At 65.5% G+C, this 48,019-nt stretch carries 31 protein-coding genes and 1 tRNA gene; 15 read left to right on the top strand and 17 right to left on the bottom strand.

The window, feature by feature from the left end:
* The first annotated feature begins 156 nt into the window (after positions 1-156).
* The 4 genes from phnE (EMO90_RS11270) to EMO90_RS11255 all read left to right on the top strand — a co-directional run bounded on the left by phnE (EMO90_RS11270) (position 157) and on the right by EMO90_RS11255 (position 5,156).
* Positions 157-1,008 carry a phosphonate ABC transporter, permease protein PhnE gene (gene phnE, locus EMO90_RS11270; protein WP_150354763.1) on the top strand — a complete coding sequence of 284 codons (852 nt, stop codon included), beginning with the start codon at positions 157-159 and terminating at the stop codon, positions 1,006-1,008.
* Positions 1,009-1,020: 12 nt separating this feature from the next.
* Positions 1,021-1,890: a phosphonate ABC transporter, permease protein PhnE gene (gene phnE / locus EMO90_RS11265; RefSeq protein WP_150354764.1), complete on the top strand. Its 870-nt coding sequence runs from the start codon at positions 1,021-1,023 to the stop codon at positions 1,888-1,890.
* A 91-nt stretch (positions 1,891-1,981) separates the two neighbouring features.
* A complete protein-coding gene (locus tag EMO90_RS11260; RefSeq protein WP_150354765.1) occupies positions 1,982-3,571 on the top strand; it encodes a bifunctional metallophosphatase/5'-nucleotidase in 1,590 nt (529 codons plus the stop codon).
* A 499-nt stretch (positions 3,572-4,070) separates the two neighbouring features.
* Positions 4,071-5,156 (top strand): MurR/RpiR family transcriptional regulator, encoded by a 1,086-nt coding sequence (locus EMO90_RS11255; protein WP_190972083.1) that lies wholly within the window; start codon positions 4,071-4,073, stop codon positions 5,154-5,156.
* A 25-nt stretch (positions 5,157-5,181) separates the two neighbouring features.
* On the opposite strand, the gene EMO90_RS11250 is transcribed toward EMO90_RS11255, so the two are convergent.
* The 3 genes from EMO90_RS11250 to EMO90_RS11240 all read right to left on the bottom strand — a co-directional run bounded on the left by EMO90_RS11250 (position 5,182) and on the right by EMO90_RS11240 (position 7,483).
* The gene (locus EMO90_RS11250; RefSeq protein ID WP_150354767.1) at positions 5,182-6,630 is read right to left on the bottom strand and encodes a DHA2 family efflux MFS transporter permease subunit; all 1,449 of its coding nucleotides are present in this window, start codon (positions 6,628-6,630) and stop codon (positions 5,182-5,184) included.
* Between the two features lie 39 nt (positions 6,631-6,669).
* A complete protein-coding gene (locus tag EMO90_RS11245) occupies positions 6,670-7,185 on the bottom strand; it encodes a MarR family winged helix-turn-helix transcriptional regulator (protein ID WP_223849829.1) in 516 nt (171 codons plus the stop codon).
* A gap of 224 nt (positions 7,186-7,409) precedes the next feature.
* Positions 7,410-7,483, bottom strand: a tRNA-Asp gene (locus tag EMO90_RS11240).
* 526 nt (positions 7,484-8,009) lie between these two features.
* On the opposite strand from EMO90_RS11240, the gene EMO90_RS11235 reads away from it, so the two are divergent.
* The 5 genes from EMO90_RS11235 to EMO90_RS11215 all read left to right on the top strand — a co-directional run bounded on the left by EMO90_RS11235 (position 8,010) and on the right by EMO90_RS11215 (position 12,735).
* Positions 8,010-8,678: an HAD family hydrolase gene (locus EMO90_RS11235; RefSeq protein WP_150354768.1), complete on the top strand. Its 669-nt coding sequence runs from the start codon at positions 8,010-8,012 to the stop codon at positions 8,676-8,678.
* 248 nt (positions 8,679-8,926) lie between these two features.
* Complete coding sequence (locus EMO90_RS11230) at positions 8,927-9,433, top strand: hypothetical protein (RefSeq protein WP_150354769.1); 507 nt, start codon at positions 8,927-8,929, stop codon at positions 9,431-9,433.
* Between the two features lie 138 nt (positions 9,434-9,571).
* Positions 9,572-11,146 (top strand): class I SAM-dependent rRNA methyltransferase, encoded by a 1,575-nt coding sequence (locus EMO90_RS11225; protein ID WP_223849830.1) that lies wholly within the window; start codon positions 9,572-9,574, stop codon positions 11,144-11,146.
* Positions 11,147-11,159: 13 nt separating this feature from the next.
* Positions 11,160-12,002 carry a YoaK family protein gene (locus EMO90_RS11220; RefSeq protein WP_150354770.1) on the top strand — a complete coding sequence of 281 codons (843 nt, stop codon included), beginning with the start codon at positions 11,160-11,162 and terminating at the stop codon, positions 12,000-12,002.
* A gap of 118 nt (positions 12,003-12,120) precedes the next feature.
* Entirely contained in the window at positions 12,121-12,735 is a 615-nt protein-coding gene (locus EMO90_RS11215; RefSeq protein WP_150354771.1) for a sugar O-acetyltransferase, read from the top strand.
* 203 nt (positions 12,736-12,938) lie between these two features.
* Here EMO90_RS11215 and EMO90_RS11210 read toward each other — a convergent pair whose 3' ends face one another.
* Genes EMO90_RS11210 through EMO90_RS11200 form a run of 3 tightly spaced genes read right to left on the bottom strand, consistent with a single transcriptional unit; the run spans position 12,939 to position 15,726 of the window.
* Positions 12,939-13,790 (bottom strand): ABC transporter permease subunit, encoded by an 852-nt coding sequence (locus EMO90_RS11210; protein WP_150354772.1) that lies wholly within the window; start codon positions 13,788-13,790, stop codon positions 12,939-12,941.
* Positions 13,790-14,599, bottom strand: coding sequence for an ABC transporter permease (locus EMO90_RS11205; RefSeq protein ID WP_150354773.1), 810 nt, complete (start codon positions 14,597-14,599; stop codon positions 13,790-13,792). The genes EMO90_RS11210 and EMO90_RS11205 overlap by 1 nt, the downstream gene beginning before the upstream one ends.
* The gene (locus EMO90_RS11200) at positions 14,596-15,726 is read right to left on the bottom strand and encodes an ABC transporter ATP-binding protein (RefSeq protein ID WP_223849831.1); all 1,131 of its coding nucleotides are present in this window, start codon (positions 15,724-15,726) and stop codon (positions 14,596-14,598) included. Before EMO90_RS11200 ends, EMO90_RS11205 begins: the two co-directional genes overlap by 4 nt.
* Positions 15,727-16,052: 326 nt before the next feature.
* On the opposite strand from EMO90_RS11200, the gene EMO90_RS11195 reads away from it, so the two are divergent.
* Complete coding sequence (locus EMO90_RS11195) at positions 16,053-17,519, top strand: DHA2 family efflux MFS transporter permease subunit (RefSeq protein WP_150354774.1); 1,467 nt, start codon at positions 16,053-16,055, stop codon at positions 17,517-17,519.
* Between the two features lie 80 nt (positions 17,520-17,599).
* Here EMO90_RS11195 and EMO90_RS11190 read toward each other — a convergent pair whose 3' ends face one another.
* A complete protein-coding gene (locus tag EMO90_RS11190; RefSeq protein ID WP_150354775.1) occupies positions 17,600-17,935 on the bottom strand; it encodes a hypothetical protein in 336 nt (111 codons plus the stop codon).
* Between the two features lie 100 nt (positions 17,936-18,035).
* On the opposite strand from EMO90_RS11190, the gene EMO90_RS11185 reads away from it, so the two are divergent.
* Both EMO90_RS11185 and ettA read left to right on the top strand, forming a co-directional pair.
* Positions 18,036-18,638 carry an MFS transporter gene (locus tag EMO90_RS11185; RefSeq protein ID WP_150354776.1) on the top strand — a complete coding sequence of 201 codons (603 nt, stop codon included), beginning with the start codon at positions 18,036-18,038 and terminating at the stop codon, positions 18,636-18,638.
* Between the two features lie 6 nt (positions 18,639-18,644).
* Positions 18,645-20,324 carry an energy-dependent translational throttle protein EttA gene (gene ettA / locus EMO90_RS11180; protein ID WP_150354777.1) on the top strand — a complete coding sequence of 560 codons (1,680 nt, stop codon included), beginning with the start codon at positions 18,645-18,647 and terminating at the stop codon, positions 20,322-20,324.
* Positions 20,325-20,646: 322 nt separating this feature from the next.
* Here the strand turns inward: ettA and EMO90_RS11175 are convergent, their stop codons facing one another.
* The 3 genes from EMO90_RS11175 to EMO90_RS11165 all read right to left on the bottom strand — a co-directional run bounded on the left by EMO90_RS11175 (position 20,647) and on the right by EMO90_RS11165 (position 27,246).
* Positions 20,647-22,797: a glycoside hydrolase family 127 protein gene (locus EMO90_RS11175; protein ID WP_150354778.1), complete on the bottom strand. Its 2,151-nt coding sequence runs from the start codon at positions 22,795-22,797 to the stop codon at positions 20,647-20,649.
* Positions 22,798-23,676: 879 nt separating this feature from the next.
* Positions 23,677-24,558 carry an AraC family transcriptional regulator gene (locus EMO90_RS11170; RefSeq protein ID WP_150354779.1) on the bottom strand — a complete coding sequence of 294 codons (882 nt, stop codon included), beginning with the start codon at positions 24,556-24,558 and terminating at the stop codon, positions 23,677-23,679.
* Between the two features lie 204 nt (positions 24,559-24,762).
* On the bottom strand, positions 24,763-27,246 hold the full coding sequence (locus EMO90_RS11165; protein ID WP_150354780.1) for an alpha-L-arabinofuranosidase C-terminal domain-containing protein: 2,484 nt from the start codon (positions 27,244-27,246) through the stop codon (positions 24,763-24,765).
* A gap of 288 nt (positions 27,247-27,534) precedes the next feature.
* Here EMO90_RS11165 and EMO90_RS11160 point away from each other — a divergent pair, with 288 nt between their 5' ends.
* The gene (locus EMO90_RS11160) at positions 27,535-28,572 is read left to right on the top strand and encodes a glycoside hydrolase family 43 protein (RefSeq protein ID WP_150354781.1); all 1,038 of its coding nucleotides are present in this window, start codon (positions 27,535-27,537) and stop codon (positions 28,570-28,572) included.
* A gap of 232 nt (positions 28,573-28,804) precedes the next feature.
* Positions 28,805-29,926 carry a glycoside hydrolase family 43 protein gene (locus tag EMO90_RS11155; RefSeq protein WP_150354782.1) on the top strand — a complete coding sequence of 374 codons (1,122 nt, stop codon included), beginning with the start codon at positions 28,805-28,807 and terminating at the stop codon, positions 29,924-29,926.
* Positions 29,927-30,017: 91 nt separating this feature from the next.
* On the opposite strand, the gene EMO90_RS11150 is transcribed toward EMO90_RS11155, so the two are convergent.
* Genes EMO90_RS11150 through EMO90_RS11140 form a run of 3 tightly spaced genes read right to left on the bottom strand, consistent with a single transcriptional unit; the run spans position 30,018 to position 34,362 of the window.
* A complete protein-coding gene (locus EMO90_RS11150; protein ID WP_150354783.1) occupies positions 30,018-32,048 on the bottom strand; it encodes an ABC transporter ATP-binding protein in 2,031 nt (676 codons plus the stop codon).
* Positions 32,045-33,877 carry an ABC transporter ATP-binding protein gene (locus EMO90_RS11145; RefSeq protein WP_150354784.1) on the bottom strand — a complete coding sequence of 611 codons (1,833 nt, stop codon included), beginning with the start codon at positions 33,875-33,877 and terminating at the stop codon, positions 32,045-32,047. Before EMO90_RS11145 ends, EMO90_RS11150 begins: the two co-directional genes overlap by 4 nt.
* Positions 33,874-34,362 carry a MarR family winged helix-turn-helix transcriptional regulator gene (locus EMO90_RS11140; RefSeq protein WP_190972084.1) on the bottom strand — a complete coding sequence of 163 codons (489 nt, stop codon included), beginning with the start codon at positions 34,360-34,362 and terminating at the stop codon, positions 33,874-33,876. Before EMO90_RS11140 ends, EMO90_RS11145 begins: the two co-directional genes overlap by 4 nt.
* A gap of 259 nt (positions 34,363-34,621) precedes the next feature.
* Between EMO90_RS11140 and EMO90_RS11135 the strand changes: the two genes are divergently transcribed.
* Entirely contained in the window at positions 34,622-35,569 is a 948-nt protein-coding gene (locus EMO90_RS11135; protein ID WP_150354785.1) for an ROK family glucokinase, read from the top strand.
* Positions 35,570-35,671: 102 nt separating this feature from the next.
* Here EMO90_RS11135 and EMO90_RS11130 read toward each other — a convergent pair whose 3' ends face one another.
* The 4 genes from EMO90_RS11130 to EMO90_RS11115 all read right to left on the bottom strand — a co-directional run bounded on the left by EMO90_RS11130 (position 35,672) and on the right by EMO90_RS11115 (position 46,954).
* A complete protein-coding gene (locus EMO90_RS11130; RefSeq protein ID WP_150354786.1) occupies positions 35,672-36,943 on the bottom strand; it encodes a glutamate-cysteine ligase family protein in 1,272 nt (423 codons plus the stop codon).
* 456 nt (positions 36,944-37,399) lie between these two features.
* Positions 37,400-38,407 carry a P1 family peptidase gene (locus tag EMO90_RS11125; RefSeq protein ID WP_223849832.1) on the bottom strand — a complete coding sequence of 336 codons (1,008 nt, stop codon included), beginning with the start codon at positions 38,405-38,407 and terminating at the stop codon, positions 37,400-37,402.
* A 20-nt stretch (positions 38,408-38,427) separates the two neighbouring features.
* On the bottom strand, positions 38,428-43,614 hold the full coding sequence (locus EMO90_RS11120) for an acyl-CoA dehydratase activase-related protein (protein ID WP_395953327.1): 5,187 nt from the start codon (positions 43,612-43,614) through the stop codon (positions 38,428-38,430).
* 805 nt (positions 43,615-44,419) lie between these two features.
* Entirely contained in the window at positions 44,420-46,954 is a 2,535-nt protein-coding gene (locus tag EMO90_RS11115) for a glycoside hydrolase family 31 protein (RefSeq protein ID WP_223849833.1), read from the bottom strand.
* Between the last annotated feature and the right edge of the window lie 1,065 nt (positions 46,955-48,019).

Raw genomic sequence — 48,019 nt, 5'->3', positions numbered from 1 at the left:
TTGACGCATGGCATCGGTGATTGTTGTAGTAGAACATGGTATTCGATTTTTTCTGCAAGCAGAAGACGGCAGAGGCGAGCCTCTCTGGTCTCGTGGGCGCAGAGATGTATAAAAGAGACCGTCCCACGGCCGACGCTTCGGAAGGCGGGCGCTGACATGGCCCGCGACAAACAGACCGCTTCCGCCGGCGTGGCCAACGCCCCGGCCAAGGGCGGCTCCACGATCACACTGCCCGGCGGCACCGAGGTGTTCAAGCCCCGCTCGTACGCCCTGCCGATCGCTGCGGGCATCGCCGTGTTCGGCGCGTTCTGCGTGTGGTTCACCGGCTTCGATCCGACCGTGCTGGCCGCGCGCGGCGACGAGTTCTTCGTGATCCTTGGCCGCATGTTCCCGCCCGACTGGTCGAGCGCCGGCGGCATCGTGGAGCCCCTGCTCGACACGATCCGCATGTCCCTGCTCGGATCTGCCATCGGCGCCGTGGCGGCCGTCCCGTTCGCCATGATCGCCTCCACCACGATCGTGCACGTCAAGGCGGTCACGCTGGCCATGCGCTTCGTGTTCAGCCTCATCCGCACGCTGCCGACCATCATCACCGCCCTGATCGCCACGTACATCTTCGGCCTCGGCACGCTGGCCGGCACCACGGCCATCGCGCTGTTCACGTTCTCCTATCTGGGCAAGGTGCTCTACGAGGAGATCGAGTCGGTGGACATGGGCGCCTTCGAGGCCATGACCGCGCTGGGCGCCTCGCCCTGGCAGGCGTTCCGGTTCGCCGTGCTGCCCGCGGTGCTGCCGTCGTACATGTCGAACGCGCTGTTCTGTTTCGAGGGCAACGTGCGCTATTCGGCCATCCTGGGCTACGTGGGCGCCGGCGGCCTGGGCCTGATCCTCAACGAGAACCTCGCGTGGCGCGAGTACTCCACCGTCGGCATGATCCTGCTGGAGCTGCTGGCCACGGTGTTCGTGATCGAAACCGCGAGCCGCGCGATCCGCCGCAGGCTGGAATAGGGAGGGACCATCATGACCGCAACCAACGCAACCAATCCCAAGGCCGCCAACCCGGCCTCCGGCAACCCCGTCGGGGCCGATCTGGCCAAGCTGTACGCCGATCGACCGCGCTCCACCGCGGGCCGCGTGGCGATCACGGTGGCCGTCGTGGCGCTGCTCGTCTGGTCCTCCGTCGGCATCGAGGCGTCCGGGGCCAAAGCGGACAGCGGCTGGACGATCGTGGGCAGCATCCTCAACGGCCTGGCCCATCCGGCTCCCCAGCTGCTGTTCAACCTCACCACCACGGGCGTGCCGTACCTGCTCGTGGAAACCATCGCCATCGCGTTCATGGGCACCGTGGTGGGCGCGATCATCGCCGTGCCGCTCGCGTTCCTGGCCGCGTCGAACCTCATGCCCAAGCCCATCGCATGGATCGCCAACTTCGCCATCATGGCCATCCGAACCGTGCCGGTGTTCGTCTACGGCATCATGTTCGTGCGCGTCACCGGACCGGGCGCGTTCGCGGGCCTGATGACCATGTCCCTGTGCTCGGTGGGCATGGTGAGCAAGATGTTCATCGAGGCGATCGAGGATCTGGACCGCGGCGTGCTCGAATCGCTGTCCGCCATGGGCCTGAGCCGCTGGCAGCAGATCCGGTTCGGCGTGCTGCCGCAGATGATGGCGAGCTTCCTGTCCACGGCCATCTACCGCTTCGACATGAACCTGCGCGACGCCACGATCCTGGGCCTGGTGGGCGCCGGCGGCATCGGCGCGCCGCTCATCTTCGCCATGAACGCCTATCGCTGGAACGAGGCCGCGTCCATCCTGTGGGGCCTGATCGTGCTCATCCTGCTGGTGGAGTACGGCTCCACGAAGCTCCGCGCCAAGCTGGCCCGCGGCTGAGCATCCCCGAACCGCCACTTGGTCGTCCGGGCCGACCGTACTCGAGAAGACATACTCGGTCCGTCCGAACCGACCTTCTGAAAGGAAAACCATGTCACGATCCTTCCGCATCTGCTCCACCTCGGACACGCACGGGCACATCTTCCCCGTGGATTACGCGACCGGGCGGGCCAAGGCCTGCGGACTGCTGAACATCGCCGCCGACGTGCACACGCTGGCGGCCCAGCCCGGCCCGGACGGCGGGCCGATCCCCACCATCGCGCTGGACGCCGGGGACACGCTGCAGGGCACCCCGTATTCGCAGCTGTTCGTGGGCGGCGACGCATCGTCCGACGATCGGAAGGCGACCCGGGGTCTGCCGCATCCGATCGCCACGGCGTTCAACGCGGTCGGATACCGGTTCGTCACGCTCGGCAACCACGACTTCAACTACGGGCGCAAGGCGATCGCCGACTATCTGGACGCCCTGGACGCCACCTGCGTGTGCGCCAACGTGCGCGATCTGACGAACCGGCTGCCCATCGTCCGCTACGCCTTCCTGGACCTGCCCAACGGCATCCGACTGGGCGTGACGGGCATCGTGACCGACTGGGTGAACGTGTGGGAGCGTCCGGAGAATCTGGAGGATCTGGTGGTGACCGACGCCTTCCAAGCCGCGCAGGACATGAGCGTGTTCCTGCGACCGCGCTGCGATGTGAGCGTGTGCATCTACCACGGCGGCTACGAGCGGGACGTGAACACCGGCGCGGTGATGAGCGAAACCACCGAAAACCGCGCGTGGCGAATCGCTCACGACCTCGACTTCGACGTGCTCATCTCCGGCCACCAGCACATCTCCATGCCCGGCGCCACCATCAACGGCACGGCCACCGTGCAGACCTGCGCCACGGCCACCGAATTCGCCGAGATGATCTGCACGCTGGAGGACGACGGCTCGTTCCACGCGAGCTCGCGGCTCGTGCCCGTGGGCAGCCGCCACGAGGACGAACCATACGCCACGCTGCTGCCTTACGAGGAGCGCACCGAACGCTGGCTCACCCGGCCGGTGGGCACGCTCACCCGGCCCATCCCGGACCAGTCGCACCTTGAGGTGGCCATGCACGGCAGCGAGCTGGCGGCCCTGTTCAACGCCGTGCAGCTGGAGGCGACCAGGGCGAGGATCTCCGCCGCGTCGCTCACCGGCGTGGGCGTGGGCTCCGGGCTGCCCGCCAAGGTGACGGCCAACGATGTGGCGCAGGCCTACCCGTTCGCCAACACGCTGGCCGTGCTGGCCGTCACGCCCGAGGCGCTGCGGGCGGCCCTGGAGCGATGCGCCGAGTACTTCGATCTGGACGATCAGGGCCGCCCGTGCATCTCCACACGGTTCCTCAAGCCCAAGGTGGAGCATTACAACTACGACTACTACGCGGGACTCGCCTACACGTTCGATCTGACGCGCCCGGCCGGCTCGCGCGTCACCAGACTCACGTTCTCCGACGGCACGCCGCTGCCGGACGGGCCGATCGAACTGTGCGTCAACAGTTACCGGGCGAGCGGCACCGGCGGGTACGAGGCGCTGGCCGACTGCCCGGTGGTGCGGACCGTCGACCGGTCCATGCAGGGGCTCGTCGCGGAGTTCCTTGCCCGGCACAGCCCGTGGGAGCCACGCATCGACGGCGGGCCGACGATCGTCGCCGGCTGAGCGCGGGCGGGCGTCGCGGGCCGGGCGGATTTGCCATTAGTCCGTCCGGCCCGCCTGAATCCAGGCTTGTCCGAATTGGCGGCATTTTGAGACACGGCAACCTCACTCCAACCTCGGCCCGTGTCTCAAATCGCCGTGTCTCAAATCGCCCCCGCAACGGGATTCGGATGCGATTTGAGACACGGGAGCCACAGTCTGCGTCTCAAACCACCCCCAATTCAGAGAACGGATGCAGTTTGAGACGCAGCACACGCCCTTCGTGTCTCAAGTTGCTACCATCGCCCGAATTGGTGGCGGTTTGAGACACAGCGGCCCGCCCCGCGTCTCAAGTCGCCACCATCGCCCGAATTGGCAGTGGTTTGAGACACAGCGGCCCGGCTCAGCGACCCGCCCCGCGTCTCGAGTCGCCACCAATTCGAGATTCGGTAACAACTCGAGACAACGGAGGACCGTCGCGCACCGCTCCGGGTACGATGAATCGCGCACAGAAAGGGTGGGGATGGATATCGAATCGATGCCGGTCAGGTCGCGGATCCTGTCGATGCTGCCGTCGCTGCAGGCGGCGGAGCGGCGGGTGGCCGAGTTTCTGCTGCAGCATGCCCAGGACGGCGGCGATCTGACCGTGAGCGCCGTGGCCGCGGGATCCGGAGCGTCGGCCGGCACGGTGGTACGCACCTGCAAGTCGCTGGGATACCAAGGCTACCAGCAGGTGCGCGTGCTGCTGGCGAGGGACCGCATGCAGCCCACGATGTTCCCAACTCCGGTCCCAGCGGTTCCCACGGTTTCGGGAGTTCCGGGAGTTTCGGCGGTTCCGATGATCACGCCGGCCCCAACGGTCGCGGGCACGGCGGCCGGCCCTTCGGCCGACGGCGGCGTTGCCGGCGCGGCAAGCGGGGACGCAGACGACCGCGCCGGCGACACCGCCACCCCCAGCCGGCAGCCCTCCCATTCCACTGTTCCGCCCACCGTTCCGACCATCATTCCGCCGATCGCCCCCGCACCGGACAGCGCAACCGCCGGCGCCGACGTGATCCGCCATGCACTCTCGCTCGCCGGCCGCATGCCCACACTAATGGGCATGCTGTCCACCGCGGATCTGGATCGGACGGTCCGGCTCATCCTGAGGTCCCGACGCATCCTCATCATCGCCTCGGGACTGTCCGCGCCGATCGGGCAGAGCTTCGCGTCACGCCTGCTGCGCTGCGGCATCGACGTGATCGTATTCAACGACGTGATCGACCAGCACATCGCCGCCAGCATGCTCACCGACGACTGCACGGCGTTCGTGATCTCCGGATCCGGCGTCAACGCGCATTCCCTGTCCGCGGCCCGCGCGTGCAGGAAGGCCGGCGCGCATGTGGTGGCCATGACCTATTTCGCCGCCTCGCCGCTCACCTCCCTGGCCGAGGTGGCGCTCATCCTGGAGCCGCCGGACTTCACGCTCGGCCAGGAGCTGCGGGACGTCTCGCGCGTGTCGCTGATGATCCTCACCGAATCCATCGGCGCCGCGATCGAGCGGGAGGCAAGCCGGGCGGGCACCGCGTTCACGGTCATCTCGCAGCATCTGGAGGACGACGAGGACTGACCGTCGCCCGGACGGCCAATCTCCGTCACGCCTCCACGAGCGTCATCTCAGGCGGGCGGCGGACCGAGAAACGGAACATCAGCGCGGCGAGCGCCACGCCGGCCAAAGCCAGTCCGGCGAACACGCGCATGCTTGCGGAGAACGCCTGCGGGTAGGGCGCTGCGGCGGAGAACTCGGTGATCAGCGTACTGGCCACGGCGGTGCCGATCGCGCCGGCAAGCTGCTGCACGGTGTTCATCACCGCGGAACCGTCGGCGTTGAGGCGGGCGGGCAGCTGGTTCAGCGCGTGGGTCTGATCGGGCACGAGCACGAAACCGGAGAACGCCATGAACGCGGCGTACGCCACGGCCACCGTCCAGACGCTGCCGGAGCGGAACACGAACACCAGATCCATCAGCGTGGTCACCGCGAAGCCAATGACGATGAACTTCGGCGGGAAGTGATTCTTGAGCATGCCGCCGATCAGCGGGGCGGAGATCGCCCCCACCGCCGCGCCGGGCAACAGCACCAAAGCCGCCTCGAGGCTGCCCATGCCGAACCCGCGCTGCAGGAGGATCGGCAGCAGGAAGTTGAGTCCCAGCACGCCGCCCGATGCCATGAGCAGAATCAGCATGCCCAGCGTGAATCCGGGATGGGCGAATACGCGCACCTGCACCAGCGGGCGATCCATGCGCAGCTGCATCCACACGAACAGGGCGAGCGCGGCCACAGCGAGGGCGAGGACGCCCCAGAACCGCCAGTCGCCGTTCCATTCGGCGAAGAAGCTCACGGACACGATCAGCGCGGCGAGCCCCACGGCCACCAGCAGCATGGAGGGCACGCTGATCGTGGCGCCTTCCGCGTCGCCCTCATGCCTGATCTCCGGGACGGAGACCAGGCCAAGCGCGAACGCGATCGCCAGGAACGGCAGCATCGTGTAGAAGATCCAGTGCCAGTTGAGGTACTCCATGACCACGCCGCCGAACACCGGGCCGATCGGCGGGGCCGCACAGGTGACCAGACTCACGATGCCCAGCATCATGCCGCGCTGCTCGAGCGGGGCTTTCTCCAGGATGATGTTGGTGATCAGCGGCAGGGAGATGCCGGTGCCGAGCGCCATGACCAGACGTGCGGCCAGCAGCATTGGGAAGTTCACCGCGAGCGCGCCGATCAGCGTGCCGGCCGCGAAGATCAGCACGGCCGCCACGAACAGTGTCTTGGTGGCGAACCGGCGGACCATGAACGGCGAGGCGGGGATCGCGACCGACAGCAGCAGCAGATAGCCGGTGGTCAGCCATTGCACCACGTCCGCGGAGATGGAGAACTCCGCCATGAGCGTGGAGTACGCGATGTTGAGCGACGTCTCCGAAAGGATGCCGAGGAAGGTGAGGATGGCGAGCGCCACCACGGCAATAATGAGCCGCCGGGCGACGGGCCGCTTGCCGGTAATACCGGTCTTGCCGGTGGCCGCGGCGGTATTGGGCGTGTCCTTCATGTGTTGGTCTCCTTGTCTTGTTTCAAAACTCGTTCGTGTTCAGCCGATCCGACCAGCCCGGTCTTCGCCGGTTTGGCGTTCGAGGGCTCGGTTTTCCCCGTCCCGGCGCATGAGTCGCAGCGTTTCGCCGATCGTGTCCACGACCGCTTCGCACTGTTCGGCGGTCAGGCCTCCCAGCAGCTCGGCCAGATGCGCGTGGTACTCCTCCACATAGGTGCGCCGGATCTCCAGTCCCTGCTCGGTGAGCGTGAGGGTGACCGCGCGACGGTCGTCCGCATCCGCATGCTTGGTCACGAGTCCACGTTCCGTCATCTCCCCCACGAGCTTGGTGACCGACGGCGTGGTGATCCCAAGAAACGCGCTGACGTCGCCCACACGGGCCGAGCCCTGCATCTGTCCGCCGGATCCGCGCTGGTTGATGTGCCAGATCGCGTCGATCACATGCACGTAGCGGGGTTTGAACCCCGCGGGCAGCTCGGGCATGAGTTCGGTGATCGTCTTGGCCTTCCAGCAGGCGTCGAGCAGCCTGCGCACCTCTTCGACCGGCAATGCCATACGATTTCCGCCTTTCTGCGCGTGCGCGTCTCCACGCCTCCGCGCTTGAACAAATTAGATACTAGACATAATTACTATTAGTAACTATATGAGGGCTCTAGACATCGGTCATTATGACGGCATGGATGGCCGATGACCAAGGAACACCGGCCGAACGCCGGTCGAAAAACAGCATGAGGAAAACAAAAAAAATCCCCCATCCTTTCGGATGAGGGATTTGCTAGCGACCCCGGCCGGACTTGAACCGGTGACCTCCGCCGTGACAGGGCGGCGCTCTAACCAACTGAGCTACGGGGCCCTTGTGCTCCTTGCGAGCACAAGGGGATATATTACAGGAATTGAAGCGTTTGTCACATCCCGGCGTGTCGCGCCCGGTGAAGCCGTTTTACGACATTCGCGGATGCGGATCTCAGTGCAACATAGTCAGCAACGTAGTCAGCGGGCAGCGGGCGTATCTGCACGGTTGGGGGCGGATTCCGGGCTTTGCAGAGTGATATTCATCATTTTGGGGGCGTCCAAAACGCCATACACGCCACCCAATCGCCATTCCCCCACCATTCCGGTGCCAAAAATGGCGGAATTCCGCCATCGGCCCCAACGCAGCCGCGGCATGATTGGTCACGAGACGCCCCCAAAGACGCATATAGCATCCTGCAAACCTCGAAATCCGCCCCGGATATGCAAGATACCCTCCGAACAGCCGGACATCCGAGCCGAGCCGCCCCATTGCACACGCGTCCGGCTCCCGGGACAGGCACTGCATCCCCCTTCCGCAGGCCCTACGCTGGTCGGCATTCAATCCGGCGCACAAAAAGGGGAATGACATGCGCACCACACTCGCCACCGACAAGGGCCAAGCCACCGACAAGGGCCAAGCCACCGGCAACATCACCGGCGTGATTTTCGACATGTGCGGCGTATTGGTCGATTGGCAGCCGAAACGCGCTCTGGAAGGCCTGTTCTCGCAGGAGGCCATCGACGACTTCCTCGCCGAGGATGACCACTGCGGCTTCATGTATTTCGACGATCTGCACGACCGTGGAACGGATTACGAAACCCTCCTGCCCGAATACGAGCGGGAGTACGGCGCGCGGCTGGGACTCATGATGCGCGCGTACGCCGCGCATGCCGATCGCGCGCTGATCGGCACGATGCCCGGCATGCCGCAGCTGGTCGCGGATCTGAAAGCCCGCGGCATGCGCGTCTGGATGCTGACCAACTGGGGCAAGGACACCTGGCCGGCGGCCCGAAGCCGGTTCCCGGAATTGTTCGGCATGATGGACGGCGTGGTGGTGTCCGGACTGGAGTCCGGGGGCATCGCGAAGCCGGACCGCGCCTTCTTCGACCTGGCGGTGGAGCGTTTCGGCGCGGACTGCGGCCGTACGCTGTTCGTGGACGACTCGCCCTTCAACGTGGAAGGCGCGCGGGCCGCGGGACTGAAGGCCCTCCGGTTCACGTCCGCACAACGCACGCGCGCGCAGCTCGGTCTGTGACGCCTGGCTCCGCCCCTCCGCCCCGGGCACTCACGCAATTCCACGAGCCGGACATCCGACGTCCTCGAGTCGAACGCCGGTTGCGGCCGATTCCACCCGTTCCTAAGATTTCGATTCGCCCGTTATTGTCCAAATAGCGGACGTTTTTCATTCACATAACAATCATGGGGCTCCCCTGACGCGGAGTCCTCCGCGACGCATAACTGAGTGCCCGCGGCATGCAAACATCAGGGTGGTGGAGGGTTATCATGGGCGCGTTCTCTTTGACGGCCAACAACGACATCGGCTCCCAGGCGAGGTGGACATCCGTTCCGCTGGGGCGGCTGGAATTCCCGCAGGTCCCCGAGCCGTACAGCGGCGATTTCGATGACGACTTCTGGCCCAGCCGGCATGAGGAGTACAACCGTCTCGAATGGGACGCCATGGATTGGCAGGCCGTCCGGGATCAACTGTCCCAGGCGGCGCAACAGTTGGAACGGCACCCCGAGCAGCAGCCCGAATTGGAGTTCGAAGCGCCTTCGCTGCGCGAGCGCACCTTCCTGGAAATGTGGTTCGGCTACGGGGACCCCAGCGTGGAGGCGAGCGAGACGGGCGACGGCCATTACCGAATCGGCTACGGGCAGCACCGCATCTGCGCCTACGCCGACTATCCCATGGATGAGCGCGACCGCGATCTGATGCGGATCCCGCCCACCGGCTTCCTTCCCACCGGCCCGCTGCCGCCGACCACCCGCATCCCCGTGCTGACCCACTGACGCCGGGCCCGTCGGACTCCCCTGCGCTGACACGCTACCCCCATGCCCGTTCCGCACGGTCGCATATACCATATTGTCCGCATGGGTTCCGCCAATGAGTAGAGCGGAACGTACGGGAATACACGAGACAGGATTGATATGAAGGCGAACAGGGCCTATGCACGCGCGGTGATCACCGCGAAGGGCGAACGCATGCTGCAGGATGGTCACAGCTGGGTGTATGAGGGCGAGATCCGACGGTTCGAACTGCCCGATGGACGATCGTGGGACAACAACGGGTCGCTCAAGCCCGGCGCGTGGGACGGCGGAGCCCCGGATGGATCGACGTCTGCCGGATCGGCGGACGGCATGGCGGCCGGCGACCCGTCCGAGGACGATGGGCCCATCACGGACACCATGCCCGCCGCAGATGCCGATCGCCCGAATGCCGAGCCCGACGATGTCGCCCGCGCCGCCGACCGCCCGCGCAACACCCGCGCCGGCCGGCCGCGCGACTTCCGCGAGCGCCGCCGTCGCAAGGAGATGCTCAACGCTCCCTCCAGCGAGGATGAGATCATCCCGCTGGACGCACTGCCGGACGGTTCGATCGTCGACGTGGTCAGCATGAAGGGAGCGTATGTGGGCACCGGCCTGCTGTCGCGCCACAGCCGCATCCGCGTGCGGCTGGTCACGCGCAACGCGAACGACGACTTCGGCCCGGGATTCTGGCGTCGCAAGGCGCAGTGGGCGTGGGACTACCGCAAGACCGTGATGGGCAACGACGCGACCGCCTGCCGCGTTATCTTTGCCGAGGCGGACGAATTCCCCGGACTGGTGGTGGACCGGTTCAACGACGTGCTCGTCACGCAGACGCTGTCCGCGGGCATGGAACGGCTCAAGCCGGTCGTATTCCCCGCTCTGCTCGACGTGTTCAAGGACGATGGCGTGGCCATCCGCGGCATCTACGAGCGCAACGACGTGTCCACGCGCGCGCTGGAGGGCCTGGAGCAGACCACCGGTTGGTGGCACGCGGATGCCACGGACGCCGGCGATGCCGCGTCCAAGAACGGCCCGACCGTCACCGACATCACGGAGAACGGCGTGAAGTACCACGTCGACTTCGCCAACGGCCAGAAGACCGGCTTCTTCCTGGACCAGAAGTACAACCGCCTCGCCGTGGCGCGTCTGGCCAGGGGCCGTCGCGTGCTCGACTGCTGCACGCACACCGGCTCGTTCGCCCTCAACGCGGCCCATGCCGGCGCGGAGTTCGTGCGCGCGGTCGACGTGTCCGAGACGGCCATCGACATGGCCCGCGAGAACGCGCGGCTCAATGGCCCGGATGTGGCCGGCCGCATGGACTTCACGGTGGCCAACATCTTCGATCTGCTGCCCGAGTTGGAACGCACGCACAACCCCGAGCGCTTCGATTTCATCATCCTCGATCCGCCGGCGTTCACCAAGAGCCGCAAGACCATCGGCTCGGCGGCGCGCGGCTACCGGGAGATCAACTACCGCGCCATGCGCATCCTGCCGCGCGGCGGATACCTGGCCACCTGCTCCTGCTCACATTTCATGGATCACGACCGTTTCAAGGCCATGCTGTTCGAGGCCGCGAAGGACGCCGGCGTGCGTCTGCGGCAAATCGAGGAGCGCCAGCAGGCGCCGGACCATCCGATCGTCTGGGGCATTCCGGAGACCGACTACCTCAAGTGCCTGCTTTTCCAGGTGGTGTGACGGGAGAGGATCCATGACATCGCACCTCGCCGAAGCAGGCCGCACGCTCGTCCCGCGCAAGGACGACCGGTACGGCCTGCTCTCCCCGGCGCTCGTGATCCTCACGTTCGTCGCTGGTCTGGTGGACGCGCTGAGCTACCTGTCGCTGGGGCATGTGTTCGTGGCGAATGTGACCGGCAACATCGTCTTCCTGGGCTTTTCGATCGCCCACGCCGAAGGCTTCGTGTGGTGGACCTCCACGCTCACGCTCGCGGCCTTCACGGTCGGCGCGGTGATCGGCGGGCGGATCATCCACCACTTCGGCGAGAACCGGGCGCGGCATCTGCTGGTGTCCACCTGCGTGCAGACGGCGTTCGTGGTCGCGGCGCTGATCGGCATCTATGTGCTCAACCGCTTCGCGCCCGAGCCGTCGATGGGCGGGACCGGGGCCGCACTCGCCCAGGCCGCGCAATCAGCGCAGGCCGCAGGCGCCGATCAGCCGAGTCCGAACTTCCCGACCGCCAACCACATCGACCTGCACGTCATCATGCTGATCGTGCTGCTCGCCCCGGCCATGGGCATCCAGAACTCCACCGCGCGCAAGCTGTCCGTGCCCGATCTGCCCACCACCGTGCTCACCATGACCTTGACCGGCGTGATCGCGGACACCTGGGCGCACGGCCACGAGCAATCGAAACTCGGCCGCCGCGCGGTGGTCATGACGGCGTTGGCGATCGGCGCGCTCACCGGCGCGATGCTGCAGACGCGCGGGCATGAGGACGTGATCCTGATGGTCATGATCGGCTGCCTGCTCATGGTGATCGCGCTGATGATCCCGCATGTCCGCTCCGACGCGCGCTGGGTGACCGGGCGGTAGCGCGGGCCCGGCGGTAGACAGGGCACGGCACAGCGGTGTCCTTCAAACGCCCGGTAAGCCCATGTTCCATATAATGGGGTGACCAGCGCGACGGCGCAACCAACGACGAGGAGCCATCATGACCGTGCCGCAATCCGTACTCGACGCCATGCACCAACCCGGCGTGTATCTTTGGGACGACGCGACGATGGGCGCCGCGCAGGCCGGGCAGCGGGACCTGCTGCACACCATCAACACCCTGAGGGCGAACGATCCGGAGCGCGAGCGGCTGATGCGCGCGTATTTCGCCGAAATGGGCGAGGACGTGTGGATCGAACCGCCCTTCAACGCCAATTGGGGGTGCTGCACCCATTGGGGCAGCCACACCTACGCCAACTTCAACCTCACGCTGGTGGACGACGGGGAGATATTCATCGGCGACCACACCATGATTGGTCCGAACGTGACGCTAGTGGCAACCGGCCACCCGGTCAGGCCCGATCTGCGCGAACGGCTCGCCCAGTTCTCCGAGCCCATCCACATCGGCCGCAACGTGTGGATCGGCGCGAACGTGACCGTGCTGCCGGGCGTGACGATAGGCGACAATTCGGTGATCGGCGCGTGCAGCCTGGTCACCCGTGACATTCCGGCCGACTCGGTCGCGTTCGGCTCCCCGTGCCGCGTGGTGCGGCCGATCAACGATCACGATCGCGAGTACTACTGGCGCGATCGGCGCATTCCGGACGGCATCTGAGCCGTTCCCGCCGGCATTTTCCGAGTTGTGCATGCCCAAATGGGCATACCCAGGATATGCCGGTCTGCGGATCCGCATCATTTCAACGATTTCGAAATGCCGATATCCGCCATACCGGCCAAACGGCATGCACAACTCGGAAAAAGCCATAGCGCAAACCGGCCCGGACCGTCCATCCGCCCGTCAACGCCCAAGGCCAAGCATCAGCGCGGCACCAGATCGCGCCGGTCGAACGCCACGTACGCCACGGCGAAACCGGCCACTGCAAGCCCCGCGGCCAACGCCACGAATGGGACCGGGACCGATCCCGCGATGACGTCGGCAGGCGTGGCATAGCGGAAGGGGCTCAGCACCCGGGCGGCCACCGCGGCTTCGTGATCGGAGAACATGTCGTACACCACGCCCATGCCGTAGGCCACCACCACCGAGGCGTTGCCTATGGCCGCACCGCGATCCGGGCTCGGACACACCGCGGAGGCGCATGCGCCGATCGCGCCGAACACCAGCAGCAGGGCCATGAGCCACACGTTGAACCGCCAGACCACCGCAGCCGGATTGGGCCCGGAGCCGCCGGACAGGCCGGGCACATCCCACAGCAGCCCCAGACACAGCAGCGACGAAACTAGATTGACCGCAACGAACGCGACGGCGCACACCAGCGCGGCCACGAGCTTCGCGGTCAAAATCCGCGTGCGCGTCACCGGCCGCACGAACAGGAACTCATAGGTGCCGTCGACCATTTCGCGGGACACGGCGTTGCGGGCGAGCGCCACGGCGTACACGGCCGCCATGATGCCCGCATAGAATTCGAGCACCGCGTAGTACCCGGCGAACGTGGACATGTCCAGATCGGAGATGCCCATGACCGCGAGCGCCACCTTCGGGAAGGCGTCGGTCAGCTTGCGCACGGCTTCGGGATCACCGGACGCGATGCCCTCGAACTTCATCACGCCGGCCACGTTGAACAGCGCGATCGCCACGGCCCATACCAGGAACGCCTTGGCGTTGGCCTTCAATTCTCGCGCGACCACGGCGAGCATCACACGGGTTCCCATCACAGCCCCCTCGCATCGGCGCGCGCATACACCGCGGCCGCACCGGTCAAGCACAGCACGGCCACCGCAGCGGCAAGACCCGCATAACCGGCCTCGTAGCTCCCATGATCCAGCGCCTCGGACACATTGAACCAAGTGAACGGCGAGATGACGCGGTACTTCTCCTCGCCGGTCATTTCGGGCAGAGACACCAGCATGAACCCGAGCACGCCGAATGCGGTGGCGATGCCGGACACGCTGCGGATGCGACGGAGCAGCACCGCGGTCAGCGCGCCGAAGGACAGGAACAGGACGCCGATGCCGAACAGCGAGCATGCGGCGAGCAGCAGTCGGGACAGCGGGATGGACGTGGCGGTGGGATCGTCGCCGAATTGGGCGTAGATCAGCGCCACCGTGCCAAGGAACAGCACCCCGGCCGCGATGGTCAGCGTGAGGCCGGCGGCGAGTTTGGCCGCGTACAGGCGGATGCGGGACGCGGGCATGACGAACAGGAAGTCGACGGCCTTCGATCGTTTCTCGCGCCCGAAGATGGACAGCCCCCATCCGCAGGCCATGATCGCCACGATCAGCATGAAGTACAGGGAGCTGAACCGGTAGAAGCCGCCGAAGGAGAACACGTCCTTGTTCACGCCGAACAGCGCGGCGAACTGCGGCGGAAAGCCGTCGATCATATGCTGCACATCGGCCTTGGAATCGCGGTAGATCGGGTAGGCGCCGTACAGGAACACCACGGCGACGCCGATCAGCGTGATCACGCCCGCCAGAAAGCCGCGCAACTGGGCCTTCAGCTCGAAGAGGTAGACGTTCATCGCGCGGGCCTTTCCGCCGCGCCACGGTTCTCCGTCATGCCACGGTTCTGTGCCTCTGCGGTCCGGGCGTCCAGCGCACAAAGCTCCCCGGAGTCCCCATCCGGCTGGTAGTAGTGCATGAACACCTCCTCCAGCGTCGGCTCGGCGATCTCCACGTCCGCGAGGTCCAGGCCGGCGAGCGCGGCGATGAGCGCGTTGCAGTCGCCCTCGTACAGGAAGGACGCGCTAGCCGTGCCGGACGCGATGCGGTCGCCGCCGGCCCCGCTGCCGGAATCGGAGCCGCCGCTGGACTGGGCATCGCTGCCGGCACTGGCACTGGCACCGATCGCGTCCGCGTTCAGAGATCGAACGCCGGGCATGGCCTCCAGCGTGCGGACGGCGGCTGCGGCGGCCGTGGAGGACTCGGCGAATCCGATTGTCACGCGCTTGACCGCCGACCGCCGCATCTCCGCCACGCTGCGCACCGCGACCACGCGCCCCTCGCGGATGATCGCCACGCGGTCGCAGATGCGCTGCACCTCCGAAAGAATGTGCGACGAGAACAGGATCGTGGCCCCGCGGCGGTTCTCCTCGAGCATGAGGTCGAAGAACGCGCGCTGCACCAGCGGGTCGAGGCCGCTGGTCGGCTCGTCGAGTATGATGAGCCGCGGCGAGTGCATCAGACCCTGCACAATGCCCACCTTCTTGCGGTTGCCCAGCGACATGTCCTCGACCTTCTGGTCCAGATTCAGGCCGAGCTTCGCCGAAAGCTCCCGGATGCGCGCCGAGCAGTCCTTCCGGTAGAAGCTCGCCGCATACTTCAGCAGATCGCGGGCGCGCATGCCATCGTAGTAGAACACCTCGCTGGGCAGGTAGCCCACCTGCTCCAGAATGTGCGTGCGATCCCGATCGCAGTCGAGGCCGAAGATGGACGCCTCGCCACTCGTCCTGCGGATCAGACCCAGCAGCGTGCGGATCGTGGTGGATTTGCCGGCGCCGTTCGGTCCGATGAATCCGAAGATCTCGCCCTCATGCACATTGAGGTTCACGTCCTCGATGCCGCGCGCCTTGCCATACCGTTTGGTCAGATGCCATGTAAGGATCGCGGGGGTCTCGCACGAAACCCCGCGGTTGCCCGATTCCATCATTCCGCCTCTCTCCGCCGGGCGCTCGCCCGGCCTCTTCATTCCGGGGTCATCATACGGATCATGCGCGCGATCTGTCACACCGCCCTAACGGATCCCATACGCCCCGGCCGGGCCAACACAGCAGACCGGAACGTTTGGACTGTTTTCGGACCGTTTTCGAGCCAAAAAACGGTCCAATCGTTCCGCGTTATCCCGCCCGACGCTCTTAGCATGTGCGCAGCGGCGCGTCAGGAAAGCGGACGGCGGAATTACAATACAGGCGGATTCACCCGAACCATGCCGCATAACGGCCATACGACCATACGGCCATACGAAGGACGACAACCATGACCTCACCCCGACCCAACAGCCCAGCCGAGCCCGCGCAGCCGGCTTCCTCGCAGGCCACGACCGCACCAGAGCCCGCACCAGCGCGTCTCAACACGCAGGCCATGATCGTCACGCTGATGATCGGATCGTTCGCCGCCGTGCTCAATCAGACGCTCATGATCTCCGCGCTGCCCACGCTCATGCGCGAATTCGCCGTGCCCAGCAGCACCGTGCAGTGGCTCACCACCGGCTTCATGCTCACCAACGGCATCATGATCCCCGTCACCGCATTCCTCATCGAGACGTTCACCACGCGCCAGCTGTTCGGCTACGCGATGGGCATGTTCTTCGTCGGTTCGCTGGCCTGCGCCGCAGCCCCGAGCTTCGCGCTGCTGCTCGCCGGTCGCATCCTTCAGGCGTGCGGCGCCGGAGTGCTCATGACGCTGCTGCAGACCGTACTGTTCCGCGTCTACCCGCCCGAGCGCCGCGGTCAGGCCATGGGCATGTTCGGCATGGTCATCGCCTTCGCCCCCGCGCTTGGCCCCACCGTCTCCGGACTGCTCGTCGAGTGGCTCAGCTGGCGCTGGATGTTCATCATCCTCGTCGTCATTGCGGGCGGCGTGATCGTGGCGTCCTGGTTCACCGTGTACAACGTGGGCGAACCGACGAGGCCGCATATCGACGTGCTCTCCGTGGCGCTCTCAACGCTCGGTTTCGGCGGCGTGCTGTTCGGCTTCTCCGACGCAGGCAAGGCCGGCTGGGCCAGCGCGACGGTGCTGGTCTCGCTGGCGATCGGCGTGGTGGGGCTGGTGCTGCTGATCGTCCGGCAGCTGCACCTTACGCAGCCGATGCTCGACTTCCGCATCTTCGCGATCCCGATGTTCTCCCTGTGTCTGACGGTCTCCGTGATCGGATTCGCCTCGTTCATCGGCATCGAGAACGTGCTGCCGCTGTATCTGCAGAACGATCTGGGCGTCAATGCGCTCGAATCGGGTCTGATCATGATGCCCGGCGGCATCGTGATGGGTCTGCTCAACCCGGTGGCCGGCCGGCTCTACGACCGCATCGGCGGCCGGCCGATCGCGCTGATCGGCTTCACACTGCTCACCGCGGCCGCCGTACTCCTCGCCACCATGAACGAGCACTCCCTGGTCTGGCAGCCCGCGCTGTACTTCACACTGCTGCTGGCCGGCTCCGCGTTCAGCTCCATGCCGCTGGTCACCGCCGCGCTGAATCAATTGCCCGGCCAGCGCATCCCGCACGGCACCGCGATGAACAACACGATGCGCCAGACCTCCGGCGCCATGGCCATAGCCCTGCTCGTCACGATCATGAACACGCACGCCGCGGCCGCCGAGCAGTCCGGTCTGGATGCGGCCGCCGCTTCCGCCGCCGGCGTGCAGGCCTCCATGCGCGACGTGGCCGTCGTATGCGTGGCGTGCCTGGTCGCCTCCCTGTTCATCCGCGACCGCAAGCGCGGCTGACGCGGCCCGCCCGACTGTCCGACTGGCACAGCGCGGAACGTTTGGTTCGTTTTTTTGCTGAAAAACACGGCAAAAACGGACTAAACGTTCCGCTTTGTTCCGCGCCGCTCCTCGTAATAATGCACCAATGGCAGGAGCAGTTCGTCCACGACGGCGACGATGTCCTCTTCGGCAAGGGGGCGCATGTCGCGGACGATGGCCGCCCAGCCCAGATCGCCCGGCATCCGCATCAGGCTCTCCGGCAGCTCGCAGGTGATCTCGCCGCGCGCGCGGGCGTTGTCCACGGCCACCGCGATGCTCGGCGTGCCGTTCAGACCCATCACCGGCGGCGCCGTCACCGCGATGTCCGGATGGCGCGGCATTTTTGGATTCGACGCAGTGGTGTTCCTCGTCGTGATGGCGCTGATCCATGCCACCACCTCGAAGACCGCAGCATCGAAGCGGACGAGACAGACCGGATTCCAGCCGTCCGCGACCGCCGCATCGCACGCCCCATTGAACCTCCCCTAGGTGTCGGTGGCACTCATGTTCGCCGGCTTCTCGGTGTTCTCCGCAGGTCTGATCAATGCACAGCATTCGATCGCCGCACCGTCCGAGTGGATTCCTATTCTCGTCAGAATCCTCCTGATCGCCGGTCAGGCAATGGCAGGACTAGGACTTAGCGCAGGCCAGCCGGCCATGCTCACCTGGGCGATGTCCACCGTGCCCGCCGAGCACAGCGGCGCCGGATCCAGCCTGCTCACCGTGTTCCACCAGTTCGGCTCGATCATCGGCGTGGGGCTGTTCGGCAGCTTCCTCATCGCCGCGCTCATCATCGCGATCACAACCGCCGCCGTAGCGGGGCGATCTCGCACCGCTGATCTCGCCCCGCCGATGACAGCGCGGAATGACAGCGCGGAACGTTTGGTCCGTTTTCGGTCCATTTTCGAGCCCAAAAACGAACCAAACGTTCCGCGTTGTGAGTTCCCAGCTGCGAGTGTTACCATTCCAGCCCTTCCGTTACCATGGTGGGCGGTGGTTTGGCATGAAAGCGATCGCTATGCGGACAGACGCCGCACCGGGCGACCGGCATGCGCAAACCGACGGAACGGCGAATTTGCAATCTTTGTTAAGGAGTAACTGCAAGTGGCAGAATTCATCTTCCAAATGATCAAGGCCCGTAAGGCCTACGGCGATCGCGTGATCCTCGATGACGTGACGCTGAGCTTCCTGCCCGGCGCGAAGATCGGCGTGGTGGGCCCCAACGGCATGGGCAAGTCCACGCTGCTCAAGATCATGGCCGGCATCGAGACCGTGTCCAACGGCGAGGCGACCCTGACGCCGGGCTTCTCGGTGGGCATCCTGCAGCAGGAGCCGCCGCTGGACGACACCAAGACCGTGGGCGAGAACATCAAGATGGCATTCGGCCCGATCGCGGACAAGGTGGCCCGATACAACCAGATCGGCGAGGAGATGGCGAACCCGGACGCCGATTTCGACGCGCTGATGGAGGAGATGGGCAAGCTGCAGACCGAGATCGACGCGGCCAACGGCTGGGACCTCGACTCGCAGCTCGAGCAGGCCATGGACGCGCTGCAGTGCCCCGATCCGGACACCCCGGTGAACGTGTGCTCCGGTGGCGAGCGCCGCCGCGTGGCCCTGTGCAAGCTGCTGCTCGAGGCCCCCGATCTGCTGCTGCTCGACGAGCCCACCAACCACCTGGACGCCGAATCGATCCTGTGGCTGGAGCAGTTCCTGCACCAGTACAAGGGCGCCGTGATCGCCGTCACCCACGATCGTTACTTCATGGACAACGTGGCCGAGTGGATCTGCGAGGTCGATCGCGGTCACCTGTACCCGTACAAGGGCAACTACTCCACGTATCTGGAGACCAAGGCGAAGCGTCTGGAGATCCAGGGTGCCAAGGACGCCAAGCTCGCCAAGCGACTCAAGAACGAGCTCGACTGGGTGCGCTCCTCCCCCAAGGCCCGCCAGGCCAAGAACAAGGCCCGTCTGGAGCGCTACGACCAGATGGAGAACGAGGCGCGCAACAACAAGAAGCTCGACTTCTCCGAGATCCAGATCCCGGCCGGCCCGCGTCTGGGCTCGCTGGTGCTGGAGGCCGAGCACATCCACAAGGCGTTCGGCGATCGCGTGCTGATCGACGACCTGTCCTTCACGCTGCCGCGCAACGGCATCGTGGGCGTGATCGGCCCGAACGGCGTGGGCAAGTCCACCCTGTTCAAGACGATCGTGGGCCTCGAGCCGCTCACCAGTGGCGAGCTGAAGGTGGGCGACACGGTGAAGATCAGCTACGTGGACCAGAACCGCGCCGGCCTTGATCCGAACAAGAACCTGTGGGAGGCGGTCTCCGGCGGTCTCGACTTCATCGACGTCGCCGGTGTTGAAGTGCCCACCCGCGCCTACGTGGCGAGCTTCGGCTTCAAGGGCTCCGATCAGCAGAAGCTCACCAGCATGCTCTCCGGTGGCGAGCGCAACCGACTGAACCTGGCCCTGACCCTCAAGCAGGGCGGCAACCTGCTGCTGCTCGACGAGCCCACGAACGATCTGGACGTGGAGACCCTGGAGTCCCTGGAGAACGCGCTGCTCGAGTTCCCGGGCTGCGCCGTGGTGATCTCCCACGACCGTTGGTTCTTGGACCGCGTCGCCACGCACATCCTCGCGTGGGAGGGCGATGATGACAACCCGGCCAAGTGGTACTGGTTCGAGGGCAACTTCCAGGCGTACCAGGAGAACAAGGTCGCGCGTCTGGGCGAGGATGCGGCACGTCCGCACCGCCTGCACAGGAAGCTGACCCGCGTCTGAGCGCGATCGACGGCCGTGGTCCGCTGAATTGACGATGCCCCCCTCGGTTATCCGAGGGGGGCATCGTCATCCTGAGCGAGCGGAGCGAGTCGAAGGATCCTTAACCTTCTGCACTAGTCGGGAATGACTCGGCGCGTGGGTTTAAGGATCCTTCGGCTTCGCTACGCTCCGCTCAGGATGACGGGGCATTGTTTTTCGTCATCCTGAGCGGAGCGCAACGCGCGTAGTCGAAGGAGCCTTAACCTTCTGCACTATGACTATGCGTACAATGGCCAAGGATCCTTCGCCTCGCTCAGGATGACGGGAAAACCGTCAACCCCGATCAGGCGCGGATCCAGACCGTCATCTCCCCCACGCCGCGGTTGGCCCAGGTGAAGTACGGGATCAGGGTGAGTTCGGCGGCCTTCTCGACAGCCGGCGCATAATCGGCGTACAGGCCCTCGCCGGGAGTGAGACCATCGTCGGCCAAGCGCAGCACCGGCACGCTCAGCTCCACGATCGGGAAGCCGAACACATCGTCCACGCGGCGCACGCCCACGCCCTTCATGTCGTATCCGGCACGGGCGAAGTCGACGCGGTTGAGCTGCAGATCGGCGCCGTTGTCCGCCTGCTCGGCGCAGAACGTGATCGGGCCGCGCACGAACGCGACCTTGTCCACATCCTCGCGCACCTGCGGGTTGGCCCGCTTGGCGCGCACCGGGATCGGGAAGTCGAAGGCGATCGTCTCGCCGTCGGACCAATCGCCGGTCAGGTACAGGTAGCCATCGCGCACCTCGGCGCTCTTGCCGGCCGCACCGAACGCGCCGGCCAGTTCCGCGGCGGCCACGCCGGACACGGATGCGCCGTCCACGCTCACCTTGACGCCGCTCGGCACACTCCAGCCGGGAATGCGGAATGCGATCGTGGCGTGGACCGGAGCCTGCGCCCCGGCATGCACGGTGTACGACGCCTTGCCGCCCCACGGGATCTCGCTCGTGCCCTCGAGCGTGAGCTGGCGACGATCATCGCCCGCCTCGCCGGTGCCGAACGATGCGGACACGCTGCCGCCGGCGTACAGGTGGACGAACAGCGTGGAATCGTTCGCGGTGAAGGCGTATTCGCCCACCGAGCTGACGATGCGCGCGATGTTCGGCGGGCAGCAGGCGCAGCCGAACCACTTCTGGCGCACGGGCTTCACGTGGCCGATGCGCTTGTCCTTCGCGCACGCCTCGGGGTTGACCTCCAGCGGGTTCACGTAGAAGAAGCTCTTGCCGTCCAGCGCCATGCCGGCGAGCACGGTGTTGTACAGGGCCTGCTCCATCACGTCGCCGTATTCGGACTTCGCCTCGATCTCCAGCATGCGGCGGGCGAAGAACGCGAGGGAGATGGCCGCGCAGGTCTCGGAGTAGGCGGTGTCGTTGGGCAGGTCGTAGTTGTAGGAGAACGCCTCGCCCTCGTGCGTGCCGCCGATGCCGCCGGTGATGTACAGCTTTCTGTCCACGATGTTGCGCCACAGGTTGCGGCAGGCGTCGTACAGCGTGTCGTCGGCGGTCTCGCGGGCCACGTCGGCCATGCCGGAGTAGAGGTAGCCGGCGCGCACCGCGTGTCCGACGGCCTCGCGCTGCTCGCGCACGGGCTTGTGGGCCTGCGCGTACGGCAAGTCGAAGGTCCAGTTGGTGTCCTTGTAGTTGTCCCTGCGATCGCGCTCGCCCTCGTAGTCGAAGTAGTTGGGCTCGGTACCTCGCTCGTCGATGAAGAACTTGGCGAGCTTGAGGTACTTGTCCTTGCCGGTGGCCTCGTACAGGCGGACCAGCGCCATTTCGGCGATCTCATGGCCCGGGTAGCCCTTGCACTGGTCGGGTTCGGGGCCGAAGACGCTGGCAACGTAGTCGGCGAATCGCTCGGCTGCCTTGAGCAGCTTGTCCTTGCCGGTGCCTTGCCAGTACGCGATCGCGCCCTCGATCAGGTGGCCCAGGCAGTAGAGCTCGTGGTGCCAGCGCAGGCAGTGGAATGCGCGGTCCATGCCGTTGAGGATGTAGTAGGTGTCCAGATAGCCGTTGTCCAGCTGGGCCGCGCACACGATGTCGATGGCCCCGTCGGCGATCCGCTCGAGTTCCGGATCCGGATGGTTGACCAGCGAGTAGCCCACCGCCTCGATCCACTTGGAGAAGTCGGTGTCCTGGAACACGAAGCCGTAGAACTTGTCCGGATCGGGATGCTTCGGATCCTCGGGCAGCGCATTGAAGCCACGGTAGGAGTATGCGGGGGCCTCAAACTGCTTGCCCTGTTCGCCCTCGCGTTCCTTCTGGCGCACGGCGGCCTTGAAGTTGTGCATGCAGTAGCTCGGATCGGCGCCTTCCACGCGATCGTTCAGGGCCTCCCACTGGTAAGGTATGACCTCGGTGCGCACCAGCTCCTGCTCGCGGTGCCAGAATTCATCGGTGACGGCAACGTCATGCAGGTCGATCGGCCTGCTGAATCGTGATTTGTCCATGTGGATACACGTCCTTGTATGTAGTGATTGACGATGGTCCCACTGTACGTCCGACCCGCTGCGGCGCGCGATGGATGGAATCCCGATTAGGTGCCAAAAGGTCAGGTCTTCGAGGCTGGCATTTCAGGGACATCACATAGGGCGCTGCACCGGACATCGCACTAGGACATCGCACCGGCCGCAGCAAGCGCGACCGGGCGCGCGACAGGGCGTGCGACGTGCGACCGTGACTAGGCGTGCGACCAGAAGCCGGCGTGACAAGGCGCGTGACCGGGCGTGCGACGCGCGACCGTGACCGGGCGCGTGACAAGGCGTGCGGCGTGACAAGGCGCGTGACAAGGCGTGCGACAGGGCGTACGACCGTGACCGGGCGCGTGACCCGGAGTGCGGGAGTGTGACCGGGCGTGGACACACCCCGTCACGCAGGGTTGAAAACGGCTTGATTCCGCCATTCCTATCGCACTGTGACCGGGCATGGCCACCCCATGTCACACGCCCAGTCACAACACACCACCGTGTCACGCCCCATGTCACGGTTGACACGCCCCGTCACACCCCACGTCACGCCTCACCGCACACGCCACACGCCCGGTCACGGCCCGCACTCCATGTCACACCCCATGTCACATGCCCCGGCCGCAACTCCCCCAAGTCACATCCCACGTCACGGCCTACACCCCGGGTCACGCCATGCATCACATCCCGCGTCGCGGTCAGCACCCCATGTCACACGCCCAGTCACAGTTGGCACTCACATCACGGTCAGCACACCCCACGTCACGGTAAGCACCCCACGTCACACGCCCGGTCACGCCCCGCACTCCATGTCACACGCCCGGTCACGATTGACACCCCGCCCGCGCCACCCCGCCCCCGCGCTCACCGATGGAACAGCATACGCTTGGCATATGCGTTGCGGTACTGCGTGGGCGTCATCCCCGTGGCCGCCTTGTACGCCCGCATGAAATGATGGGAGTCCCGATACCCCAGCATCGCAGCCACCTGGCCCACCGTGTCGTTGGAGTCGGCGAGCAGGTAATTCGCCCGGTCGATCCGCTTGTCCACGATGAACGCGCTCAGCGACGTGCCGGTGAGCGATCGGAACAACTGCGACAGGTACTTGGGGTTGTACCCGAAGTGCCGGGCCACGTCCTGCACCTTGAGGTTGCTGTACAGGTTGAGGTTCACGTAATCGACGATGTCGTAGTAGAGCTGCCGCTTGGAGTAGTCCGGGATGTCCGGATCGGCCTTCTTCTGGAACGTCTGATGGTACAGCTCGCACAGCACGCCGGTGGCCAGATAGTTGAGCATGAAATGGTCGTAGCCCGATCGCACGGCATCCTGCATCTGGCGCATGAGCACGATCAGCCGCTCGGCATCGGGCAGCCCGCCCGATTGCGGCAGCCGCAGCACATCATCGCCCTCGCCGATCATCCGCCCCTCAACCCGCGCATCGGCCAGATCAATCTCATGCACCACACGATCGGCCGGCTGGAAATGCAGCCAATAAAAACTGCACTGCGACGGCTTCAATCCCACGCGACGCCCCTCGGCGCTGGGCGGCAGCAGCAGATAGTCGCCCCGCTCCACGGTGTGATCCACGCCCAGATAGCTCAGGTACAGCGCGCCCTCGGTCATGACGATGAGCTCCCAGTCGTTGAGCCCCATGTCCTCATGCGTCCAGCGCGGCGAAGGCGCCTCGAACTTGCCGGTGTAGTCGTAGCGCACCGGCCCGCTCACCCCGATCGCATAGCCAAGCATGAGGTCACCGTATCATCCGCCGCGCACGATCGTTCCAATCTGGCGCCCCCGCATCGCAGATTGGAACGATCATGCATTTGTGAACGCTCACATCGGCACACAAACCGCACGATCGTTCCAACCTGCGATTTCGGGGCCGCAGATTGGAACGGCAGATTGGAACGATCGCGTCACTCGGCAATGCGCTCAGACACAGCAATGCGCTCAGTCGTGCAGCTCGATCACGGTGAACGACCAAGCGGGCGCGGTGTACGCGCAGCCCGTCAGATCGGCGTCGAATCGGCGCGGCTCGTTCGGGGACGCGGCGCCGATCTTGCCGGAATCCGGATCGCCGGTCAGGATGGTCGCGGGCACGGCGGAGAGATCAGGCGCCGGATGTTCGGCCGTGGGCCTGTCGATGGGCATGTCCAACACATCGGCCAGCACCGACTTGAGCTCCACGCGCACCGGCTCGGCCATCGCGTTGACCACGCGGATGTAGGTCACGCCATCGCACCCGAAGCCGTCTGCGGTGCCGGACGTGCTGGAACGCCGCACCACGCTCACCGTGCGGCGCACCTCGCGCACACCGTCCTCGCGGGCATCGGCCACCACGCCGCCGTTCACGCGAGCGACCACATGGCCGCCCTCGCGCTCCACATGCAGCTCCACCTCAAGCACGTCGCCCGCCTGCAGGGGCGCGGCGTAGCTCACCGGATCGGCGTAGCCGGAGGCGAATCCGTCGTTGACGATCACCAGGTTCGTGTTGCGCTGGCCGATGCGGAACTCGTAATGATCCCGCCCGGACACGTCGCCCAGCCGCACGCCCAGATTGTCCCAGTAGCCCTTGCTGCCCAGGTACTCGAGCGTGAACCGCACCGAGTACGAGCTCGAGTCGACATGCACGCCGCAGTCCTCGAACCGCGCGGCGCCGGACACCTCGGAGCCGGTCTCCAGATCGGCGATCGGATGCTCCACGCCGTCGGCATCGGTGAGCACGATGTTGCGGATCCGCGCGTGCGATGCACCGCCGAACGCCACACCGGCCTGTTCGGCCACCGGACGATCGAACACGGTGTCGCCCTCCACATCCACGGGCAACGCCACGTCCGCGGGGGTCAGGCCGAACATGCGCTGCACCCAGTAGCTGTTGGTGCGGTAGATATGCTCGTTGTCGAAGTAGATGAGGTTCGGATTCCAACCGGCGTGCCCATTCTTGCAGAACAGCGGCGCATAGGAGGCCATGTGCACCACGTCGCCGTTGAGCTCTATGCGGCCCATGATCGCCGCTTCGGACAGCGCGTTGAGCAGCGTGGTACCCCAGGAACCGTACTCACCCAGATACACCTTGGGGCCCTTGCGGTTGGCGTGGTCGTAGTGGTCGAGATGCTTGAACCACCACGAGGGCGCCTGATACGAATGCTCGTCCACGATCGGCACGCCAGCCTCGGTGGCGTAGCGCCAGCCCTCGTCGTAGTCGGAGCCGAAGGGGGCGGGACCCACGGTGCCCACGACCACGATCTCCGGATGCTCGCGGCGCACGGCGTCGAAGATGCGGCCGAAGCGGTCCTCGAACACGGCGTCGATTTTATCCTCGTTGCCGATGCCCAGGTACTTCAGGTTGAACGGCTTCGGATGCCCCCACGCGATGCGCTTGGCGCCCCACTCGGTGGTCTCGTCGCCGTTGCAAAAGTCGATGAGGTCGAGCACCTCGCGGATGTAGTCGTCCATCTCGCTGACGGGGATGGGGATCGGGCCGCCGTCCGCGTTCTGGCAGCACACGCCGGCGGGCAGCACGGGCAGCGGCTCCATGCCCAGCGCCTCGCACAGCTCCAGATACTCAAGGTATCCGATGCGCTTGGACTGGTGGTAACCCCACAGGTTGTAGTCCTGACGGCGGTGCTCCACCGGGCCCACGGAGTCCTTCCAGCGGTACATGTTGTCCGGGATGCCGCCGTGCGCCACGCATCCGCCGGGGAAGCGCATGAACCGGGGGTGCAGGTCGGCGAGCACGTCCACCAGATCGGCGCGCATGTGCTTGAGTCCATGGCTGGTGCGCGCGGGCTCCAGGGAAACGAAGTCGATGGCCACCACGCCGGCCTGTGCGAACGTGAGTCGGATGCGGCCGGCCTTGGCGGAGGCTGTGGCCTCGAAGGAGGCGTGCAGCTGATGCCATTCGCCGTCGCCCGGCTCGGCGGTGACCGTCGCGCCTCCGGCAGGGTCGCCGGCGTCATCCAGCAGCGTCACGTCGATGGGGGTCGCCTTCGGTGCGCCGCCGTCAAGATCGCGTTCCACCTTGGCCCAGATCGAGAACTCGTAGCGCTCCCCGGCGGTGAAGGTGACGCCGTCGTAGCCGGCGTTGTCGAGGTACGCGGGCGCCTTGGCGATCTCGGCGATCACGTAGTGCGGGTTCTCCACGGCGAGCGGGCTGGAGGTGCTCACGGCGAAGGCGGCCGCGGATCCGGCCGGCACGGTTTTGGTCCAGCCGGTGAAGGGGCCCCATGAGCCGCCGTCCCTGCGGGAGAACTCGAACGCCCCGTTGCGCACCAGCTCGCTGGCCAGTCCGCCGTCGGCGCAGGAGCTGATGTCCTCGAAGAAGATGCCCCACAGATCGGTGCTGATCGCGCGGGCTTCGCCGGAGCGGGACTTCACGAACAGCCGGTCGGTGGCGGCGGGAGTGGGCTGGGGGCTGGTCGACGTCGTAGTCATAAGCATGTCCTTATCGATCGCATCGCTGCCGATGCGTGCGCTGTGGCGCGCAATGCGTGCCGCAGCATGATTGAATGGATTCAACAGGCTGTATTGTACAACGTTGCACCAACAGCCGCGCAACGACACGCCATACCCGCAGCCATCGGATTCAATCGATTCAAATTCGTGTACACTACAACCTTGTATCAACACCCGATGATCGCCCGATCACCACCGGCCGGATACGCACGCGCAACGCAGCCGACGGCCGGCGCCCGCCATCCCCAATCGTCCCAAGGAGACCGCATGAGCACCCCATTCACCGAAGCCTACCTGTTCGCCTATTTCACCGGCAAGGAGGAGAAGCACTCCGACGAGCAGATCTACTTCGCCGTCAGCCGCGACGGCTCCCACTGGGAGGATCTGCGCGCGGACGGAGAACCCGTCCTCCAGTCGCGCATCGGCGAGAAGGGCGTGCGCGACCCGTACCTGCTGCGCAAGCACGACGGCACCGGCTTCGTGCTCATCGCCACCGACCTGAGCATCCACGCGCGCGGCGGCTGGGGCAACTCCTACTCCACCGTCAACGGCAGCACCGGACTGGTGGTCTGGGAGTCCGCCGACCTGGTCCACTGGTCCAACGCGCGTCTGGTAGACGTGGCCTCCAAGATCCCCGGCGCTGGCATGGCATGGGCTCCGGAGGCCGTGTGGGATGAGGACAAGGGCCAGTACATCGTGTTCTGGGCCACCGCGGCCAACGGCGAGTTCGGCAGCCCCCTGAGCAACGTGAAGGGCAATCCCACCAACCTGTACTACGCCACCACCAAGGACTTCTCTGTGTTCTCCGATCCGGTGCGCTGGATCGACGTGGAGCACAGCATTATCGACACCACCATGCTCAAGGCCGACGACGGCTGGTGGTACCGCGCCTCCAAGGACGACCGCATCGTGATCGAGCGCACCCGCAACCCGTACGCGCTCACCGAGTCCATCGAGAAGCGCGACGATCCCGAGCAGTGGAGCCTCGTGGGCTCGCTGCAGTCCATCTTCGGCAGCGACCGCTACAACGCCCGCTATCTCGAGGGCCCGGAGCTGTTCCGCTACAACGACGCCGATGTGAAGACCGTGGACGACAGGCGTCTGGTCTACGGCCTCATGGCCGACCAGTACTCCGAGTCCAAGGGCTACCTGCCGTTCCGCTCGGCCGATCTCAACAGCACCGACCCGGCCGACTGGCAGCAGGCCGACGATGTGGACTTCGGCGCGCTCAAGAAGCGCCACGGCACGATCCTGCCCATCACCGCCGCCGAGTACGACGCGGTGGTCGAGGCGTTCAAGCGCTGAGCATCCCCCTGTCATCCTGAGCACTGAGCCGTTAAGCGGGCAGCCCAGTGGGCTGCCCGTAGGCGAAGGGAGCCGCCAAGGCGGCGACGGTCCGTCGTAGACGGACACCGCTAGGCGGAGTCGAAGGATCCTTAACTTTCCACACACTGGCTATCCGCACAGTGGCCAAGGATCCTTCGACTCCGGCCTAACGGCCTCCGCTCAGGATGACGGGGAAAGAAAGGACCCGTCAATGACCAAGCCATACGAAGCCTATCTGTGGGCCTACTTCACCGGTGAGGGCGAGGGCGGCGAGCGCGTGAGCCTCGCGGTCTCACGCGGCAACACCGCGCTCGACTGGATCACGCTCAACCACGGCCGGCCGCTGTTCGAATCGTCCCACGGCACCCGGGGACTCAGGGACCCGTTCATCCTGCGCGCGCACCCGGACGATCCGAGCACCAAGGACTCCCCCACCGGCACCCGCTTCTGGATGATCGCCACCGACCTCAACGTGGCCGCCCTGAACGGCGACTTCCACGAGGCGCAGATCCGCGGATCGCAGTATGTGGAGATCTGGGAGTCGGACGATCTGGTGCACTGGTCCGACCAGCGGCACGTCAAGGTCAACACCGATCTGGCCGGCAACACCTGGGCGCCCGAGGCCCATTGGATCGACGAGCTCGGCCAGTACGCGGTGTACTGGTCGTCGAACCTATACGATCCGGCCATCGCGGGCGGCGCCGATCCCGCGGCCCGCGAGGACGCCACCTACAACCGCCTGATGGTCAGTCTGACCCGCGATTTTCGCACATTCAGCGAACCGCAGGTCTGGGTGGACGTACAGCGCGGCCCGGACGGCTCCGGCTTCGGCACGATCGACGCGACCGTGGCCAAGCAGGACGGCGTCTATTACCGGTTCATCAAGGACGAGTCCACCATGACCATCCGAGAGGAACGCTCCACGCGCTTCAGCGCCACCGTGGCCGGCTCCTACCCGGGCGCATGGACGCCGGACGGACCGCAGGACGAGTGGACGCTGGTCGCGGACAGGATCGGCGACGGCTCCCCCAACGGCTACGGCGGCGTGTTCGACGGCGGCGAGGGCCCGTCCATCTTCCCGGCCAATCCGGGCGACGAGACCGGTTTCGCCTGGTACCTGTTCATCGACCAGCCGCGCTACCACCACGGCCCGAACCACTACGTGCCGTTCGCCTCGCACAGCATCGCCGATCCGAACGGCTGGGTGTGCGTGGGCGACCGCATGCCGTCGTCCCAGCTGCCCACCAACGCCGACGGCGGCCGGCCGCGCCACGGCACGGTCATCCCCATCACCGCCGTCGAGCGCGACCGCGTGCTCGAGACATTCGGTTAATAGACGTTCAGACAGCTGATACGAAGAAGGGCGGCTTTCCCGATCGAATCAATACCTGATCGGGAAAGCCGCCCTTGCGCATTCGGGGACGCTACTCCAGCTCCACCGCGCCGGTGTACAGCTGGTAGTACTCGCCGCGCTGCGCGATGAGCTCCTCGTGGTTGCCGCGCTCGATGATGCGGCCGTGGTCGAGGACCATGATCACATCGGAGTTGCGCACGGTGGACAGGCGGTGGGCGATCACGAAGACCGTGCGGCCCTTCATCAGCGCGTCCATGCCGGCCTGGACCACCTCCTCGGTGCGCGTGTCGATGGACGAGGTGGCCTCGTCCAGGATCAGCGCGGGCGGATCGGCCACGGCGGCGCGGGCGATGGAGATCAGCTGGCGCTGGCCCTGCGACAGGCCGGATCCGTCGCCCTCGAGCACGGTGTGGTAACCCTCGGGCAGCATGCGGATGAAGCCGTCCGCGTTCACCAGCCTTGCGGCCTCGATGCACTCCTCGTCGGTGGCGTCGAGCTTGCCGTAGCGGATGTTGTCCATCACGGTTCCGGTGAACAGGTTCACGTCCTGCAGCACCACGCCGAGGGACCGGCGCAGATCGGGCTTGCGGATGTTCGCCACGGAGATGCCGTCGTACAGGATCTGGCCCTCCTGGATGTCGTAGAACCGGTTGATGAGGTTGGTCACCGTGGTCTTGCCGGCGCCGGTCGCGCCCACGAGGGCGATCTTCTGGCCGGGCTTGGCGAACCAGGTGATGTCGTGCAGCACGGGCTTGGCCGGATCGTAGCCGAACGTCACGTCGGTGAAGCGCACGTCGCCGCGCAGCAGGGTCAGGCGGCCGTCGGGCGAGGTGATCGCCTGTTCCTTGGCCTTGATCGCCACCTCGCGGGACTTGCCCTTGAGCTTCTCGGCGGCCTTGAGCGAGCGGGTGCCGTCGTCGCCGGCCTCGCGCTTCCACGCCCAGTGGCCGGTCTCGCGGTCGGTCTCGGTCATCGTGCGGCCGTCCTCGCCCAGTTCGACGTTCACCAGCGTCACGGTGCCGCCGTCGGACTCGGCCGGCTCGTCCATCAGCGCGAAGATGCGGGAGGCTCCGGCGAGCGCCATCATCACCATGTTGAACTGCATGGAGACCTGGCCGATCGGGTTGATGTACGAGCGCGACAGGGTCAGCAGGGAGACGAGCGTGCCCAGGGTGAGCGGGCCCGCGCCGGACAGGCCGAAGTTGCCCACGCCGGACAGGGCCATGGCGCCGCCCACGATCGCCAGCAGGATGTAGAGCACGTAACCCATATTGCCCACGATCGGCATGGTGACGTTGCCCCAGGTGTTCGCCTCGGCGGACGCCTCGAACAGCTCCTCGTTCTTCTCGTCGAAGGTCTTCTGGGTGGCGTCCTCGTGGTTGAAGACCTTGATGACCTTCTGGCCGTTGACGGCCTCCTCCACGAAGGCGTTCACGTCGCCCAGCCAGTGCTGCTGCTTCATGAAGAAGCGGCCGGCGCGGGAGACGACCTTGCGCATGATGAAGAACAGGAACACCGTGAACAGCAGCACGAACAGCGTGATCGGCACGGACAGCCACAGCATGGAGATCACGGCCGCGACCACGGAGATCATGGAGGAGAACATCTGCGGGAACGACTGGCTGATCGCCTGGCGCAGGGTGTCCGTGTCGTTGGTGTAGCGGCTCATGATGTCGCCGTGCTCGTTCGCGTCGAAGTAGCGGATGGGCAGGCGCTGCTGGTGGGCGAACATGTCGTCGCGGATCTTCTTGAGCACGCCCTGCTCCACGGTGACGATGAGCCACATCCACAGCCATCCGGCGATGATGCCGGCCGCGTACAGGCAGCCCATGAGCGTCAGGGCGCGGATGAGCGGGGTCCAGTCGGGGTTGGTCTGCCCCACCATCGGCAGGATGTACGAGTCGATGAGGGACTGGAGGAACAGCGCGGAGCCGGCCTGCGCGGCCGCGCCCACGAGGATGCATGCCACGATGGCGATCACGCGCCACCGGTACTGCATGATGTATCCGAAGATGCGCTTGGTGGTTCCGGGCGCCGCCTTGCCCATGGCGGGCTTGCGGCCCCTGAAGGTCTTGGTGGCGTCTGTTGCGGACTTGCTCATCGGGCCTCCCCCTCCTCTTCCGGCTTGCCCTGGTTCTTGGTCTGGGATTCGTAGATGGATCGGTATTCGTCGCAGGTCTCCAGCAGCTCGGCGTGGGTGCCGCGGGCCATGATGCGGCCCTCGTCCATGACGAGGATCATGTCCGCGTCCTCAACCGAGGCGAGACGCTGGGCGATGATGATCTTGGTGGTGTCCGGGATCTCGTCGCGGAACGCCTGGCGGATGAGACGGTCGGTCTTGGTGTCCACGGCGCTGGTGGAGTCGTCGAGGATCAGGATCCTCGGCTTCTTGAGCAGCGCACGGGCGATGCACAGGCGCTGGCGCTGGCCGCCGGAGACGTTGGTGCCGCCCTGTTCGATCATCGTGTCGTACTTGTCCGGGAACTCCTGGACGAAGCCGTCGGCCTGCGCAAGCTGCGCGGCGTAGCGGATCTCCTCGTCGGTGGCGTCCGGGTTGCCCCAGCGAAGGTTCTCGGCGATCGTGCCGGAGAACAGCACGTTCTTCTGCAGCACCATGGCCACCTGGTCGCGCAGCGCCTCCAGATCGTATTCGCGTACGTCGCGGCCGCCCACCTTGAGCGAGCCGGAGGACACGTCGTACAGACGGGGCACGAGCTGCACGAGGCTCGACTTCGCGGAGCCGGTGCCGCCCACGATGCCCACGGTCATGCCGGAGCGGATCTTGAGGTTGATGTCGTCGAGCACGGGCTTCTCCGAGCTGTCCGAGTAGCGGAAGGTCACTTCGTCGAACTCGATCGAGCCGTCGGCCACGTCGGTGGCCGGGTGGTCCGGGTTGGTGACCGTGCTCTTCTCCTGCAGCACCTGGCAGACGCGCTCGGCGGAGGCCTGGGAGATGATGACCATGACGAAGATCATGGACAGCATCATCATGGCCATGAGGATCTGCATCGCGTAGGTGACCAGCGCGGTCAGGTCTCCGGTGGTCAGTCCCACGGCCGGGTTGTTGCCGGACGCGACGATCTGGTTGGCGCCCATCCAGGAGATCATGAGCATGGAGCCGTAGATGCACAGCATCATGATGGGCATGTTGAAGCTCATGATGCGGTCGGCCTTGGAGAAGTCCTTGAAGATGCGTTGGGAGATGCGGGTGAACTTGTCGATCTCGAAGTCCTCGCGGTCGAACGACTTCACCACGCGCACGCCCTGCAGGTTCTCGTCCACCACGTTGTTGAGCTTGTCGTACGTGCGGAACACGCGCTTGAACACCGGGTGGACCAGCACCGCCAGACCGCACAGGCCGATCGCCAGGATCGGTACGCAGGCCAGGAACACCAGCGAGATGGACGGGCTGATGCGGAACGAGAAGATCCACGCGACCACCACCATGATCGGCGCGCGCACGCCCATGCGGATCATCATCGAGTACGCCATCTGCAGGTTCGTCACGTCCGTCGTCAGGCGGGTGATGAGCGAGCCGGTGGAGAAGCGGTCGATGTTGGTGAAGCTGAAGCCCTGCATCTTGGCGAACTGGTCGTGGCGCAGGTTCTTGGCGAATCCGGCGCCGGCGATGGCCGAATAGCGTCCGGCCATGAAGCCGGAGGCCAGCGAGACCATCGCGCAGATGAGCAGGATCACGCCGAATTTGATGATGGCCGGCATGGATCCGCCGGTGATGCCCTCGTCGATCAGCGAGGCCATGACGGTGGGGATGAGGATCTCCAGAATGGCCTCGACGGTGACGAACGCCGGCGCCAGCAGGCTGGCCTTCCTGTATTCGCGCAGGGATGCGCCCAGCGTGCGGAACAGGTGCCGCGGCTTGGCGGGCTCGTCGGCCCGTTCGCGTCGTTCGACGTCTGTGGTGTTGCTCACTTGCCTTCCTCCTTCGTTGTGTTCATGTCGTTCTTCATTTCGTAGTCGCGCTGCGCCTCGTCGATGTTCGCGCGCATGCGGTGCAGATAGTCATGGAACGCCTGCCGTTCCGCTTCCGTGAATCCGCGCAGCAGCAGCGCCTCCGTGCGATCGCCGTTGGCCTTCAGATCGTTCACGATGGCGTCCGCCTTGTCCGTGAGCACGATGCGCTTGCAGCGGGCGTCGTGGGCGACCGGTTCGCGCACGATCAGCCCCTTCTTCTCCATGAGGGCGAGTACGCGCGACGCGGTGGACCGCGTGACGCAGAACTTCTCCTCGATGGTGTGTTGGTAGATCTCGCGGTCGCGGTTGCGCGCCAAGAAGATGATGATGTTCGCGTTGCCGCCGGTGGCCTCCCTGGCGGATGCGGGCATCGTCTCTCCCAGATACCGGTTCACGGCCTTGCAAAGCGCCCTCATCTCCATGCTGAGCACGTGTTGGTCCACAATGCCGTCACTCCTCACATGATGATCGAGATTGTTGCATATGCAACTTGTTCTTGCACTCGGACAGTGTAATACGTCTCGCATACAACAGTTGCAGATACAACAATCGGCGTGTCGGATGCGACGAGGCACCGGACGGGCGCTACGCCTGAAGGGCCTCGATTGCGCAAGGCTCCTGACGGCGAGGTCGCAAAGCATGGATATGCTGGGCCTTGATCCCATAATCCCATATATCGGACCACTGAATCAAAGGAGAACCATGACCACGCTTGCCGTTGATATCGGAGGAACGAAGATCGCCGCCGCCGTCTGCGATGAGAACGATGCCATTATCCAGCGCTGGCGCGTGCCCACGCCGATGGACGCCGACGCGATCAACGACAACATCGCCAAGGTCTACCGCGAGGCCGTCGCCGCCGGACACCGGATCGAGGCCATCGGCGTCTCCGCCGCCGGTAACGTCGCCGCGGACCGCAGGACCATGACCTTCTCGGCGAACATCCCCGCCTGGCTCAACTACGACCTGTCCGAGCACATCGGCGCGCTCATCGACCACGCCGTGCCGGTCGTCGTCGAGAACGACGCGAACTGCGCCGGCTGGGGCGAATACGTGCACGGCGCCGGACAGGGCAGCGCCAACATGGTCGCGCTCACCGTCGGCACCGGCCTCGGCGGCGCGATCGTGATCAACGGCCAGCTGTTCCGCGGCTCCTTCGGCATGGCCGCTGAGATCGGCCATCTGCCCATGGTCCCGGACGGCAGCCACTGCGGCTGCGGCCTGCTGGGCTGCGCGGAGCGCTACACCTCCGGCACGGCGCTCGAGAACTACGCCAAGTCGGCGGTGCGCCGTCGTCCGCAGGACGCCAAGCGCCTGCTGGAGCTGTGCGGCGGCGACGTCAACAAGCTTGAAGGCCCCATGGTCTCCCAGGCCGCCCAGGAGGGCGATGAGCTGAGCCTGACCGCCTTCGACAACATCGGCGAATGGCTCGGCCGCACCATGGCCGCCATCGCGGCCGTGCTCGATCCGGACTTGTTCGTGATCGGCGGCGGTGTGGTGGCCGTCGGCGACATCCTGCTCGAGCCGGCCCGCCGCAACTACGCGCTCTACCTTGAAGGCAGTGCCTACCGCGAGCACGCGAAGATCGTCGCCGCCACCGCCGGCCAGGACGCCGGTCTGATCGGCGCCGCGAATCTCGCCCTGCGCTGAGCGTCACCCCGAGTGCCGCCGGCATCACCGCGAATGACAGTGGCCTCCCGCCCCAAGAGGACGGGAGGCCACTGGTCGTTTCAGGCCCCGTTCAGCGCACGTTCACGCCTGGAACACGTCCGGGTGCTTCGGGTCGCCCGGCTCGTCCGCCAGCAGACCCTCAAGGCCCAGGAAGGCGTGCCAGAACTCGAGCGGCTGGCCGTACGGCGTGGCGTCGCGACCGTGCGCCTGCAGGTTCCACTTGGCCTCGAGCACATCCTCCTCGCGGATGCCGTCGAAGTAGCTCTCCAGCCGGTCGCGGTTTTTCGGATCGTAGAACAGCGAGCCGATGATCTCGGTGAGCCGCTCAGCGCGCAGGATGGGCAGGGAGTCCCAGTGGCGCAGCTCGATGAAGTTCTTGAGCCGCACATCGTTGAAGTGCGTGGAGATCACATGGTTGATCTCATACGGGTTGAGTTCGCGGTCCGGGTACACGTCGGCCGCGTTCTCGTAGAACGCCGGGTGGTGCAGCTCCTTGCCGCTCAGACCCTCGGCCTCCGGGGTGTGCGTGAGATCGGCGAACATGAGCGGCGTGGACAGCACGTCCACCGCGTAGTCCTCCCAGCTAAAGCGCGGGTCGAACAGGCCGGGGATCACGTTGGTGCGCTGGAAGTCGAGGAAGTCCCACATGCGCTGACGCAGCAGCGGCCACGGGTTCTCCTGCCCCTCGAAGTACGGGGTGTTGCGGAAGTACCAGGCCAGAATCGGGCCGATCACCGTGCCCAGACGCATCTTGTCGATCGCGTCGCGCTCGTCCACGAAGTCGATGCTCACCTGCGTGGAGGCGGAGCAGCGCATCATGCACGGGCCGAACTGGCCCACGCGGCCCAGATACGCGGTCATCGCGTCATAGCGGTCCTTGGGGTTGACCTTCACGTCCGCATAGCTCGACTTGGGCTGGTAGCCGTAGTTGACCAGACGGAACCCCAGCTCGTCCAACACGGGATCCACGTCCCGGCGGAACGCGCGGTACACCGCATGCAGATCGCTGGGCTGCTTCAGGATGCCCAGCGAGCACTCCACCTGACCGCCCGGTTCCAGGGACACGGCGATGCTTTCGCGTCCCAGTCCCACCAGATGGCCGTTCTCCCAGTACTCCTTGTCCTTGTCGTAGTAGGGGGCGATGCGGCGCAGCAGCGTCTCGATGCCGTTCGGCTCGTAGTAGCTCACGGCCGTGTCGTCCGAGTTGTGCACGGGCAGATGCTCGATCTCCACGCCGAAGCCGCCGGTGCCGCGCTGCGACTTGCCGTTCTCGAAGAACTTGAGAAGGCTGGCGACGTGCTTGGGATTCGGTTTGGTCAGCAAATGTGCATAACTGATTCGTGGTGCGCTCATGGCGTTCAGCATACCGGACATCGGGCGGATGCGCGGCGGCAATCCCATATGGAAAATCGATAACGGGCTCTCGCCGGCTGCTCGTTATCCTGAGCAAGCGGCTCCCCCGCGTCATCCTGAGCGCAGCGAAGGATCCTTGGCCATTACGCACATGGTCTTAGTGCAGAAAGGTTAAGGATCCTTCGACTACGGCTTCGCCTCCGCTCAGGATGACAGCAGACGACTCCCGCGTCATCCTGAGCACCGCCCGGTCACCCCCTCGTCATCCTGAGCGCAGCGAAGGATCCTTCGTCATTTCGCATTGGTCAGTGGTGCATAAGGGTTAAGGATCCTTCGACTCCGCTGTGTCCGGCTGCGCCGGACCGTCGCCGCCTTGGCGGCGGCTCCCTTCGCCTACGGACAGCCCACTGGGCTGTCCGCTTCACGGCTCAGCGTTCAGGATGACGGAAAGGAAGCTCACCCATCCGCCGCCCCGGGCAGCCCGTGCGACGATCGGGCGCTGCGGGCCCCGTCCGCGATGGCCCGCTCAAGCGCCCGCGTGGCCAGGATCCCCACCACATCGACGGGCGCGTCCACCACGCCGGTGGCCATGACGAACACGGTGTCCCCGTCATTGGTGGTGTGCGTGGGTCGGATGGCATGCGCATAGGCATCGGCGGCCATCTGCGCGACCTTGGTGGCCTGCGCCTTGGTCAGCCGGGCATTGGTGACCACGCAGGAGATGGTGGTGTTTGCGCGCGGCGGAACCCCGAACCGATCGGACTGCCCGGCACCCGCCGCATCGGCGAATCCCGCGAGCGCCGCATCGGCCATATCCTCAATGCCCATGCCGTCCGCGGACCGCAAGCCGGCGATTGGCTCGCCGGTGTCCGGATCGACCACATTGCCGCACGCGTTCACCACGGCGACGGCCCCGCACAGGAGTTCGCCCGCCTGCTCCACATGGGTGCCGAGCCCGGCCTTCATCGCATGGGCGGGACCGCGCAGCTTGCCGACCGTGCAGCCGGTGCCCGCCCCCACGTTGCCGCGTGGCAGCGGCGAGGGCGCACGATCGAGCGCTTCGGCGCAGGCGGCGGCCCCGTCCGCCGCGGTGGGACGGACATGGGGATCGGCGAACGCCAGATCGAACACGCATGCGCCGGAGACGATCGGCACCCTGCACACGCGCATGTCGAGACCGATACCATGGCGCTCGAGTTCCTCGGCCACGCCGCAGGAGGCGGCCAGACCGTAGGCCGATCCGCCGGACAGCACCACGGCGTGGAGCACGTCGACGGTTTCCTCCGGCCTGAGCAGATCGGTCTCGCGCGTGGCCGGGGCGCCGCCGCGCACGTCCACACCGCCCGTCGCGCCGGCCGGGCACACGATGACCGTGCAGCCGGTGCCGTGCTCGGCATCGGTGTGATGGGCGATGCGGATGCCCGGAAAGGCTGAGATGTCAATCGGTGCGTTTGATGCGTTCACACGTTCACGCATTTCCGCGATCAATCCGCCTTCGTGAGGTTCTTCTTCGCAGCCGCAATCATCAGCTTCAGTCTATTGAGCTGGTTGGCTTCGGAGGCACCCGGATCGTAATCGATCGACACGATGTTGGCCTGCGGGTACACGCGGCGGATCTTGCCGAACATGCCTCGGCCGGTCACATGATTGGGCAGGCAGGCGAACGGCTGCGCGCACACCACGTTCGGCGCGCCGGTCTCGATCAGCTCCACGATCTCGCCGGTCAGCAGCCAGCCCTCGCCGGCCTGCACGCCGATCGACGTGACGGTGGCCGCCTTGTCGCGCAGCTTGTCCACGGGCCACGGGACCTCGAACTTGCCGTTGGTGCGCTCGAAGGCCTTGACCATCGGCTTGCGGTACATATCGGCGATGCGACGGATCATATGGTTCATCTTCAGGTTGCCGCCGGTGCCGAGGTGCTCCTCGTTCCAGTCGGCCGAGTAGATGCCGTTGAGCATGAAGTCGCAAATGCCCGGCAGCACGGCCTCGCAGCCCTGCTCCTCAATCAGGTCCACCACATGGTTGTTGGCGTCGGGGTGGTACTTGACCAGGATCTCGCCCACCACGCCCACGCGCGGCTTGCGCGGGATGTCGCGCAGGGGCAGCTGATCGAACGCCTCGGTCATGCGGCGGATCAGATGGCCGTAGGTGAGGAATCCGGGGCGATGGTAGTGCGCCGCGTAGGTGGACGACCATCCGTGGTGCTCGATCGTCTCGCGCGTGATGGTGTCCCACAGACGGTACAGGCGGTTCGCCGACCCGGGCTCCACTTCGTACGGGCGCACGCGCAGCAGCAGCTGCGAGAGGATGTCGCCCAGATAGAACGCTTTGACCGCGCGGTGCGCGAGGGCCGGCGTGGCGGAGAAGCCGGGGTTGTCGTTGAAGCCCTGCACGGACAGCGCGATGATCGGCACGTAGTCGTAGCCGGCGTCGGCGAGCGCCTTGCGCAACAGCGCGAGGTAGTTGGTGGCTCGGCACATGCCACCGGTCTGTGTGATCACGAGCGCGCAGCGGTGGGGATCGTACTTGCCGGTGAGGAAGGCGTTGATGAGCTGGCCCACCACGATGATGGCCGGGAAGCAGGCGTCGTTGTTCACGTATTTGACGCCGGTTTCGATGTCCTCCTGGCTGGCGTGGGTGAGCAGTTCGAACTTGTAGTGCCCGGACGTGAACACCGACTTGAGCAGCGAGAAGTGCACCGGGCTCATCTGCGGGGCGAGCACGGTGTATGTGCGCGACATCGCCTTGGTGAACGGGTGCAGGGTCTTGTACTTGCTCAGCGACGGCTTCACATCCGCGGAGGTCCTCTCGCGCTTGATGCTCGTGCGCTCGGTCTTGGAGGATTCGCCGGCCGCGTCCATATCGGACGCCGGGCAGCCGTGGGACACGGTTCCGCCCTGCGAGCCGGAACCGGCCTGCGCATCGATCTTGGACGCGCCGACCGCGATGCCGGAGGTCTCGGACACATCGTGCTTCGCCACGAACGCGGCCAGCTCGGCGATCGTGGCCTTGGCCTGATCGAGGCTGACGGATTCGGCGGTCGAAGCCGTGCCCGAAACAGCGGATGCGCCCGAAACACCAGCCGCACCCGCGCCCGCGGCATCGACCGGCGCGAACTGCCCGGCCAGCGGATGGCGCGGCTTGGCGGACGTGTCGATAATCGCCTGATCGAACGGCTCGCGGGACGTCTTCACCCAGCCGGTGGTCTTGCCCGCCACGCGGCCATCGCCGTTGCCGTCCTGCTTGGTGGGCGCAACGGTGGGTTGGGCCGTGACGCCGGCTCCCAGGGAGAGGCTGTCCCTGCGATCGCGCTCCTCCATGGCCGCCTTGAGCGAGCGCAGGCGGATCTTCGCGGCGCCCAGATTGGACACCTCGTCGATCTTGAGCTGCGTGTACACATCGCCCTTGTCCGCCAGAATCTCCTGCACCTGATCGGTGGTGATGGCGTCCACGCCGCAGCCGAAGCTCACCAGCTGCACAAGCTGCAGGTTCGGGTATTCGGACACGAAGCGCGCGGCTTCGTACAGACGCGAATGGTAGGCCCACTGATTGAAGACGCGCAGCGGCATCTTGTGGTCCTTGTCGAACGTGGGCACGGTCTTGCGGAAGCCGTCGGCCTCGTGGTTGGCCTCGAGTGCGCGCTGGGCCTTGTCGTCGTTGAGGTATTCGGTGATCTTGGGCATGTTGTGCGGATCCAACTCGCACACGGAGTCCTCGGAGAGCACGGCCATGCCGAGCGCGCAGATTGTCTCGGGGATGCCGTGGTTGACCTCGGGGTCGATGTGGTACGGGCGGCCGGCCAGCACGACGCCGCGTACGTGATGCTCCTGCATGTAGGCGAGCGCGCGCAGGCCTTCCTGCTTGACGTCGTTCTTGAACACGGTGTCCTCGCGATAGGCCGCGGCAACGGCCAGCTCGGCCTCCTCGCGGGTCACGCCGTCCGCGCCGAACACCTCGACGATGCGATCGACCATCTTCTCCTTGTTGGCGAGGTTGAAGTACGGGCGCATGAACGTGACGCCCTCCTCGGCCAGCTCGGGCATGTTGGCCTCGATCACCACCGGGTAGTTGGCCACGATCGGGCAGTTGTAGCGGTTCTGCGTGTCCGGCACGAGCTGCTGCTCGTAGGAGACGCACGGGTAGAAGATGCGCTTGACGCCTTTGGCGATCAGATCGCGGATGTGGCCATGGACCAGCTTGGCCGGATAGCAGATGTTCTCGGAGGCGATGGAGTCCATGCCCTCCTCGAACAGCTTGTGGTCGGAGCGGCCGGAGATGATCACGCGGAAGCCCAGATTGGTGAGCAGCGTGAACCAGAACGGGTAGTCCTCGTACATGTTGAGCACGCGCGGGATGCCGATGTCCCCCCTCGTGGCCTTGGCCGGGGTCAGGCGACGGTACGCGAAGGCGCGCTTGTACTTGAAGTCGTACAGGTTCGGACGATCGGAGCGCTGCTTGGTCTTGTCGCCGCCGCGCTCGCACCGGTTGCCGGTCACGTAGCGCGTGCCGTCCTCGAATTCGGTGATGGTGAGCTTGCAGTGGTTCTGGCACAGCTTGCACACATCGTGCGTGGTGGTCATGCTCAGATGGTCCAGCGCCTCGCCGGTGAGCATGGTGGACACCGGGTGGGCCGATTCGGACGTTTCGGCCGGGCAATGCATGCGGGCGGTCAGGGCCGCGCCGTACGCGCCCATCAGACCGGCGATGTTCGGTCGGGTGACCTCGCGACCGGTGAGCAGCTCGAAGGCGCGCAGCACGGCGTCGTTGAGGAACGTGCCGCCCTGGACCACCACGACCGGGCCCAGCGCGTTGGCGTCGCGCAGCTTGATCACCTTGTACAGGGCGTTGCGCACCACGGAGTAGCACAGGCCGGCGGCGATGTCCTCCGGGGCCGCGCCTTCCTTCTGCGCCTGCTTGACGGACGAGTTCATGAACACCGTGCATCGCGAGCCCAGATCCGCCGGGGCCTTGGACGCGAGAGCCTCCTGCGTGAACTCCTGAATGGTCAGGCCCAAGGACTGCGCGAAGGTCTGCAGGAATGAGCCGCAGCCGGACGAGCACGCCTCGTTCACGCAGATCGAGTCGATCACGCCGTCGTTGACGTCCATGTACTTCATGTCCTGGCCGCCGATGTCGATCACGGCGGTGACGCCGGGGCTGATCTCCTCGGCCGCGCGGTAGTGGGCCATGGTCTCCACCACGCCCTCGTCGATGTGCAGGCCGGCGGTGATCAGACCCTCGCCGTAACCGGTGGCGCAGGCGCGCGCCACATACGCCCCCTCGGGCAGGGCGTCGGTGACCTTGCGCACGATGTCCGCGGCCGCCAGCAGCGGGTTCTCCTTATGCGTGGCGTAGGTGGACCACACGATCGTCTTGTCGTCGTTGATCAGCGTGGCCTTGATGGTGGTGGAACCGGCGTCGATGCCCAGGAAGTGAGGGCCGTGCGCGCCTTCGAGGTTGCCCACGGCGATCTTCTGCTTGGCGTGGCGCTCATCGAATTCGCGCTTCTCCGCGTCGTTGAGGAACAGCGGACGGATGGTGCGGGCGGTGTTGGGACGGTTCTTGAGCGAGTCGAGCGCGGCGAGCACGCCGTCCAGCGTCGACAGGTCGAAGTGACCCTGCGATTCGACCTCGGACAGGGTCTGGGATTCGCCGTTGGAGAAGTGCAGCGGGTTGTCGTCCGCCTTGGGCTGTGCGCCCTGCGCAGGCTGGCCGGCTTCGTGGCGCTTGACCTTCAGGGTGGCAAGCCCGTCCTTCATATCCTCGAGCATGCAGAACGCGGGGCCGAACGGGTCGTTCACATCCTCGGACAGCGGGTTGCCCTCCACGCCGGCGGTGCGCTCCACGGTGGCCTTGGCTGCCTCGCCGGCCTCCAGCGCGGCGCCGTACGCCACGTACAGATGGGCGTCCTCGGGGACGATGTAGTTGTCCACCTTGCCTTCGAGGATGCGCTTGAACGCCTCGCGCAGCTCGGACATAAAGAACAGCGGTCCGCCCAGAAACACGATGTTGCCCTTGACCGGACGTCCGCAAGCCAGACCGGCGATGGTCTGGGTGGCCACGGCCTGGAAGATGGACGCGGCCAGATCCTCCTTGTCCGCGCCGTCGTTGATGAGCGGCTGGAGATCCGACTTGGCGAACACACCGCATCGGGATGCGATGGGGTACAGCGTCTTGTACTGCTTGGCCAGATCGTTCAGACCCGAAGCATCGGTGTTGAGCAGCGTGGCCATCTGATCGATGAACGCACCGGTGCCGCCCGCGCAGGAGCCGTTCATGCGCTGTTCCGGCACGGGCTTGAGGTAGGTGATCTTGGCGTCCTCGCCGCCGAGCTCGATGATCACGTCCGCCTCGGGGTAGCGCGCGTCGATCGCGTCGGTTTCCGCGATGACCTCCTGAATGAATTCGCAGCCGAGCTGGTTGGCGAGCTCGAGACCGCCGGAGCCGGTGATGGCGAATCTGATGGGTCGGTTCTCCATGCCCTTGTCCGCCAGCGACTTCTTCACGTCCTCCAGCAGCCCGGCCACGGCCTGACGCACGTTGGCGTGATGACGGCGATAGTCGGAGAACAGCGCGTCCTTGAGATCGTCGGACTCGCCCAGCACCACGGCCTTGACCGTCGTGGAGCCGATGTCGAGCCCAACGCGCAGGGTTCCCGTCGTTTCAACCATTCTTACCTCAATCATTCCATTTTCCGGGTGGGCGATGGGTCTGCAGCACAGCGTCTTCAGACGTCATCCACCCTTGGGCCCGGCGTCCCACTAGTAGCTAATGTAGTCGGCGCCGCACCCAGCCCACGAATCGGCCCATGTGATTTTGCCAACAAAAAACACCTAACCCAACATCCGCCACGTCATTGGCGAAATTGGTCAGGTACGTAACTCCCAGCATTTATTCAGGGAATCACCCGTACAACATTGAGGTTCATGCGGTTATATGAAGACATCGGCCACGAAGTCAGTGGCCCGCATAATTGAATCTTCCTCTCTTCTCTCTTTCCGTTGAAAGCCCGGCCCCAAACGCCGGGCTTTCAACGTTTTCAAGCATGTGCGGGCCGGGCCCCTCAACCATGATTCATGTCGATCACGCACCGGCCGCGCAGGCGTCTCCCTCGACGCCCAATGAAAAAAAATGTCAAACCCGCGGCGATCGGTCGCCGGCAGGTTGTTCAGGCTTATCCGTCCACTCACGGACGGCGGGATGTTGGTTCAGCGTCCGATGCTTCAGCGCTCAATGCCGTACTCAAGGAACACGTACATGTCGAATCCGTTGTCGGAATCGTGCTGCGCATCGGAATGATGGCTGTTGTTCTCCTGCATGATGATCTCCTTTCGTTTTCACTACTTGGTTTAGACCATCGGTGTGTCCGACTTGTATGCGGACGGATAACGGCGCGTGAATTCGACTCGGCCTGTAGGTGAATTCACGCGCGCGTATATCCATCAGCCATCCATCCGCTATCCGCCGACCGTTCCGTCAGCGCGTCAGGATCTCCTCCAAAGCGCCGATCACGCCTTCCGGCATCTCGGAAACCCAATAATCATGCGGGTTTTCGGCCTTCCTGTCCAACGAGCGCAGGCCGGCGAGGGCACGCACGCCATCGCGCCGGATCTCCCGGTAGGCCACATCCTTGGTCCAGTAGCGCATCTGCGCATGGAGGATCAGATCGTACGCGTCGCGCACGGCCGGATCGTCGGCGATCGCCAATCCCGCCGCCTCGATCCGCAGATCGGCGCCCGTGGGGATGCCGGACACCTCCACCGTCAGGCTGAGCGTGTCCTCGTCGTATTCCAGCGTGCACGGCATAGCCATCGCGGTCCTTCCATCGCCCGCACCGCTGGCCAGCACGCTGACCGACCCGGCATCCAGCGGCGCAACGCCACGGAACGTGACCCGCCAATCACGCTGCGCGGGCACGGCGGCCGCATCGCCCTCGACCGCATGGATGGTCAGCGCGCTTGTATCCCCGCCGTCGGTGCGCTCACCGTTCCACGCGAACGACACACGGGTGTCCGCGCTGGCCGATCCGAACGCGCCGTTGTCCTCACGGATCATGAACGCGCCATCCGCGCCGGGGAAGACCAGCAGTTCCAGCGCTGAGGGGTTGCCGATCGCGTTCACGCCGGCGCCGCTTTCGATCTGCTGCAGCGGCACGATCGCACCGGCCTTGGCGAACACCGGGATGCGGTCGAGGGCACGCCACACGGCAAGCCTGCGGCCATCGTCATGCGCCACGGTGTATCGGCGACCGTCGAACAGGTCGAACCACTCCCCCTGCGGCAACCACAGATCCGCGGATCCTCGCTGCGCGGCCCGATCCATAGGCCGCACGATGGGCGCGGCCACCAGCTCGCTGCCGAACCAGTACGTGTCCGGATAGGCGTAGGCGGCCGGATTGTCCGGGGCGAGCCAGTACATGGGCTCCACGATCGGACGGCCCTGCTCGTGCGCACGGTAGTTCATGCTGTGCAGGTACGGGATGAGCGCGTGGCGCAGCCGCAACGACGCCGTCATGGACCGGCGGACGTCCGGCGGGAAGTTCCACGGCTCCTTGCCGGCGAACGGGGAATTCGAGGAATGCAGGCGGTTGATGGGGCTGAACACGCCGAGCTGGTACCAGCGGGCTTCAAGTTCGTCGTCGCGGTAGCCGAACATATGCCCGCCGATGTCATGGCTCCACCAGCCGTAGCCGATGTTCGACGCGGTGGCGGTGAATTCTGGTTGGAACGCGAGCGATTCCCATGTGACGATCGTGTCCCCGGAGAAGCCCACGGGGTAGCGGTGCGATCCGGGCCCCGCATAGCGGGAGAAGGTCATGGGCCACCGGCCGTCGCGGCCGGAGTCGAGGTAGTGCATGTGGTTCAGGCCCCACAGCGGATCCAAGCCGGGCTGACGGGTGACGCCACCCTGCTGCCAGTCCAGCCACCAGAAGTCCACGCCTTCGGATTCAAGGCCGTGGTGCATGTCCAGATAGGCGGCCATGAATCGCGGATCCGACGGGTCGAACTCGATGTTCTCGCCGGTGGAGGGATCCACACCCACCGCTTCGGCCACCTGCGGGTAGCGCTCCTCGAAGGCGCGGATGCCGTCGCGCGGATGCACGTTCAGGGTGGCCTTGAGCCCGCGCTCGTGCAGATCCTCCAGGAACCGCACATGATCGGGGAACAGCTTGCCGTTCCACGTGTACCCGGTCCATCCGGACCCGTACTTCGGATCCACATCGTCCACCAGATGCCAGTCCATGTCGATCACCGACGTGGTGAACGGGATGCCCTCGGCCTTGAACCGATCCATCAGCTTCAGATACTCGTCCTGCGTGTACGGATAGTATCGGCTCCACCAGTTACCCAGCGCGAATCGGGGCAGCAGCGGCTGAGGACCGGTGAGGCGGTAGAAATCCCTGACGGCATCGGTATAGCGCCGGCCGTAGCCGAAGAAATACAGGTCGATCGTGGTGCCGTTGGAGGTGTTTCGCGGCGTGACCCATGTGCCGAACGGATTGGGTTTGCCGTTCGCCTCGTCCGTCTGCACGATCAAATTCGACGTCGAATCGTCCAGCACCGCCCAGCCGTCGCGCGAGATCACGCCATCGTCCAGCGGGATACGGCCGTCCGCCTCGTCGAGCGTGCGCGCGGTGCCCTTGAGGTTGCCCGCGGGGTTGTCGCCATAGTGCCACGTATTGTGCTGGCTGTCGCGCACACCCTTGACGATGATGCTCAGCCCCTCCTTGCTGAAGGGCTTGCGATCGTAGGTCAGTGTGATCGCATCGGTGTCGATGACCAGCAATCCATCACGCTCCCACGTGCGGTACGCGGGTGCCGCGCCGAAATCGCGATTGATCACGACCTGCGTCTGACGGTCCTCGAACACGCCGTCATCCGACCATTCCAGGCGGACCAATGAGTCCGTGATCAGACCGATGCGCCACCGATCCCCCTGAATGACGCCCGCCGCCTGCATGATGGGATTTCCTTGCAGTGTGAAATCCTTGGGATTGGGTCGATAGGTCATGTATCGCTCCTTTGTCGATCCGTGGCTTACGCCTTATATGATGTCTGACCACGATTTTATACAACGCCCTTCCCCGTCAAGCCGGGCGTACCGTCCACGTCATCCCGTGCGCAGCTCACTTGTCCCTCCCGTCATCCTGAGCAAAGCGCAGTTGTCTCTACCGTCATCCTGAGCACCGAGCCGTGAAGCGGACAGCCCTGCTGGCTGTCCGTAGGCGAGGGGAGCCGCCGCCAAGGCGGCGACGGTCCGGCGCAGCCGGACACCGCAGCGGAGTCGAAGGATCCTTAACACCGCGCACAAAGTCAAGGCTCCGCGTGCTCCGCCCGGAATGACGCCGCGGCCGACATCGCCCGGTTTGCCTCAACGCCGAACCCAAATTATGGGATCCGCCGGCAAGTCGCTCGCGCTTTCCTGTTTGCCGGCGGATTCCGCGATCGCGGGGCCGGGAAGACCCGTGAGCCAGGTCAGGGATCCTTTCGTCTCCATTGCGCCCGACTGGGCCAGACCGCCGCCTTAAGTGGTCCGGCCCGTCGCGTCCCGTGATCCCATGCAATAATCCAAAGGAGTTTCGGCCGAAAAACGCAAAAATCCCGACGACGAAAACGGACTATGATGCAATTTTCCCGACGCACGGCCCTCAACACGGGCGCCGAGCCCTGAAACGGGCAAGCCCTCCCGTCATCCTGAGCGAGCGGAGCGAGTCGAAGGATCCTTAACACCGCGCACAAAGGCAAGCATCCTTCGCGTGCACCCAGGATGACGTTGCGGCCGGCTACGCCCAGGACGCCCGGGCGTCGAACCGAGCCGCAAAATCCGACGGCAAGCCGTTCGCGCTTTCCTGTCTGCCAGCGGATCACGCAACATGGCGGGCCGCCACTCAGTGCATGGAATTAAGGACCCTTCACCGCGTTCAGGATGACAACACAACCCCTCCCCGTCATCCCGGGCGGAGCCAGCCAGCGCGCAGTCGAAGGAACCCCAACCCCGCGCACCGGCAAACCCAACCCGCGGAAAACAAAAAAGGCCCGGAGGGCAAACACCCTCCGGGCCAAACAAAGAAATATT

The organism is Bifidobacterium vespertilionis (assembly GCF_008698145.1).
GTDB classification, from domain to species: domain Bacteria; phylum Actinomycetota; class Actinomycetes; order Actinomycetales; family Bifidobacteriaceae; genus Bifidobacterium; species Bifidobacterium vespertilionis.
Note: the sequence above shows the minus strand (reverse complement) of the source record. Positions and strands in the feature narration are given on the sequence as shown.

Excerpts from the sequence above, each read along its gene's own strand:
- phnE (WP_150354763.1), top strand. The coding sequence starts at position 157 with ATGGCCCGCGACAAACAGACCGCTTCCGCCGGCGTGGCCAACGCCCCG.
- phnE (WP_150354764.1), top strand. The coding sequence starts at position 1,021 with ATGACCGCAACCAACGCAACCAATCCCAAGGCCGCCAACCCGGCCTCC.
- EMO90_RS11260 (WP_150354765.1), top strand. The coding sequence starts at position 1,982 with ATGTCACGATCCTTCCGCATCTGCTCCACCTCGGACACGCACGGGCAC.
- EMO90_RS11255 (WP_190972083.1), top strand. The coding sequence starts at position 4,071 with ATGGATATCGAATCGATGCCGGTCAGGTCGCGGATCCTGTCGATGCTG.
- EMO90_RS11250 (WP_150354767.1), bottom strand. The coding sequence starts at position 6,630 with ATGAAGGACACGCCCAATACCGCCGCGGCCACCGGCAAGACCGGTATT.
- EMO90_RS11245 (WP_223849829.1), bottom strand. The coding sequence starts at position 7,185 with ATGGCATTGCCGGTCGAAGAGGTGCGCAGGCTGCTCGACGCCTGCTGG.
- EMO90_RS11235 (WP_150354768.1), top strand. The coding sequence starts at position 8,010 with ATGCGCACCACACTCGCCACCGACAAGGGCCAAGCCACCGACAAGGGC.
- EMO90_RS11230 (WP_150354769.1), top strand. The coding sequence starts at position 8,927 with ATGGGCGCGTTCTCTTTGACGGCCAACAACGACATCGGCTCCCAGGCG.
- EMO90_RS11225 (WP_223849830.1), top strand. The coding sequence starts at position 9,572 with ATGAAGGCGAACAGGGCCTATGCACGCGCGGTGATCACCGCGAAGGGC.
- EMO90_RS11220 (WP_150354770.1), top strand. The coding sequence starts at position 11,160 with ATGACATCGCACCTCGCCGAAGCAGGCCGCACGCTCGTCCCGCGCAAG.
- EMO90_RS11215 (WP_150354771.1), top strand. The coding sequence starts at position 12,121 with ATGACCGTGCCGCAATCCGTACTCGACGCCATGCACCAACCCGGCGTG.
- EMO90_RS11210 (WP_150354772.1), bottom strand. The coding sequence starts at position 13,790 with ATGGGAACCCGTGTGATGCTCGCCGTGGTCGCGCGAGAATTGAAGGCC.
- EMO90_RS11205 (WP_150354773.1), bottom strand. The coding sequence starts at position 14,599 with ATGAACGTCTACCTCTTCGAGCTGAAGGCCCAGTTGCGCGGCTTTCTG.
- EMO90_RS11200 (WP_223849831.1), bottom strand. The coding sequence starts at position 15,726 with ATGATGGAATCGGGCAACCGCGGGGTTTCGTGCGAGACCCCCGCGATC.
- EMO90_RS11195 (WP_150354774.1), top strand. The coding sequence starts at position 16,053 with ATGACCTCACCCCGACCCAACAGCCCAGCCGAGCCCGCGCAGCCGGCT.
- EMO90_RS11175 (WP_150354778.1), bottom strand. The coding sequence starts at position 22,797 with ATGGACAAATCACGATTCAGCAGGCCGATCGACCTGCATGACGTTGCC.
- EMO90_RS11170 (WP_150354779.1), bottom strand. The coding sequence starts at position 24,558 with ATGCTTGGCTATGCGATCGGGGTGAGCGGGCCGGTGCGCTACGACTAC.
- EMO90_RS11165 (WP_150354780.1), bottom strand. The coding sequence starts at position 27,246 with ATGACTACGACGTCGACCAGCCCCCAGCCCACTCCCGCCGCCACCGAC.
- EMO90_RS11160 (WP_150354781.1), top strand. The coding sequence starts at position 27,535 with ATGAGCACCCCATTCACCGAAGCCTACCTGTTCGCCTATTTCACCGGC.
- EMO90_RS11155 (WP_150354782.1), top strand. The coding sequence starts at position 28,805 with ATGACCAAGCCATACGAAGCCTATCTGTGGGCCTACTTCACCGGTGAG.
- EMO90_RS11150 (WP_150354783.1), bottom strand. The coding sequence starts at position 32,048 with ATGAGCAAGTCCGCAACAGACGCCACCAAGACCTTCAGGGGCCGCAAG.
- EMO90_RS11135 (WP_150354785.1), top strand. The coding sequence starts at position 34,622 with ATGACCACGCTTGCCGTTGATATCGGAGGAACGAAGATCGCCGCCGCC.
- EMO90_RS11130 (WP_150354786.1), bottom strand. The coding sequence starts at position 36,943 with ATGAGCGCACCACGAATCAGTTATGCACATTTGCTGACCAAACCGAAT.
- EMO90_RS11120 (WP_395953327.1), bottom strand. The coding sequence starts at position 43,614 with ATGGTTGAAACGACGGGAACCCTGCGCGTTGGGCTCGACATCGGCTCC.
- EMO90_RS11115 (WP_223849833.1), bottom strand. The coding sequence starts at position 46,954 with ATGACCTATCGACCCAATCCCAAGGATTTCACACTGCAAGGAAATCCC.